Source organism: Bradyrhizobium iriomotense, assembly GCF_030160715.1.
GTDB classification, from domain to species: domain Bacteria; phylum Pseudomonadota; class Alphaproteobacteria; order Rhizobiales; family Xanthobacteraceae; genus Bradyrhizobium; species Bradyrhizobium iriomotense.
Genome location: NZ_BSOW01000053.1, coordinates 1 through 51,652, shown reverse-complemented (window position 1 = coordinate 51,652; position 51,652 = coordinate 1). Strand labels below are relative to the sequence as shown.

Here is a 51,652-nt window from a genome sequence, read left to right as displayed (position 1 = left end):
GCCGCAATCGGCCACGCACTCGATGCCTTCACATCCGAGGAATGCGCCAACTACCTCAAAAATTCAGGTTATCGAACTTAATGCCATCACGCTTTAGGTCGCAGATGACCCGAAGCGGTCCTCAGCTACGACACACCCTTGGCTCGCAAAAATAGCAGACTTGCCATCATGAGGTGAGCGCCCTTTTATGCTCTCCTGCCGTTGTGGGAGGAGAGTGGAGTATGCTTGCACGGTTTAGGGATCAGGTCGCGATCGTTACGGGTGGCGCCACGGGGATTGGACGTGCGATAGTCGAACGGCTTGTGGATGATGGTGCTACCGTTGTTGTTGCCGACATCAACGAGAAGGATGGGCGTGAAGTCGCCGAGGCGATTGGGACCGAGAAGGCCGTTTTCCAGCGTCTGGACGTCACCGACAAATCGTCGGCGGATGCAGGGGTGGCAGCTATTCTTTCGCGCTTTGGCCGCCTCGACATCCACGTGAACAACGCCGGTATCGTCAACCGTGCGCCATTCCTTGAGTACGACCTCGATGCGTGGTGTACCGTGCTCAACGTCAACTTGACCGGGGCGTTCATCTGCGGCCAAGCCTCGGCCCGTGCGATGGCGGAAGCGGGCCGCGGACGCATCATCAATATTGCGTCGGTGTCTGGTCAGTTCGGCGGCACCGGGCGTGTCGCCTATGGTGCGTCGAAAGCAGGGATCATCAGTCTCACTCAGGCTATGGCGATGGAGCTGGGGACATACGGTATAACCGTCGACGCCATCGCGCCCGGCCCAACGCAGGTAGCCCGTTTGGCTCATGGTCCTCGCCAGCGGGAGGCTTTCCTCTCGCGCATGGCCCTAAAGCGGTACGCGCTGCCGGCCGACATCGCGGCCGCAGCTTCCTTCCTCGCATCCGCCGATGCCGCCCACATCACCGGCCACGTGCTTAATGTCGATGGCGGTTTTGCGGCTGCAGGTGTGCTGTTCGATCCGTCGGAGGAACGCTGACGGCCGGCGAGCTGCGCATTCCTACGCCCTACTCGGCTGGGTGCGTCTCTAATTGGCCCAACTCTGACCTAGCCAGATGTCGGCTTTTGTGCTGCTGTTGGGGGCGAAGCGGTCTACGCGGTCTCCATATAGAGATCTAGGACGAACGAATGCGGCAGATTCCGTTGGGAGCCAGAGGAACATCAACAGTGCGGGTGCAACCCGAACATCTTGCCGACCGATTCAAGGACGCCATATTGCCGCAAGTGCTTGCGACGCCCGTGATGATCTTGATCATGGAAAACGCCGCGCTCAATGCCATCAGACCGTTCTTGGATGCAGGTGAAAGCGCGGTCGGCACTGCAGTAGATGTACGACACTTCGCCGCCACGCCCGTAGGCCACGACGTGTGCGCGACGGCCGAGGTAATCAACGTCGAGGGAAAACGAGTTGACTTCAAGGTGTCGGCAAGCGACGGCATAGAGGAGATCGGCAGCGGAACCCACCAACGGATTGTCATCGATCTTCGTTCGTTCAACGAGCGCCTTGCCAAAAAGAGGAGCTACTAACGCAACGTCGGCCTGACATTGCGGCCAACTCTTGACACAACGCGTGCCGGACCTGCTCGCGAGCGAGCGATAGCGCCTTGCGATTGGAAAAGGGGCAAATCGGGTGCGACCAGGAGGCGAGAATAGCGTGACTTCTCAGTGGCAGTATCAGGTTAGGTTTGATGTGAACGATTCTGCCACGGCGGAATCGGTACGCCGAAAACTCCGTGATCCGGCACTGGCGCTGCTGTTCGATATCCTCGCCGAGCATCGCGCTGCACTGAAATGCCAGTTCGACGCCTTTGCGGAGTATGTCGTCGCAGCAGAAGAGCACGGCATCGAAAACTATCCGCTCTACCAGTGGACGAAAGAGACGATCGAGAATCCGGCGAAGAAGGAAAAGTATTTGAAATCCTTTACACTCTACGTGGACGACCGGGCGGTCTATGCCAAGGAGATTGCTGACGCGCTCGAGGCGGACTTGCAACCGCTCGCCACTAGCGGGCTCATTACGCGAATATCCAAGTACGATACCAATCCCGCCAACAATCCTCAGTCGCCGCGGCGCCCCCGCGAGGGGAGCTAACCCATCCGCGAGAGCGGGCTGAATGACCGCTCCTGGCCCTGAACGACATATTCCACCGCGACGCCAATTCGGTCGCTAACAAGGCATAGCGGAAGTCAACGCGCAGCCGTCGGTCCCAGAAGGCGACGCTCGTGACCCATAGCGGTCATGGAAGCTCAAATCCGCCACGCTGTTCCCTTCCCGGCTTCATTCGGTGAAGCGGTCCGGCACGACAGGCTTTAAAGCCGCGGTCGCGGTCGTTGGCGAACGCTCCGACAAACACTCAGGACCTGAGATCCTCAAACCTAGTCAGAACCAACCGTTGTATGACAGCAAATACCATCGCGGCCGAAACACCGAACATGAGCGCTCCGTTCGTCGCCTCCAGCGGTCCCAACAATCGCCACGACGGTGTCATAAGAAGATCACCGTAACCCAGTGTCGTGTAGTTGACCGCTGAGTGGTAGTAGGCGCTTCCGAACTCTTGAAACTCTCCACAGATGACGAGCAACACTGCCCACAAGGCAATCTCGATCAGGTGCGCCACGAACGCGAATGATATCACCAGCGCGACGATAGCAAGATCGATCACGGCGCCTGCGCCTGCGCGCCCGAGTCTCCTCTCATGGCGAACGAAGTTTATCGTCGCGGCCAAAGCAAGCGCATGGACGAAAATCGTACATGCGACCGCGCCTACGCCAACCAGCAACGGAAACAGGATCGCGAATTGCTGATTTTGCGTCATCGTTCCACCGCAAGCATCTTCACCACCGCGAGTCACGATGGGTAGGATTGGGGACGAATAGCCTTCGGACTGCCATCACCCGGGCCGCCCTATGGCCAGTTCAAACGATAGCAGACTATACAACAATCGAATAATGCCGGCGTCCCGGGCTCCAATTTGTGGATGGAGGGCGAGCTGCCGTTTTGGCGCTATGGCCCGCGGACCCGGTCGCAAACGGGGCATAGCGGAAGTCGAAGACAGCCATCTATCGGAGAGGGTGACGCTCGTGACCCTTAGCGCACGTCACCGTTGTCGTGATGAATGTCTGCTTTTTGCGTGTTAAAGCAGACGTAGGAATTGAGCGAGCGGACCTCCTATGATCGTTTGTTCCTGCAACGTCCTAAGCGACACGGAGGTGCGAACTTCGCCAACACTGCGACGCGCCGAACCACCAGCTATGTCTTTAGCTGCCTCGGCACCAAAGCTCGGTGCGGTCGCTGCGCCCACACCATCCGAGAAATCATGGACGAGGTATTTGACGGAGCGAAAGTCGGTCGTGCGGATGGCGGCGCCGTACTTGCTGCGCCGACGGACAAGCAGCCCCAGGCTTCATGGTGCCGCCATCCAGGTGATCGAATGGCGATGCTATTTGCTGCGGTGCATGAGTCCGTTGTCGTACAGGGCGTAGAAGCGGTAGTCGGCTTCTGCCTGCGCTTTCGCGTGCAACGCCGTTCCCAGTATCTGAACACCTCTCCGGAGTTGATAGGTTGCCCAATCCCCAAATCCCTCACCACCTCTTTTCGTTCGTCTTGAACTGAGGTCTCTTCCCTCCACCGGCGTTACCCGATTTCACCAGTACTACGAACCCCTGCGCATCCCTACGGTGCCCGGCCTGTCCCTCGCGGGCGTCCGGTTGATCATCTCTGACCACGTCGTGGGGCCTCCCGTGTTGCGTACGCTTTCCTTGTGTACATGCCGTCGCCACTACCCCGGCACAGCGACTGGAGGTATTGCTTCGCTCACTTCGCCCCAGTCGTGTCAGCCTTCCCTGATATGGCCGTCAGGTCGGCCTGTGCATCGTCCTTTTCGAGGTTTGCTCAATTCACTCGCGTTACGGCCTGCACACTCGCGCGGTCACCGTATATCGTGACACGCTATCCGAAGGCCTCAGCCACTTCATCACCTCCATTTGCTCCGGTTGCTTTCGACTGGAGCGTTTGCCAGGTGGGACTTGCACCCACTGAAAAGCGCCGCCTTGGCGCGCGCGCCAGCAGCGGACGCTGCCTCGAGCTTGTCATATTCACGCCACTTGAGGCGTCAGTATATCTGGAGCCTTCGGTTGACCCGCCCATGTCCGACCTCGCGGCAAAAGTCACTAAGATTCAACGAGAGATGCCTGCTGCGTTCGATTCGACGAGGTGGGTGGGCGCCATAAGGCTCTCATTTGCTATCGCTATTGCGTATTTCACCGCTGCGCGGCTTAGCCTCGAATTGCTGACCAAGCCGGAGGGCGTGGCCGTGTTCTGGCCAGCGGCGGGCGTGTCGGCAGGCGCTCTAATTGTCCTAGGGTCCCGCGCGCGATGGCCGGTCATCTTCGGCACAATGGCTGCGACCATTTTGGCGAACCTGCTTGGCGATCGAAACCTTTGGGGTGCCATTCTCTTCGGCTGTTGCAATGCTTTCGAGGCCGTGCTCACGGCATGGCTGATCGACCGTTACCATGGTTCCGGCTTCACGTTGGCCAAGCCGCACAACGTGATGGCATTGGTCGGGGCAGCAACTGTCGGGACTGCCGTGTCCGGCATCGGTGGCGCTGTTGTATTCAAGTTCTTTCACGGCGCGACGACACCGATATGGGTTACCTGGCAGCATTGGTTCGCATCTGACGCACTGGGGATCATCGTCGTTGCGCCATTGCTGATTGAGTTCGCCACAGCCGCGCGGGACCGGCCGCCCGTGGCCGAGCTTCTCGAGGGCGCCTTGACCGTCGCGATACTGGCGCTGGTGAGCGCGCTGGCCATTTTCCTGCGCTCGGATCTTCTGGCAAACGTCGGACCAGTTGCTGTCCTTTTCGCGCCGCTGCTATGGCTCGCAGCGCGATGCCGACCGGTTTTTGCCGCAGCTGCGGCTTTCATCGTCAGTCTTTCAATCGTTTGGACGACGACCTTTGGCATTGGCTATTTCGGCAATCCCACCCTAGCGATGGACGAGCGCGTCGCTGCAGCGCAGGTCAGCATTTTGCTTGTGACCATTGGCGCATCGCTACTGGCGGCATTGTTTGCCGAAATCCGCGACAAAAGGAGGATTACAGAAGCGGCGCTGCACGCCAGCGAAACCCAGCGCTATCTCATTGAGACCGAGAAACTCGCCGCACTCGGGCGCCTTGTTGCAGGCGTCGCACACGAGCTCAACAGCCCTGTTGGTACGAGCTTGACGGTCGCCTCGACACTCGCACAACGCTGCTCAAGGTTTGCCAATCAAATAATCTCCGGTCCTGTGCGCCGTTCGTCCCTCGCGGAATTTGTCGACAGCAACCGCGACGCCGCCAACCAGCTGGTTGCCAACCTGGAGCGCGCTGGCGGCCTGATTCAGGCGTTCAAGCAAGTTGCCGTCGATCGCAATCTTGCAGATCGCCGCAGCTTTGACCTCAGGATTGCAACAGAGCAAATCGTGGCCAGCGTCGTTCCCGGTCTGCCTAAACCTCGCATTCCCCTGGCGCTCGATATCCCCTCCGACATCACCATGGACAGCTATCCGGGCGCTTACGGGCAGGTGTTGACGAACCTGATCTTCAATGCCGTTACCCACGGCTTTGCTAACCGATCTGGCGGCAACATGTTGCTTGAGGCAACTCGCATCGGCAGCGACTTCGTGGAGATTACTTTTTCTGATGACGGAATAGGCATTTCCGATGACGCCCAGCGACACGTGTTCGATCCTTTCTTCACCACGCGACGGGCGAAGGGCAGTACCGGGCTTGGCCTTCACATCGTCCATAACCTCGTGACCGAGCAACTGGGCGGCCGTATCGCGCTGGTCTCCGCCTTGGGAAAGGGGACTTCGATCTCTATGACACTTCCGCTGGTCGCCCCTGGAAACAAAAGGCCAATCGGCGCAGCGGGTGCGATAAATGATAGATCAATAAGCCAGGAACGACGCAGCTTCGCGGGCGACGATCGTCCGCGAGGGTGAACCGGCGATCCTGAATTTCGAGCAGATCAAAAACCTTGCGGCTCGGTGGAACGAACGGCTGGCGCCCCCGACTGACTAGTTTCGCTGTGCTGGTGTCAATCGGGCCGCGCGCCCCCCAAGAGAGCGCCGATCTCGCGTTCCCGCCCGTACAGCCGCTCCGGGGCCAAAAACCGGCTCGACATGTCTTTGCTTGCCGAGCCGAAAAGCGCGATGTGGCTGTGAACCTCCCATTCGGCTAGACAGCGACGAAGATCGGCCTCGACTCCCACGGCCGTTTGGTAGCGTTCCTCGGCGGACTTGGCCAGCAATCTCGTCACGATTTTTCGAGAGCCGCTCAGGGATCCCGTTCGGCGCGGACCGCATGGCGCGGCCAAAGCATAGCTCCAACTGAAGCCGCACTGATAAGGTTTGCGACCAAAGCTTATCAGTTGAAAGATCGACTCCTTTTTACCGTTCGCGCGGCCGTCCGTCGGGGCTCGATTCAGGGGAGCGGTACCAACCCCACGCTGCAAAAGCTCTTCGTTCTTAGTTTGCAGCCGAGCTGCGCGAATGTGCATGAGGGAGTGACACCTTCGCACTTCGGACAACTGACCACCCTCAGCGCTGGCCCGTCTCCCCTGCGCTCGGAAATTTGCGCCGCGCGCGTCCGCCGACCAGACGCGGCCCCACCAACTTGGGAAGGCCTGCTTCGCTTTCGCAAGGTTTTTCTTGATCTCTCGGTGCACACGTCGTGCACACGACACCTTCTAACCCATTCGTGGGTCTTTACCGATATGGCCTTCATGCGATTGTCGCCAGATTGCTCGCCACTTGGATGTCGGTGCCCGAAGTAGGGGGTCGGCTGCCGAAGCACGGGCCGCAGATGGATCCGCACCTTGCCATTTCACGCAACTCGCCGAAGCTTTTGTCCGGCTCCAGATAGGTGTCCATGATCGTCTTGGCGATGTGCTCGGCACTTCGCACGACCCGCTTCGAGGACAGCACTCGCATTCGATTGAGCTTCGCATAGAGGGCAACCAGGCCTGGGGTGCCCTCGCTTACCTCATGATGTTGAAGCGCATCGATGTAACACCTTGAGGCCTCCTCGATGAAATCCCTGTAGAGGATCTGCCGTCGGCTTTTCTCATGAAGCAGCCATTGCGCGCGAACCTGGCTTCGGTGGTTCAGCCAATTGGCGACCCCGCTCGTCAGGCCGCCAATGGTAGCGCCGGTAAGGGCGGCAAACGCAGAGATGATCGAAGCGTCCATATGGTTCAGCGCTGCATCTCAAGATTTATCGAGTCGCCAGTTGCCATCGATTTTGCAGTCGCACGGATGTGACAGCTTCCCTGAGGGCTAAACTGTCGAGGTCCCGCGCGGAGTGTCCGAACGCCTGCTGCGGAGTTCGAGGAGACCAAGCAGGATCTCGTCCCGCTCCGCCTCCAGCTCTTCGATGGTGCGCGACCCGACCTCGGCATGAACGCCGTCGACCAGCTTCTTCTGGATCTCGGGAGTGAGCTCGGGCGAGCCGAGTGTCTTCCACGACGCGCTTAGCGGACCAGCAAACTGGTGCAGGAAATGCTCGATGCCGCCCGGTCCGCCGCCGAGATGATTGAGCATCATGTTGCCCATGATGCCCCAGCGCAGGCCCGGCCCCCAGGACAAGGCGTCGTCGACGGCGGCCGCGCTCAGCACATCCTCGGCAACGAGGTAGTAGACCTCACGCGCCAGCGCGCCCTGCAGGCGGTTGGCGACATGGCCCGGCATCTCCTTGTTGAGCCGCACGGCCTTCTTGCCGATCGACTTGTAGAACGCGATCGCGCGCTGGATCGTCTGTTCGGAGGTCTTGGTTCCGCCGACGACCTCAACCAGAGGGATCAGGTGCGGCGGATTGAAGGGGTGACCGATAACCCAACGCTCCGGATGTAATGCAACGCCCGACTGAATGTCGCTCATCTTGATCCCGGATGAGCTCGACGCGATGATCACGTCTGGTGGCAGCAACTCGTCGAGCTGCTTGTACAGCTTCTGTTTGAACTCCAGCCGTTCGGGTCCGTTCTCCTGGACGAGGTCGACACCGACAACCGCTTCGGCAAGATCGGCGGAGAACTTCAGGTTCGCCAGCGATGCGCCAGGCGACAGACCCAGCCGTTCGAGCGCCGGCCAGGCCGACTTCACGAACTTCCGCAGCGCTGTTTCTGCGTCGGGCGCAATGTCCGTCGCGACGACTTCGAGTCCCTTGGCGAGGTACTGCGCGGCCCAGCTGGCGCCGATCACGCCGGTGCCGATGATTGCGACGCGGCGAATGGATTTGGTATTGGTCATGGGGATGCTCCGATGCATTTGTCAGACTTCGACGTATGCGACGCCGGTGAGATTTCCCTGGGCGGCCAAAAGCATCCGCTTCTCGGTCCCGTCGAGCTTCGCCGCATAGAGCGAACCAGCGAAATCGGTCACGAACATGCGGTTGCCCGAAACATCCAGCGCGATGCCGATACCTTCCATCAGGTCCGAAACCACGATCTGCGGCACATTTTGTGCGGGTTTCGCGTCGATGGGGGCGCGGTTCACCGTGTTGCCGCGTGGGGGATTGCCGCGGTCGGTCCAGTAAAGGATGCGATCCTCCAGATCGATTTCGAGATCGATCGGCTCGGGAAGCCCGTTGAAGAACACCTCGATGTCGCTGCGGTCAGCCGCCGTCTCGCCCTTGGGGATCTCGATCCCGGCGCGCACGATGCGTCCGACTTCGGCGTTGTCCCCGCCCTTCTGCGTCCAATAGATCTGTCCGCGTTCGGGATCGACGGTGATCCCGACGCACCATCTGTTCTGATCGCGCCGGTCATTCTCGCCTTGGCCGGTCTGGACGAGCGTCTCGATCTGCGAGCCGTCGAGATTAGCGCGCATGACTCGCATCCCCTCGCGATCGGACCAGTAGAGCTTGCCGTGCGCCCGATCGAGATGGAGCTGCTTCGGCGTGAACGTGCCGCCGGGCGCGACGATGAACCTGCGATTGCTGCCATCGAGGTCGGCGCGTTCGATGGAGCCGTCGTTCCGGCTGGGAACGCCCATATTGGTCCAGTAGACGTGACCAGCCGCCACGTCGATGACGATCCCGTCGGGATGCGGACAGTCGGTCGCGATGACGTGGGGATGCGAGCCGTCCGGATCCATCGACAGGACGCGCCCGCCGCTGAGGTCGAGAAGAAACAACCGGCCGGAGCGGGTCGCGGGCGATACGGCCTTGGTCCGCGTGGCATGGAGTACGGTCATGGTCTGTCCTTCTGTGTCGCTTCGCCGGCGCCGACTATTCGGCCGCCTGCGGCTTCAGTAAATTGGTCAAATTGGGCGCGCGCTTCTCCCGGAACGCCGTGAAGGCTTCCGTCGCTGCCGGGGAGTCAATACGTTCGCTGAACTCCCGGCTTTCGGATTTCCGCGGCGCCCTGCACGGCCGCGACGATCGGCATTTCGAACGCGACGAACGCATTGATCAGGGCGGACTGCGGGGATTCGCTTGGCCCGGGCGGTTTCTTCAGGAAGTCCCCGATGTCGTTGCCGGCGCAGAAGGCGTCGCCGGCGCCGTGCCAGAGCACGACGCGGATGTCCTCATCCTTATCGGCTTCCCTGAAGATGCCGGCGAGGTCCGTGTACATGCCGGCCGTCATCGCGTTCTTCTGCGCGGGGCGATTGAGTTCGACCCGCAAGATGCCGCCGGAACGCTCGGTGATGATGTCGCTCATTGCGTGCCTCCTTTTCGACGATCTCTCGGCGGTCAGACCGCGCTTCCCTGCTTGCGCGGCGCCGCTTTGGCGATGGCGCCGTTTTCGCGCAGGTTGATGATACTGTTGGCGTCGAAGCCGAGTTCGCGGAGGATCTGCTCCGTGTGCTCGCCGAGGTCGGGCGCGCGCTGGGCCGGAGCCTTGGTGACGCCATGCACCGTGATCGGGCTCGAGATCGTCGAGGTCAGCTTGCCGCCGGCGCCGTTGAGCGGAACGACGATATCGTTGGCCGCGAGCTGCGGATCGTTGACGACTTCCTGCGGCCCGCGCACTTCGCCAAAAGTGACGTTCACGCCGGAAAACACTTCATGCCAGTGCGCCATCGGCTTGTCGCCGAAAACCTCGTCGAAGATTGCCGTCAGTTGCGGCATGTTCGCGACCAGCTGCGCCGGATCGGAAAAGCGCGAGTCGGTCAGCAAGTCGTGACGGCCCATCGCATTCACGACGGGGACAACCTTGTCCGGCGTGACGATGAGGACGAACCACGTGCCGTCGGAGGACCGATAGACGTTCGCCGCGGCGTTGGCCGGATGCGTGCGGTCGTGCATCGGCGGAAACTTGGCGCCGGCGAGAGCTGCCTGAATGGAGACGCTCGCGGACCACACGCCCTGGGCCAGCAGCGACGTCGTGACGTAGGAGCCTTTGCCGGTACGCTCGCGCCGGTACAGGGCGGTGACGATCGCCGCGTAGAGACCGACGGCCGTGGCATTGTCGCCGCTGCCACCCACCGGCCAGGTCGGCGGCGCGCCGGCATCGCGCGTCATCGACAACAGGCCGCTGCGCGCCCAGTAGGAGGTGATGTCGAAACCGGGCAGTTCGGCGTCCGGCCCGTGCTCGCCGAAGCCTGTGAGGTCGGCATAGATCAGGCGCGGATTCCATCCCGCGACGTCATCATATTCGAGCTTCAGCTTCTTCCGTGCATGGTGCGGCGTGTTGACGATGAAGACGTCGGCCCAGTTGGCGAGCTCGAAGATGATCTGCTGCGCGCCCTGTGACTTGAGATCCAGCGCGAGGCTGCGCTTGTTGCGGTTGGCCAGATGCCACTGATACGGATCGTGGGCGTTCGGCTGGAATGGCACCTTGTGCCCATTGCGCCAGGGGTCGCCGTGCGGCGGCTCGACCTTGATGACGTCGGCGCCGAAGTCGGAGAGGATCACGGCCGCGCCCGGTGCGGCGACGAAGCTCGAGAAGTCAACGACCTTCAAGCCTGAGAAGATGTTGTCGTTTGCCATTGGTGGCTCCTGAATTCGATTTGGGTTGCTGGGTTGCAATTTCAGCGGCCGTGAAACTGCGGCGCGCGCTTCTCGAGGAAGGCCGACGTGCCTTCCTTCTTGTCCTCCGTGCCCGCGCACAGCCCGAAATAGGAGGCTTCGAGGGCGAGGCCTTCGCTCTGGCTGGCTTCCATTCCCTTGTTGGTGGCATCCAGCGCGAACTTGACGGCGAGCGGCGCGTTCGCGGCGATCTCGTCCAGGATCGCTTCTGCGCGCGGGATCAGGTCGGATACGGGGACGATCTCGTTGACGAGCCCGATGCGGTGCGCTTCCTGCGCACTGATCAGTCCGCCTGTCAGAATGAGCTGGAGAGCCCGGCCCTTGCCGACGAGACGCGGCAGCCGCTGCGTGCCGCCACCACCGGGAAGCAATCCGAGCTTCACCTCCGGCTGGCCAAACTTCGCGTGCTCCACCGCGATGCGGATGGTGCAGGCCATCGCGGTCTCGCAGCCGCCGCCGAGCGCAAAGCCGTTGATCGCCGCGACCACCGGCTTGCCGAGATTCTCGATCAGATCGAGGACGTGCTGTCCGAAGCGACTGGACCGCTCGGCCTCGATCGCGCTCGCTTGCGCCAAACCGCTGATGTCAGCGCCGGCGATGAAGGCCTTGTCGCCCGCTCCCGTCAGGATGACGCCGCGCACGGTCGGATCGCTTTTGGCATTCTCGAATGCGGTCGACAGGTCCTGCCAGGTTGCTACGTTGAGTGCGTTGAGCACCTTGGGACGATTGACCGTTACATAGGCGATCGCGGCCCGTGTCTCGTAGAGGACATTCGCAAGCGGCGGCGCAGCAACTGCTGATATAGACATGTTGATCGGTCCTGGTTGGGGGATGGGCCGGCAGCCGAGTGCCGGCCCCGTTCGTGACATCAGACGAAAGCACTGAACCCGGTGATCGCCTTGCCGACGATCAGGTTCTGCATCTGGTAGGTGCCTTCGTAGGAGTAGATCGCTTCGGTGTCGGCGAAGAAGCGCGCAACGTTGTAGTCGACCACGATCCCGTTGCCGCCCAGCACCTCGCGGGCCCAGGCGACCGTTTCCCGCGCCTTGCTCGTGCAGAACGCCTTGACGATCGCTGCCTGCGCGTCCGTCAGCTTGCCCTGGGTTTCCAGCTGCACTGCGCGGGCCAGCATGGATTGACAGGCCACGATGTTGCCCAGCATCTTCGCCAGCAGCTCCTGGATGAGTTGGAACGAGGCGATCCGCCTGCCGAACTGCAGGCGCTCCTGAGCGTACTTCAGAGCATTTTCGTAGGCGCCCATCTGGGCGCCGGTGATTTCCCAACCGACGCCATGGCGGGTGCCACGCAGCACCAGCGCGGGATCGCGGAACGTCCCCTTGCCGCCCTGAAGACGGTTTGCATCGGACACGCGGCAGTCAGTCATCGTGATCTGGCCGTTCTGCACGACCTTCAGCGCAATCTTGTTCTCGATCTTCTCGACGCTGAACCCGGGCGTCGTCTTGTTCTCGACGATGAAACCCTTGACCTGGTTGTCGGCCACGTCGCGTGCCCAGACGATCGAGATGTCGCACCAAGGCGCATTGCCGATCCAGCGCTTCTGGCCGTTGAGGATCCAGGTATCGCCGTCACGCTTCGCCGTGGTCAGGAGACCGGCACCGGCGCCTGAGCCCACCAGCGGCTCGGTCAGCGCGAAGCAGCCGACCTTTTCCATGCGCGCCATCGGCGGCAGCCATTTCTGCTTCTGCTCCTCGGTGCCCGCGATGTAGATGGATTCCATGGCGAGACCGGTGTGGACACCATGGAAGGTGCAGAACGAAACGTCGGTTCGCGCGATCTCCAGGGCGACCAGGGCGACCAGCAGCGGGCTTCCGCCCGGGCAGCCGTAGCCGCTGATGCCGATCCCCGCGATGTTCAGTTCCTTGTAAGACGGGAGCAGCTCGAACGGGAACGAGTCCTCGACCCAGTGCTTGTTGATGATGGGAGCGACCTTCGTCTCCATGTAGGCGCGCACCTTCTTGACGATCGCCCTCTCCTCCTCGCCCAGTGTGTCAGCGAATTGAAAGAAGTCGGCGTTCGGCGGAGGAAGCTGTTTCGGTGCCGAAGGTTTCTGTGCAGCAGCGGTGGCCATTTCGATCTCCGTTTCGATGCGGGGCCTGCGACTGCGGCAGGCGTCTCGTTTCAACGCATCGAACATACGGGTGCGCCCGGCCCGCGGCTTTGCATCGCGTGCTCTCGTTTTGTCATTTGTTGCTGGCGAGCGAGGCGGCAGATGCAGGCCAGAGATAATGGCCGCGCTCTACTCAAGTCTGTCTGAGGTGGGCTTGCAAAATGCAGAACGCGTGGCGCGCTCAAGTCGAAGCACCGGGCTCGTTCGACATGTTCGGATAGAGTCCATTCCAAACCGGAAAGAGCTCGTCTCAGCGAGCGCCCTGTTGCGATCCGAATACCTGACGAAACTGACCGGGCGCATGGCCTGTTGCTTGCCGGAATGCGCGTGTGAAACTCGCTTGGTCGGAAAAGCTGAGCGCCAGCGCGATATCCGCCAATGATCGCTCGCCCCGCATCAACAAGGCTTTGGCACGATCAAGGCGTCTGGCGCTGACGTAGCGATGAGGAGGTTGCCCGATGGCTTGCCTGAAGGCACGGGCAAAATGGTATCGGCTCAGGCATGCGACCTGCGCCATGAGATCAAGGGTGAGGTCTCCTTCCAGGTTCGTTTCGATATAGTCCAGCACACGCTGGAGCCTGCGTCGATCGAGTGCTCCGCTTGCACGAGAAACAATGGGCTGGCCAGCCGATGCCCTGAGGCACTTTTGAAGCAACCTCGCCGCCAGACTGGATGCGAGGCCTTCAATAAGCAGGTTGCCGGCGGAGGTTTCAGTCTCCAGCTCCGATGCGATTGCGCATCCGATCTCCGCCAGCAGCGGATCTTCGAAAGCGTACTCGTAGCTTATCGCGCCGACTGCTGCCTTGCAGATGTTGGTTTCGAAATTGTCCGGCGAGAAGTGGCTGAGTGGAAGATAGATCTGCAAAACTCCCGACATATCTTCGGAAATGTCAATCGAACCTTCCTGCAAACCAGGAGGAGAGAGCCACACCGCACCACGCCTTGCGACTATCCGACTTTCGATGCCCGGCCTCCGCCGCGTGACGAGCGACTGACTACCGCGAACATCGAGACAAATCCTGATATCGGATTGCGGGGTCCTCCATGGAATCACCCCTTTCCTGACAGTGCACAATTGAGCCGCGAGACCGGACCAGCCTCGATCTACCGAGGATAACAGCAGCTCTGCGGGACCATCCTGCTCCCAAAAACTGTAGTACGGCCATATTCCATTGCCGCCAGCGGTAGCCGGTTGCTCCTGTCGGACTTCCACGACTCGCTCCTACAAAGTTGACCTCAATGTTGCTCGCCCTGCGGGACCGGAAGATCGCGCCGCCATATGCGACATTTCCAGATTTGCCAGATGCTCGTTCTTGCGAGCCAAGTATCCCTCGCGCCGCGACCTTCCGCGGAACAACGAGCCCGGTCTTTCCGATCTGAACGACGACGCCGCGCGTCCCGCGGATGACTTATGAATATTAAGGGCTGCGGATCGAATTTGAGTCGCGAACGCCTTGATCTGCGCTTCGGGCACCTGAGCCATCATCGCGCCATCACCTCAGGTTTCGTTCGTAGTCCTTTCAGCCTGGTTCGCCCGCGATCCGACTGCTCAAGCTGCGAGGTTGGAATTGGCTGTAGCCGGACGTTCGACCTTTTTATTCCGGCTCTCGATGGCCTCGACGGAATCTCCAAACGCCTTGTCCAAGACCCGCCTGCCGATCGTCCCGAGCACAAAGCCGAGCAGCCCGTCCCGTCAGGTTCTTGGCGTCGCGCCTGACGACGACATCGATGTCGGTCGTGCCGTCGGGCTGACGCGTGAAGGTGTAGATGTGACCCGACGCACCACCCCACACGTTGGAGTCGGTGGTCGTGAGGACGACGCGGTTGGGATCGGACCAGTCGTAGTGCAGGCGCTCCCAGATCCCGCCCGAGCCTTCCGTGACATCGGCATGCGAGCCGCTTCTACGATGCACCTTGAGATACGCATCGCTGCTGTTGCCAAAGAGCTTCGAGCGGCCGGGCCCGAAATCGGTCAGGCCGGCGACGTACTGTTCGGGCGTCGCCGTGGTCCTCCGATGAAGATGGATGGTGGACATGTGCAGTTTCCCTGGCTGCGCTCCGCTTGGCGAGCGCAGCCGTTCAAGTCGAACTTCAGTTCGAGGCTGTGTTCGGTTTGCGAACCAGCACGCTGTCACCTTCCCGGCTGATCTCGATCGCGCCCGCTGGCTGCGGTGTCGAGAGAAGCAGGCGCTGACCAGGTGTGAGAAGAGACACGACGCGGAACGGTGTTCCTGTCTCGCCTTGCGCCAGAGTGGCGACCACGCGAAATCCAGCGCGCTCGACGGTGTAGTAGGCGACCCCCGATATCCCGCCGAGGTCGATGCTCTTGGCCTCAATGGGACGCAGCCCTTCTGCGTGGGCGGCCGTCAGGGAAGCGATACCGAATGCGGCGGCGAAAAGCGTGTTGCGGATTGACATGACGATTTCTCCTAATGGTTGACGATCGAGCACCGCAAATTCGTTGATCACGACAACGGTTCGCCGCCCCGATGAATCCAGGTTCCGTTGATGACGATTGGTGCGTTGTCGGGCTGCCCGCTGACCGGATCGGCCGGCGGGAACACGCTGTCGTAGATCGCGCGGGCTTCTCGTATCAGGCGGAGCCGTTCGCGCTCGGCCTTCGGGATAAATTGGATGACTTCACCCATGTTCGCCTCCAGTTCGTGACGCCGTTTCCGGCAGGTCGTGACTGGGAGGTGGGGCGAAAGGCCTGGATCAACAGGCGGGGAGATCGGGAGTCATCCTTCCGGAATTTGGAAGCTCGACAGCGGAACTCGCACTGTCGGGGTCTACTCCGCGAAAACCCGCTTGAGCCGCGGCGCCGCAAAGTCCAGGAATGCTCTTACCTTGATCGGCAGAAACCGGTTGGCCGTGTACACGAGATTAACCGGCATTGATGGTGGCTGGAATTCATCCAGCACGGTGGTCAATGATCCCGCTTCCGGACCAGCCTCGAGTTGGTAGGCAAAGGCGATGCAAATTCCCACGCCGGCGCGGGCTGCCGTGCAAGCCGCTTCCGCGCTGCCGACGGTGAGCCGCGTACGCACCGGCGCTGCGATGGTCGCCTTGCCTTTGACGAATGTCCAGACATCGGGGGGCGAGAAGCCGGGATAGCTGATGCAATCATGCCCCGCCAGGTCTTCCGGCGTGCGCGGCGTTCCGCGAGCTGCCAGATAGGCGGGACTGGCGCACACCACCCGGTGCGTCCTGCCGAGCCGTAACGCGACCAGGCTCGAATCCGGCAACTCGCCGATGCGCACCGCGACATCGATTTGCTCCTGGGCCAGGCTCAGCTTCTGATCGGTGGGGATCATCCTCACCTTGATGTCCGGATAGGTCTTGAGGAAGTCCGCGATGATCGGCATCAGAATGATGCGCCCAAGGCCCAGCGGGGTCGTCACGGCCAGCTCGCCCGTCGGCGTGGTATACTCACCCGAGGCGGTACGCTCTGCTTCGAGCACATCGGTGAGGATGCGCTTGCAAGCCGCAACGTAGGACGTTCCTGCATCCGTCAGCACCAGCTGCCGGCTCGATCGGTTGAAGAGCTTCGTCCGCAGGTGAGCCTCGAGCTCGGATACGTTGCGGCTAACTGTTGTGAGTGGTGTTTTCAATCGCCGCGCCGCCGCGGACAAGCTGCCCTGCTCGACCACGGTCAGAAAGGTCGACATCGCTTCAAGGCGATCCATCGGATCCCTTCCATAATTCGGGAGGACACCTTGCGATTTTGCCATATCACCCCGGATTCCGGAAGACGGCATCGCCTGCGGTGATCCGGTTGGCCACTCGAGCGAGCCTTCCGCTACCTGGAAGGAGCCTTTCCACCCATGGCCCTTTTTGAGGCGGGCTCTCCAATCGATGTTTTTGGATGATGGCGCGAGAAGCGCCGCCCTCAACACAGGAGAGTTCAATGACGAGGCATCTCGAATCCTACCGGTACGAAATCCAGTACGGCGACGGCGCCGACTTCGTGTCTCGTATCAGCGCAAGTCGAGCGACGGCGTCTGGCAGACGGTTTCGGCGTGGATGATCCCAAATTCGGCGGACGACTGAGTGTCGGCCATTGCGCGGCCCGCCGGGTCTTTCGTGCCGGCCGGCTTCGACAACCCGACCTGGACGAAGCTTGACATATTGTACTCGGTTCAATGTTTTTATTGCACCGAGAATTGTCTCGGACCATTCTGCTAGCCTGAAGGCCATACCGAGAACCCGGCGTTCAGGGCCATTTCGAGCCTCTGCCGGCGCCAGCCATGAATGTCCGGCCCTCGGAGCATTGAATTCATAACTCGGAGCATTGGAGACCAAAATGCCTGCGATAGTCTCGACGATCATCCTTCCTGCTGCCATCAAGGGGTCCGGGATCGCATCTCGGCTGCTTGCCGGCGCTTGCGAGAGACTCGCCGGCTATCTCGGCCGACGGACCGCCATTGCTTGCCTTCACGATCTCGACGACCGCGCGCTGCGGGACATCGGCATCCGCCGTTTTCAGATCGAGGCCGCCGTCAACGGTCTCATCACATTCTCTGTTCAAGCGGACGAAGAGCTGGTGACCCCCGCGGCGGTAGCGATTTCGCGCCAACCCCGGCGCGGTCCAACCCTGGAGTCGGCGCCATGGAGCTGACCATCGCCACGATCCTGGTCACCTTTGCCGGCGTGTTCCTGATCTGCTTCATGAAGGGCGCGTTCGGCGGCGGATTCTCGATTGTGGGCATTCCGCTGTTGTCGCTCGTGATGGATCCGGTCACCGCCGGCGGCCTTCTCGCGCCATTGTTCATCGCGATGGACTTGTTCGCCCTTCGCTATTGGAAGCCTTCGACCTGGTCGAAGCCGGATCTTCTGCTGCTGTTACCGGGTCTCGTGACCGGCATTGGATTCGGGTATCTGCTGTTCCGCTTCCTGGACCACCGCGCCATCGCGATCGCGATGGCCGCAATCACTCTGATCTTTGTCGCTCTGTGGCTTGTTGCAGGCGCGGAGGTGACGGCAAGTCCACGTTCAACGCCGAAGGCGATCACCGCCGGCCTCGCCTCGGGAGTCACGACAATGGTCGCGCATTCGGGCGGACCGCCGCTCGCGATGTATCTGCTGCCGCTCGGCCTCAGCAAGGACGTCTACGCAGGAACAACCAGCCTATTCTTCACCGTCGGCAACGCGACCAAGGCCGTGCCATGGCTCCTGCTGGTCAAGCCGACAGGAAACGTCTGGACGTTGATGGCGCTATGCCTGCTCGCCATTCCCGCTGGCGTGTGGGCGGGTTGGCGGCTTCACGGAAGCCTGGACCAGCGCCAGATCTATCGGGTCTGCTACGGATTGCTGGTCGTGACCGCGCTGAAGCTGCTGTGGGACGGCGTCTCCGGCTATCTCGTGTGAGCCGATTGTTGGCGATGTGTGAGACTCGCAAACCCTAACAGCCTCTAACAACCGATAACGAGCAAATTGCGCCGCCTATGCCAAGTTAGTTCGCAACAATGATGGATGCGGTCCCGGAGCGCCCCATGGTGACGCAATCAGAACTGCCGACCGCCGCAGGCCACTATGAGCCGTGGCCGCACCGCGGCGCTGGTGAACCAGATTGTCCCGGAAAGCTGCTGCTATCTTCAGCGGGTCGGGGCTGGTCTGGCTTGTCGGCCGAATTGTGCACAGCTAGAAGAGGCTTGGTCCCATGGAGGACCCCACAATCCGATATCAGGATTTGCGTCGCTCTCCGTAGCAGCGGTGAATCGACTGTAACGCGCCGGGCGCCTGGCATCGAGAGCCGGATAGTCGCGAGGCGTGGTGCGGTTTGGTTCTCTCCTCCTGGTTTGCAGGACGGTTCGGTTGATTTTGCTCGAGATACGCCGGAATTCCTGCATCTCCATCTTCCACTGAGCTACTTCTCGTCGGCCCATCTAAATACCGATATCTATCAATCCGTAGTCGGCGCGCTAAGCCACGAGAGCGCTTTCGAAGATCCGCTACTAGCCGAGATCGGATTTGCGGTCGCATCAGAGCTAAAGACAGAAACCTCCACCGGCAATCTGCTTGTCGATGCTCTCGCGGCCAGCCTGGCGGCGAGGCTAGTTCAGAGATACGCCAGCGCATCATCCGCTCAATCCTTTCCTCACCATACAAACCATGGGCTCGATCGGCGCAGACTCTCCCGTGTGCTGGACTACATTGAAGCAAACCTCGAGGGAGATCTCAGCATCGATCGCATGGCATCTATTGCGTGTCTCAGTCGATTTCATTTCGCACGAGCCTTCAGGCAAGCCATTGGTCAAGCGCCGCATCGCTACGTCAGTGCGAGGCGTCTTGAGCGCGCAAAAGCGCTTTTGACACGCGGTGATCGGCCGCTGGTCGATATTGCGCTCTCGCTGGGCTTTTCAGGCCAGGCCAATTTCACGCGAGCCTTCAAGCAGGCGACCGGGCAGGCGCCAGGTCAATATCGTCAAACGGCGAGATCACAGGGATCCAAATCCTCTCTGACGGATGTCAGGCAGTCGCTTTCGGTTTTTGCCTGAACCTGCATGTCGTTTGCGAGCCAGCCGGCAGCAACAAAGGACAAGACGAGAGCACGCGATGCAAAGCCCGCGGGCCGTCCCACGACTATCTTCGCCGTGGTAAGCCACTGAGAGACCGCTTGCCATGCCGATACGTCAGTACTTTGTGTGGGTGGGAAGCGTCCTGCTCCTGTTACTGTTTGTGGCCGACTGGTTGCTTCCGGCGCTCCCTGCTCATTCGCATTCCGCGATCGCTCCGAGCGAACGAGCCAATCTGCGCATTCGTTCGGACCAAAAATGGCCGGAACGGGTCGTGTTCGACACCGCTCACGCGCCAGTGACACGCGCCGCTGAGTCTGGCCCCGCGCCGGACCTCGTCCACGAAGACTTTGCCCAGGCCACGCGCCGCAGCCCACTCGATGCGTTCGCCGCGGTGGAAGAGGCTCCGGCCGCCGCTCCGACAGCAAGAAATGAAAATGCATCGGCAACCCCGGCAAAGCCGCGGCAGTCCAGAACCCGTATGACGAGTGCAGTCAAGACCCATTGATCGAGACCGACATGAAAGACGCTCTGTGCCTCGCCGTGTTCGCCGGCAAAATCCTGTGCCTCATGGTGTTCGTCGCGGTTCTGAAACCGGACGTCATCGGCGTTGTCGAGACGTCGGCGACTCCCATCAACTGCGGGATGGAATGCTCAGGACTGCAGCAATGCGTTTCGAACGCATTTGCAACAGCTTCGCTGGCCTACGCGAAGTCATGCATCGCACATAGAAACTTCGCTCATTGCTGACGCAACGGTCCTCCGACGCCGCAATCGCCATGACCCAAGCTGCATCATTCCGGGATCGACATGCCGCCCTCATCTTCGCGCTGCGGACCTTTGCGGCGGCGATGCTGGCGTTCTCGATCGCGCTGCTGCTGGACATGCCGCGTCCATATTGGGCCATGGCGTCGGTCTACATCACCTCCAACCTGTTCACGGGAGCGACCACCTCCAAGGCCGTCTACCGCATCCTGGGCACGCTGATCGGCGGGGCGGCGACAATCGTGCTGGTTCCGAACCTCGTCGATGCGCCGGAGTTCCTCAGCCTCTGCATCGCGCTGTGGGTCGGCTTCTGCCTGTATCTTTCGCTGATCGACGGCACGCCGCGCAGCTACGTCTTCATGCTCGCCGGCTACACCGTGGCGCTGCTCGGATTTCCCATCGTCTCGACGCCCCAGTCGGCCTTCGACATCGTGGTTTCCCGCGTGCAGGAGATCATGCTCGGAATCGTCTGCGCGAGCGTCGTCGTGATGCTCGCGATGCCGCGCAGCGTGGCCTCCGCAGTCACCGCGCAAACCGACGCATGGCTCGCCGGCGCGCGCCGGCTCGCTGCGGACGTCCTGACGGGCCGCGGCAGCGATCAGGAGCGTGATAGCGAACGCATGCGTCTTGCCGCTGCGGCCTCCGAAATCGACCAGCTCGGGCGCCATCTCGGCTTTGAGGCAGCCACTTCCACGAATATCGGGCGAGGGCTGCAGCTCCTCCGGCAGCATATGCTGTCGCTGCTGCCGCTGCTCGGATCGATCGAAGACCGCAAGCTGCCTCTCAGCCCGCATGACGAGGCGGCTGCGCCGGTCGCCAGCATGTGCGCAAGGATAGCGGCATGGCTCGAAGCGGGCGGGCGCGATGGGCAGGAAGCCGAGGCGTTGCGCAGAGGACTTGATGAAATACGACCGGTGCTGGGCGAGGATGCCGGATGGACCGAGATCGCGATCTCTGGTCTCCTTGCGCGGCTGCGCAACCTTGTCGACGTCATGCAGGACTGCCAGCTCCTGCGCGAGGCCATCTCAGAAGGGCGCAAACCCGAAGCGCTTCCACTTGTCTTCTCTCGCGGTGGATTGACTGTCGCCGTCCCACATCGCGACCACTGGTCAGCGCTCCTGGCGGCCGGGTCCGTGGCCCTTGCGGTGCTGTGCTGCAGTTGCTTCTCGATTGCGACCGGCTGGTCGGACGGGGTTGCGGCCCCGCTCTTCGCCGCCGTCGTCGGCAGTTTTCTGGCGGGCGCGGACGATCCCCTTCCCGCGTTCCGCAATTTCTACGGAGTATTCCTCGTCGTCATCGCCGTGCATGGCATCTACCTGTTCGGCGTGTTGCCGCGGATCACGACTCTCGAGGTGCTCATCGTCGCGTTGATGCCGACTTTCCTGCTGTTCGGCTGGCTGGCTGCGCGGCCCGCGACCGCGCGCCTCGGCGCCATACTTGCCATCTACCTCTCGGTGGAACTGGCGCTGACCGAAACCTATTCGGCCGACTTTACCTCCTATGCCAACTCCAGCATTGCGCTGATGCTGGGCGTGGCGCTGACCGGCGTGACCTGCGGCATTGTTCGCCTGGCCGGAGCCGACTGGATCGCAAACCGATTGCTGCGAAGCAATTGGACCACGCTTGCATCGGTCGCCGAGCGCACGTCGCAACAAGATCCCTTTGCGCTTGCCAGTCTCATGCAGCATCGCCTCGCCCTGCTTGCTGCGCGTATCACTGTCGTTCCTGCCGATGCAAGGAGCGGCGCAGCCAATCTTCGCCAGTTGCGGACGGCGCTCAACATTGTCGGTGTGAGGCGCGCGAGCTTCGGCCTGTCACGCTGCACGAGAGCGGCAGTCGAGGCGTTTTTCGCTCGCCTCGCCCCGATTTGCAGGACCCATACGGCGGGGCCGCTTCCGGGCGGGCTGGTCGAACAGCTCGACAGCACCATTGCGGCGACATTGCGGGAGCCCTCGAGCGAAGCCCGCGATCACGTGCTGATCGGTCTCACCGGCGTTCGTTCCGGGCTGTTTCCGGAGTCGCCGGTCTATCAACCGCAGCAAATCGAATCTGGGACGATCGCCGCATGAGATACGAACTTGACCTTTTCGGCGTGCTCATTCCGACGCTCCTGCTCTGGAGCGTGGTTGCCTACGTGCTTGCGCGCATCGTCAGCAAGCTGATTGCCCGGATCGGTCTCTATCGATGGATCTGGCATCCCGCACTTTTCGATTTCGCGATGTTCATCTGCCTGGTCACCGGCCTGGTCCTCGGCTCCGCGGAGTTATTCTCATGACAGCACCCGTTTCGTTCCAGAAAGCCTTATGGCGCGGGTTCACGATGAAGTGCCCGAACTGCGGCCAGGGCCGTCTGTTCGGCCCCTTTCTCAAGGTGGTCGACGACTGCGAGGTCTGCGGCGAAGATTACACGCCGCAACGCGCCGACGACCTTCCGGCCTATCTTGTGATCGCGATCGTTGGCCACCTCGTCGTGCCAGGGCTTCTTGCCGTCGAGATCGCCTATTCACCTCCCGCCTGGCTTCAATTGCTGATCTGGCTCCCCGTCACCGGGCTTTCCGCACTCTTTCTGCTGCAGCCCGTGAAGGGGACAATCGTCGGCCTGCAATGGCAGACCGGCATGCACGGCTTCGAGGCCGCCAGACGCCGCCGGGATCGAGCGGCCCCCGATGGCGTCACGCCTGTTCCTCACCTCGCCTCCAAGGAGTTGGTGTCATGAAAGCCGTTGTGAAGTCGCTGCGTCCGTTCGCGCCGACCGGTCTCATCGTGCTGGTCGCGCTTTGGACCGGTTACAAGCTGTGGGATTATTACTTTGATGCACCCTGGACCCGTGACGGACATGTGCGCGCCGACGTGGTGCCGGTGGCTCCCGATGTTTCCGGATTTGTGAGCGAGGTTCTGGTTCGGGACAATCAGCAAGTACAGAAGGGCGACGTGCTCTTCCGGATCGACCGGGCGCGCTACGAAATCGCGCTGAAGCAGGCAGAGGCGGTACAGGAAGGCAAGCGCGCCACACTCGACAATGCCAATGCCGATCTGAAGCGCTACAGTGCGCTGACGCCCGGCCTCGTCGTTTCCACGCAGCGGATGGACCAGGTCGTCGCCACTCAAGGCTCGGCCCAGGCGGCCTATGACCAGGCCGTCGCGGACGTTGCCCTCGCGAAGCTCAACATCGAACGCAGCGAGGTGCGGGCCTCGGTCAGCGGCATTGTCACCAACAACGAGCTGCGGCCGGGCGCCTACCTGACCCCCGGAAAGGGCGTGATGGCGCTGCTCGATACCGACACGCTGCACGTCCAGGGCTACTTCGAGGAGACCAAGCTGCAGCGCATCCATATCGGCGATCCCGTCAACGTGCGGCTGATGGGAAGCAGCCGTGCGTTGCTGGGCAAGGTCGAGAGCGTTGCAGCCGGTATCGAAGACCGCGATCGCAGCAACGGCTCGACCCTGCTTGCCAACGTCAACCCGACCTTCAACTGGGTCCGTCTGGCGCAACGCGTCCCGGTCCGGATCGCGCTGGACGGCTCCGAGCGAAACGAACTCGTTGCGGGCGCCACCGCGACGGTCGAGGTGCTCGGCTCCGGATCACGCGGCTATCCGACCCAAGCCAAAAATGAACGCAGGACAGCGCAGCCCTCCAGCTGCCACATGGCGCGAACTGCGATCGCGGTCGTCCCCTCGTGCGGCTGAGAGCTGATCAGATAAAGGCTCTATCAAGATGTTGGTAGCGTTTCTGGCAATGCTGAGCACCGGTATCTTCGCGGCCCATATTCTCGAAGCGCTGCACACGAGCCTGTCGTCGGTGCACGCTCCCGTCGAAAGACGGCAGATCCGTCGCGAAGCGCCGAGGTGACGTGATGCGCGCTAATCGAACCAACCATCGATCCTGGATGTCGCTCGGCCCCGCCGTATACGTCATATTGATCGGGGTGTTGGCCATGCTGGGCGGTTCGGCGCAAGCCGGCGTCGAAGACCGCAAGCTGCCGATGAAATTCATCTGGGTCGCCTGTCAGCCGAACTGCCGAGGCTGGGTCAGCGTAGTGGGCATCGTCACCGCCCAGACCCCGGGGCGACTTCGATGATTTCGCGCGCGATCGTCAGCTCAAGGGCGAAACGGTCGTGCTGAATTCCAGCGGTGGATCGGTCAACCACGCGATCGCGCTCGGACGGCGGTTCCGAGAGCTCGGGATGTTGACGACCGTCGGGGCCAGCGTGCCCGCCGCCACACGTGGCGAGCGCCCCCACGTGTCACCTGAGGCCTACTGCGAATCCATGCGCGTGTTTCTGTTGCTATCGGGCAAGTCACGACACGTGCCGCAGGAGGCCCATGTCCGCGTGCATCAGATTTGGATGGGCGACCGGGCCGAAAATGCGAGGGCCGCGAGCTACAGCGCAGATGATGTCATGATCGTGGAGCGCGACGTCGGCCGCCTGGCCAAATACACCTTTGACATGGGCGGCACGGGTGATCTGTTGGCACTGTCGCTGAACGTCCCGCCTTGGGAAGATCTACATGAATTGTCGGGGGAGGAATTGCGACTGACCAATCTCTCCACAGGTGGGATAGATGCTCAGCTGGGCAGTCCCCAACCGGCACTCAATCGCTTCGCAAGCTCCGCGACCTCATCCTCTCGTGGGCAAGAGTAGCGCGGTCCAAACCCGAGCGTGAGTTTCGGTCGAGCGCCAGTCCCTTCTTTGCGAAGGCCGCGTCTGCTCATTTCAGCATAATGGTTAGGGTGTTGAGAGTTGTCTGCCTAACGGTTCGTCTTGAACCCTCTGCTCGCCTATCCGGCGCAAAAAGGATCCACATCAGCATCGCGCCACAATTGCGCGTCGCGCGGCCGCGAATTGCCGCCTTGCAGAGTTCGGCTTGCAAACCTTTGCGCCGATCGAGATCGCTAGTCTATCCAAACACCATACCCCCCTTGCGGCCACAGCGCGTTCAGTTCAGCCAGCTGACGTTGGCTATTGCTAAATTATCTTTGACCTCTCGGTGCACACGTCGTGCACACACCGCTCTCTAACCAATTGAAACACCTAAACTCTCGCTCCAATCCATCATAGGCAAGTTTGAACTAACTTAAGAGGGTGCCGTCAAAGGAGGTCAAAATAGCGGCAACCTCGTGAGAGAGCGACCCCAAGTTCAAATCAGGGAGGCGTAACCACCGATACCGACACTCGCCGGCCGTGGCCGTCTGCAGGGGACTGTTCCTGATTGCCAAACGCAGTGAGCGTCCTCCAAATCATTGATCTTGTTATTGTGTTCGGCGCCTATGGCATTGTTTATTCGATCGCTTCAACCAAATTGCTGTAGCCTCTTTGCGGCGCCCTCAGGCCGAATTGGGCTTCGAGGTATCCGCGGGTTGCCGCAAAAGCACCTGGCGAAGGTTCGTCCTTAACGAACCGACGGCCTTTCCAAGATACCGTCCATTCCGTCGAAGGGGCGCGGGATGACATGAGCTGAGACGACTTTCCCAATCTCATTTGCCGCGGCCGCCCCCGCATCGACTGCAGCTTTCACCGCACCAACATCGCCTTGCACAATGATTGAAATTAGGCCGCCTCCGGGCTGCTGACGGGTAACAAGCTTGACGTTTGCGGCTTTCACCATGGCATCGGCGGCCTGGATCGCCGCCACCAATCCCTTCGTTTCAATAAAACCAAGTGCCTGCATTGCCATGGCCTACTCCTTAGACAAACGTCCGAGCAAAAAGCGCAGCTCATCGCGCCGCCCAACCGAGACAGAAAAGCGATGGAATCCGATGCGATGAAGCTCGACGAGAAGCTCCGATGGAACCGCGCTGCCTTCGATTCCTATTGGGACGCCCTTCTCTGCGGCAGCGGCTGCTCCCGCGAGCAGCGTGGTCGCGTATGGTGGGAGTCGCCGGAATGGATTCGCGAAGATGAGTTCTTCGCCGACGTATTGATCCAAGACGTCGAGTGATTGTTGTACTTCGATCGGAAAACCGTACGCCGTACGAACGATCTCACCGACATCGACCCAAAGCGGTGCACTCGCCGTGGGCCCCTGGAGGAGCTCGTCGAACGCCATCACGTTCTGGATCATTGCTCCGGCGGTCAAACCGATCTGCTCGGATTCTCGCTGAAATGCAGAAAATTCCGAGGAACTCGATATGCCTCCGATGAGAGCAGCAACTCTCCGATGCCGCGCTGTCTCTGCTGCCGTCGATATTCCCAGTAATATAGCCCGCAAGTAAGCCATGGACCCGAGCGGCAAGAAGAAACCTGGCGGCAACTCCTGCCAATTCTCTATCAGTCGTCGAGCCCGATCCGAGCTCACCCGGGGCAACCGAAACTGGACCGCGGCACCCTCTGGAACTCCCGAAAGCCCGGCCGCGCACGCCTCGGATACGATGGAGCGAATCTCGTCCGTGACGCCCCGCTGCGGATTCGGCAGTCCAGCGGCGGCGGTCAGTTCGACGAACCTGCTGACGCTTCCGTTCGCGATGATGAGATCCGTAATGCTGACGACGCTGCCGCACGAGCCATCCGATCCGGCTGCTTCGACGAGTTCCTCACCGGACCTGGGCGATATCCAGACGGATGCTTGCGACCTTTCATCTGCCCAATCGAGAATACGTTTCAGCGATGGCAGGCCAACGCCCGCCGCTCTGAGCTTGATCACGCCCGCGAACACCTTTCCACTGGCGCCGTCCATCGATACCAGATCGCCCTCACGATAGATCTTGCCGTCGATTGTGAAGGTTCGGCGGTTCAGATCGATGTCGATCGCCTCGCAGCCTACGATGCAGGGCCTATCGAGGGCCCGGGAAACGACGGCGGCATGACTGAGCGCTCCTCCCCGCGCGGTGATGACCCCGTTGGCGGAGAGCATCCCCCTGATATCTTGTGGGCTGGTCGTCGGACGAATGAGAATAACGGCCTCCCCGCCCAACGACCGATCGGCCGCTCGATCTGCATCAAGAACCGCAGCTCCGCAAGCGTGACCTGGTGATGATCCAAGCCCCTGCGCCAGTACGACGGCCCGCGCAAGTTCCGCGTCGTCGAAGGATGGTCGAGACACCTTTCTGACTTGTTCAGACGTAATCCGGCCCAGCGCGGTCGGCTTGTCCACGACCCCTTCCGCAACCAAATCCTCGGCAATCTTGATCGCGGCGGCGGCTGTCCGCTTGGCGGCCCTCACCTGCAGGAAGTACAGCTTTCCGGACTCGACGGTGAATTCGATATCTACGGCGTCCGAGTACAACCGCTCGAGCATCTGGCTGTGTGTTTCGAATGCTTGCCGTAGCTCAGGGTCCAGCGCTTCTGCATCGGACAAATCCAGGGGCGTATGAGTTCCGGAAACGAGATCCTCTCCCTGTCGGCCGATCAAATATTCACCGTAGAGCGCCTTACTTCCGTCATTCGGATTCCGAGTGAACGCCACCCCCGATCCGGACCTGTCATCTGCATTGCCGAACACCATCGCCTGGATTGTGACGGCCGTTCCGAGATCGTCGGAGATCCCGTGATGCTTCCTGTACGCCTTTGCGCGCGCGCTATCCCAAGACCGGAAGACGGCCTCCACGGCTCGTTCAAGCTGCCAGAGCGGATCAGCGCTCGCAGCGTCGCCGGCCGCTTCGACGTGATCGAGGATCGCTCGCTCCAGATTTTCGAAAGCTGAAGCTGTGAGATTTGAGCGCGCGGCGGCTTTCGCTTTCTGCACCGACTGCATCAGTTCGGATGGATCGATTCCAAGCACGATGTCACCGAACATGCGCCAGAAGCGCAACCAGGTATCGAGCGCGAAATCGCCTCCCCCTGGACCGCGTGCGAGCGACAGCGCCGATGCCGAGGTCAATCCGAGATTGAGAACCGTGTCCATCATTCCCGGCATGCTGACGGGCGCGCCGGAGCGCACCGAAACGAGCAAAGGACGGTCCTTGTCGGCGAACGATTTCTCAGACCTTCCTTCCAGACCGCGGATCGCGTCATTGATCTGCGAAAGAAGGCGCTCTCCAATCCTTCCACGATTGGCTCGAAATTGACGAAATCCTTCAACTCCGATGACGAACGCGGGCGGAATAGGTATGCCGGCGCGCGCCATCTTCGCGAGCCCACTCGCCTTACTGCCGAACCGCAAAGCGTCCTCGACATCGCTATCCGTCACGTTCCGCACGAAGCTCTCGTCCATCACGTCAACCGTCGCCCCCACCTGCATTTACGTATCCCGCGGCCGACCGATGACCGAGAGAATGTCCTCATGGAATTCGAACCAGATATTGTGCACGGAATCGATCGTCGGCTTGCACACGAAATCCTTGTCCCCCTGGTCGACCCGCGTCACGCTGGCGTTAAACCGGGCGACGTAGATCTCGTAGCGAGGAAGCAGCGGCGTTAACTCCTGCAGGTTCTTGGTCAGGCGCTCGACTGTCTTGATCATGCGCGACTGCACTCGCTCGTCGCCGTCGGTCGATTGCCACTCACTGACCTGCTTGATAAATTGCTCGTTGATGGTCTCGAAGCGATCGTACCATTCAAGGACGCGATCGTTGGAACGCATTGGGCCATACACGGTCCGATAGTATTCCTGAACCGCGTTAGTTCCATCTTGCAAGAGTAGGTGTTTTCCTTCGGCGACCATCAAGAGGTCATTGCCAGCCGCGGCATTCAGCACTGCTTCGACCACGGGGACTTCGAGGCCCACAGCACTCGCCAGCTCCTTGGCTGTCGCCATCTTCTTCAGATGGACGCCGTTAAGCACGAGAAATTCCTGTTCGCTCAAACCCGTCATCGTCCATCCAATCGACGCCAAAGCCGAGCGCGGCGCCGCGCTCGGCAATGCATTTGAGCGCTATTTCCAGTAGTATTTCGACCTGGTGAGGCTCACATTGTCCGGGAAAGGAAGGTATCCCTCGCCCGAGAAGATCTTTTGCGGCACCGTCGCCTGCGCGAAACCACGCTTGACGATGTCGTAGTAGTAGTTCGACACGCGCTGATCGATCTCCCAGAACTCATAGTCCTTGCAGGCCTTTTCGTAGGTGCCGGCCAGCCGAAGATGCGGCAGGATCATGTCGATATAGTACACGTACATGCCATTGGTGATAAGCGTGCGCCGCGACATGCGCGAGAACTTCGTATACAGCTTGAAGGTCGCCTGCTGGATCCCTTCAAGACGCTTGTCCAGCTCCGAAATCTTGACCGGATAGACCTCACCCATCGGGGTGTCCCACTTCTCGCGCACGAAGACCGCGCCTCCGACGATATGCTCGATGTAGTTCTTCGGACGCGTAAACGTCGTCGAGATGTCGTTCACGCGGATCTCCGAAAGTCCCATCTTGTCGGGATCGATGACGAGACAGATCGTATAGCAGTGCGGCACGTTTTCGTGATCGCAGACGTCGCTCCAGTCGTAGACCTCCTCGTTGGTGAAGAGATCGCGGATGATCAGGATCTTGCCGTCCGGAAGTTCATACGGACCCGTATCGCCCAAACCCAGCCGGCAGTCGTAGTGATCGAGGAAGGAGAGCAATTCCGCCGCCGCGTTGAAGCGGACCAGCGAATCGTGCTTCTCGCTGCCGGGCTCGAAGTACTCGATTTGGCCGAGCAGCTTGTCGAGGATATCCTTCTCGTGGATCCTGCAGCGATAGCGGTCCTGGGAATTCAGGATGTAGCCGTCCTGTCGCTTGCCCCAGAGAATGCGCTGCATGAACTTCAGGATGATATTGCTCTCTCGCACGTAGTCTTGCGGCTGTATTGCCTCGAGTGCGAGCAGGCCGCAACGCCCCATCCCGAAGCCGACGGCTCCGATGCACCAATCGTGAACGCAGTTTACCTTCGTGCCGATCTCGCGTCTGGCCGACGCGCCGATGTCGATGATGCGCTGTGCACCGACCTCGTTGGTCGTCATTTCCAGGATTTCCGGCCAACGGTAGAATTCGTGCATGAAGGCGAGAATTTCGTATTCCTGGCGAGGTATCATGCCCGACACGCCTTCGGTGGCGCGCATCACGAGCACGTCCCAGATGTTCCAGGCGAGGTAGTTGTTGAGATCGTTCAGCTCGTCGACCGTGAACTGATCCCTGAGCACGTCTTCCTTGCTCACCTTTTCCAGCACCTTGCTCTTGGCGCGCTGGCGCAAAACCTTGTCGCCCAGGATGCCGTCAGGCACCGGATCCATGCCCTTGAAGTTGCCCTGATAAACCAAATCCTGAAACCGCAGTCCGTCGTCGGCAGACTTGTAGCGGTCCTTATAAGTAGACATCTGTTTCCTCCTCGATTTCGATTTTGCTTGATTAGGTCAGCCCAGCAGAGAAACTCGGCCCGTCTCCCTGTCTTCGCAGTGCAACTTCACCTTCTTGCCATCGAGGGCCTTGATGATCGCCGCGAAATGAGCGTCGTTATTCCCACCCGTGACGTATCTGGCTTCGCTGCCGGTGAGGTAGGCGGTCATGACACAAGGCATCTGGAATTCGCGGGAAAGGATTCCGAGATGGGATTCCGGCGCGCCGGACATGGTGATCACGCCGATGGAGCCCATGCTCAGGGCCGGCGCAAGGAAGGTCGTCGTTCCGCCCTGGACGAGGAGGATATGTTCCTTCAGCTTACCGCTCTGGATCAAGGAGATCACAGACTTCGGATCTGGAAGATACCTGACGATTCCGGATGGACTCTTCTTGGTTTCGAAGCTGTTGTATCCTTCCGCGACATAACTCATCTAAACTCCTCCCTGTGTGTTTGCTGTGGTTGGAAGATTGGTCAACGTAATGATGGCCGATCGCTACTCCTCAGACGACGAAGGCTGGCCAAAAGAATCTGGTCGGCGCTGGCTACCTTCCCTGCGCTGGGCGCGGTCGCTCCTTGTTCGAATGATGCGGTTGCAGCCATTCGTCGGCGCCGGCGCACGCAAGCGGCCTCGGCCAGATCGCCATCCTGGCAACCACAAGCACAGTGTGAGAGGCGACCGGCCGTCCCCAAAGGACTGATTGAGCAACTCGGGGCAAACCCGTCCGGTAGCAGGCGCGCCACGAGCTCTTGAGGCCAAACGGCCACGAATTCGGCGCCGGCTGCGAGCAATTGTTGCTCGGTATGCATTCCCCAAGCGACACCAACCGCCCGGACGCCGCACTCCACCGAGTGTTTGACGTCTCCCACCGTGTCGGTAATCAGCGCAATCTGGTCCGCGCGCGGAGCCTCCGGCTCATGACCTTCGCGATAGGCTGGCGAGCAGTTTCTGCTGACAAGATATGATTTGTCCGCGAGAAAGCGCTGTACGCACGCACGCTTGTCCTTTTCGACGTCGCCGCCAAAGACATGAGAGAAACAATGCGTGAGACCTTCGCGATCGAGTATACGTCTGATCGTCGCTACCGAATTTGAGGAGATGACCGCCAGCGAGCAGCTTCCGGCGAAAGCTCGTACAACGTCGGCCATACCCGGCACAAACTCTGGATTGTATTCGCGCTGCAGCAGATCAAGAAAATGCTTGGCGGCTTCGTCGGCTTTGCGGGTGTCGCCGCAATGCTTCTGAAGTCCGTGGAACATGTTATCTTCGAGCAGACGAAAAAACTCCGCCTGGCTATTGATGCCAAGCCCCAAGGCCGCGTTGGTCTTCGCAAAGACGCGCCATGAGGCATCTCTGGTTTGCACCAGTGTTCCATCAAGATCAAAGAGGATGGCCCGCACAGTCTTCATCGCGATCCTGCCGTTCCGGCGAGGACCCGGGTTGTCTGGTTCGCGTTCAACGCCGTGAGCTGTGGCATCTCGAAGAAATCCTGGATCTCTCCATAGCCAGTGAGGTGCTCGCAAGTCCAACGTGCGAGCGCATTGAACGACACCATGTTCGGCCAGCACTGCCAGGGAAAACTTGTTAGTCCCTTGCCTTGAAGCTTCCACTCCCGATCGCTGCTGTCGGTGAGGACGAGATCGACCTCGTCGGCGTATCGATCACGCGACCTCTTCGTCGTACCGTGGGCTGCCTTCAATCCGAAGATCTTACCCTTCTCGACCACGTAGCCGTGGGCGAGCGACAATTCCCGGCCGTTGGCCTTGGGGTCAAAGCTGAAGATGGTGTGAAAGGCGAGGTCCTTGGAGAAGTGCGCGTGCAGCCAGCTCATATTGGGCGCACCGCGTTCGGGACGCGGCCCCCAACTGTGGTCCATTGTCGAGATACAGTCGATTGGAAACGCCTTGCCGCGGATCGCGACCTTCCCCTTGAAATGGCCCGTCTGGTCAAAGTGGCCGTTGTAGGCTGTACCCCAGGCGAACTTGCCGCCCTGTTCGGCTTCCTTGAGGGCTTTCGCCTTCATGGGATCCATGGCAGGATCATGGATGTCAAAGGGCAGCATGATCGAGCGATACTCGATGTCGATCAGCGTCCCCTCGCCGTCGTCGTATCCAATGTCCCAGTCCATGTTCGGACGGAGACACTTGATGCTCAGGGTATTCTCGAGGGTGAATGCGCTCAGATCGCGCGGCTCAGGGATCGGCATCGAGGCCCGAAGATCGCAGAAGTCCGCCTCCCAAGGGGTGTTGGCGAACTTGGAATTCATACAGATTGTGGAGCTGACGATGCCCAGGTTGGGACGAAACAGGGCATAGACGCCCACATTCAGCTTGGCTTCGGCATTGAAGAACCCGAAAAAGTTCGTCTCCGCCCAGTTCGGGACCCCCGCGTCCGCCTTATGAAAATGGACGTCTTCGTCTTGGATCATTCTGTTTCTCCCTAGCTGGCGCTCTTGGCGGCGCCCTCTGCGAGCACTGCCATCATCCGCATTTAGGATGGCCTCGCTATGGATGCGCAAGATAAATCGCCTCATGGTTTTTTATCTCCTCGAGAGAATGACGCCGCGTCCTGCACGCTCCTAGAGTTCGGAAAACGGCGCCGATCGAGTGCCGCCAATCGTTGTCTAGGGAGTTCACCATGGAGATCGGGCGTGTGGTCGGGACCGTGGTTTCGACGATCAAGTCGCCCGGCCTGAACTCTTTCAAACTGCTTGTCGTAACGCCCATCGCAGTCACCCAGGAGATGACCAGCCCTGACGACACCGCAACCTATGTCGCGGTCGATCTCGTGGGCGCCGGCGAAGGCGAGATCGTTCTCGTGACCAGAGGAAGCGCGGCCCGGATTCCAGACGCTGCCGATGTGCCAACCGACGCCGCCATCATTGCCGTGGTCGATAACGTTCAGATCGGTAGCGAAAATGCCTACTCGAAAGCCTGACCGGCAACGGCGCCTGTCAAAAGATCAATCTCAACCCAAGCAAGGAGCAATACAAATGAACAACACGCCGACGACGGGCCAGCCGAGAGGCGCACTCGGCCTGATTGAGACGAAGGGACTTGTTGGAGCCATCGAAGCTGCCGACGCCATGGTGAAGGCCGCAAACGTGCGGCTGATCGGACGCGAGCAGATCGGCGGCGGCCTCGTAACGGTCATGGTGCGAGGCGACGTCGGCGCCGTAAAAGCCGCCACGGATGCGGGCGCTGCGGCGGCCGGAAAAGTCGGCGAAGTCGTCTCTGTGCACGTCATTCCGCGGCCACACGAGGACGTCGAGGGAATCCTCGGGAAAGGTTGATCGCATTCCTCCCATCTGATCCCAAAAATTGGAAGGAATGAGTGAGGTTATGGGCGTTGCATTGGATCTTGATTCCGACCTGGCGGGTTTGGCGGAAGCGCGCAATCAAGCGCGTCTTGCGCGAACGGCCTTCCAGGCGTTCGCTGGCGCGGACCAGGAAAAGGTCGACAGCATCGTTCGGGCGATGGCGGATGCGGGCACCGCAGCTGCCAAGGAGCTTGCCCGAATGGCGGTCGATGAAACTGGCTTCGGCGTGTACGAGGACAAGATCCTCAAGAATCTCTACAATACGAAGTTCGTGGCCGCGTCCGTGCTCCCGATGCGGACCGTCGGGGTGTTGTGGGTAGACGAAGTCAACCGCATGACCGCCGTCGGCTCTCCGATGGGAGTGATCGCCGCGATCATCCCCGTTACCAACCCGACCTCGACCGTACTGTTCAAATGCCTGGCCGCCGTGAAGTCAGGCAATGCGATCGTATGCGCCCCTCACCCTCGAGCGGTGCGTTGTTGCGTTCGCGCGGCGGAAATCATGGCGGAGGCCGCGGTCAAAGCCGGAGCGCCGAAGGGCCTTATTTCCTGCCTGGAGCTGCCGACGATCCAGTCGACCGGCGAGCTCATGCGTCACCCCGACGTTTCGGTGGTTTTGGCGACGGGCGGACCCGGCATGGTTCGCGCCGCCTATTCCAGCGGAAAACCGACGCTCGCCGTCGGCGCCGGCAACGTGCCCGTCTACATCCATCGATCGGTCAAGGACGTGAAAGAAGCCGCATTGATGGCGATCACGTCGAAATCTTTCGACAACGGCACGGCATGCGTCGCCGAGCAATCGATCGTGCTCGACGAGCCGATCGCCGAGGCCGGAATCGCCGCATTCGCTTCCCAAGGGACGCTCTTCCTGAGTGACCCGGACCAGAAGCGGCTTTCAGATATCATCTTCAACGAGAAGGGCGAGCTCCGACCAGAGGCGGTAGGGCTTTCCGCGCGAGAACTGGCCCGACGGATCGGCGTCAGCGCCCCCAGCGACTGCAAGGTACTGGGCGCCCATTTGACCGAAGTGGGGCCGCAAGCACCCCTCTCCCGCGAAATTCTCGGCCCCGTTCTGTCGTTCTACCGGACCGCGGACCTGCCCGCAGGCTTCGAGCGATGCCGTCAAATATTGGCATTCGGCGGAGAAGGTCACACGCTTGGTCTTCATTGCGAGGATGACGAAGTCATCGCCACAATGTCCGCGCTTCGTGCCGGCCGCATCGTCATCAATACGCCGACGCTGTTCGGGGGGATGGGCTATAGTTGTGCGACCGACCCCTCCTTCATGCTCGGCACAGGGACCTGGAGTGGCTCGATCGTCTCGGACAACGTCACCCCGCTTCACCTCATCAACATCAAGCGTATCGCGCACGAAGTGCGCCCGTGGCGCTCGCTGTATCAGGCGAACATGGGACTCTAAGCATGCTGGCACGCACGAAGCTTCCTCAGCCCGCTGTCAGCCCGAAGGCGACCGAGTTCCTCGAAGTGGCCGCAGCGACCTTTCGCAACCCGGCTTGCTCGTCGGACTCGTCGATATCATTCGGTGTGGATCTCGGGACAGCAACGATCGTTCTGACGGCCGTCGATGGCCAAGGACATCCCGTCTATTGGGATAGCCTTCCCTGCCAAGCCGTCCGCGACGGCGTCGTCGTCAATTTCGGAGATGCGGTTGCCGCCGTCGAACGGCTCAAGAACACGGCAACCTCAGCGTTGGGAAGCGAGATTTCATCGGCTGCGACGGCATTTCCTCCAGGCGTCCCCGAAGCCGAGGCGAGAGCTTGTCGCTATGTCCTGGAAAACGCCGGCATTACTTGTCGCCATCTGGGGGACGAGGTGTCCGCAGCGCAGGCCCTGCTTCGACTCAAGGACGGCGCCATCGTCGACGTCGGCGGCGGCTCGACGGGCGTCGGCATCGTTGTCAACGGCATCATCGTGGCTATCGACGATCAGCCGGGCGGCGGGCACCATTTGGACCTGATCCTCGCCGGCGCGCTTGGGATTTCCGTCGAGGAAGCCGAGGAGCGGAAGCGTCGAGGCGACCAGGATTACTCCCATATCCTTCGTCCGGGAATCGAGCGGATCGCGAGCTCCATTCTTCGCCAGATCGGAGACTATGCCGTTCAATCCATCCATCTCGTTGGTGGCGCTGTCCGAGTTCCTCATGCGGCATTGATCGTTGCCGGCTTTGGCGGAATTCGGACCTGCGCCTACCCGCACTCGGAACTCGTAACTCCCTTCGGAATCGCAATGAGCTGATCCCCCATGGATTTTCAACTGCGCACATACGCCTTCATCGACAGCATGCAGCCTCAGGCCGCTGCGCATGTCGCCTCCACCTGTCAAGGCGACGTGCCGGTCGCCGGTATGTCGGAGCTTTTCATCGAAGTCGCGCCCGGAAACGAGATCTTCCGATGCGCAGACATCGCATTGAAGGCGGCCGACGTCCGCCCCGCCCTGCAGATCATCGAACGGGAATTCGGCCTTCTCGAAATTCACTCCCGAACGCAATCGGAGGTGTTGGCGGCCGGCGAGGCCGTACTCGACTATCTCGGGCTCAAGGAGGAAGACCGTGTCCGACCGACGATCGCGTCTTCGCAATTCGTCACCAACGTAAACCCCTATCAGGCGCAGCTCATCAACAAATGGCGAAAGGGCAATCTCCTCCTGCCGAAATCCAGCCTCTTCGTACTCGAAGCAACGCCCGCCGCCTACGTGACGCTTGCTGGCAACGAGGCGGAAAAGGCAGCTAACATCAGCCTGATCGAGGTGCGTGCCGTCGGCCGGTTTGGTCGCCTGTTCATTTCCGGCACCGAAAGCGAGGTCGAATCCGCCGCCAAGGCCGCCGTCGCCTCGCTCGAGGAGTTGGGAGGCAAGACATGAGCGTGATCTCCGTTGCGGACGTAGAAGGCGCGAACGGTTTCCTGGTCATTGCCGCGAGAGACATCCTCACACCATTGGCAGCGGATCGCGCCAAGGAGTTGAACATCCGGATCGAGCGGACCGGCCCCACGAAAGAGGCGGCAGCGGCCCCTCCCGTGCGGCCAGGTGCTCAACCACCGGCCAAACCTGCACCCATGGCCAAATCGTCGACGAGTATCGGCTGGGTTCAGCCGGGAGCGTTGTCCGGAGCCCTTTATCGGCGAGGGGCGCCGGTCCCCACGCAGATGCGGGTTCGGGGAGAACTGGACGCTGCAACTCGCGAAGATCGAACTCGGGTCGCGGTGATCGGGGCCGGCCACGTCGGTGCCATGACGGCTCTCCGCCTGGCGGAAACCTCCCTTTTCTCGCGAGTCGCGCTCATCGACATTATTCCGGGACTTGCGGCCGGGCTTGCGCTCGACATGTGGCATAGCGCCCCGCTACGCGGATTTATGACCAGGATCGAAGGGAGCGCCGATCTCTCGGCGCTCGATGGAGCGAGCTACGTCGTCATGACGGCCGGACGCCCGCGTCAACCCGGCATGAGCCGGACTGACCTGACCGGCGTAAACGCGGAGATCGTGGGAGGCGTTGCCGACGGGATCCGTCGCTACGCCCCCAAATCGGTGGTGGTCGTGGTGACCAACCCGCTCGAGGAAATGACCCACCTGATGGCTAGGCGGACGGGATTTGCGTCCAACAGGGTCATCGGGATGGCGGGAGTACTCGATAGTGCGCGGTTCTGCTCGCTGATAGCGCTCGAGGGGGTCGCACGACCGCAGGATGTCGATGCGATCGCGCTCGGCAGTCACGGTGCCGAAATGGTCATCCCGCTGAGCCTCGCCAAGGCGAACGGGCGTCCGATCGAGGAGTTGATCCCAAGGGATCGTCTTGCCACCATCGTCGAACGCGCACGAGATTCCGGCGCGGAAGTCGTCAAGCTCCTCCAGAAGGGAAGCGCCTATTTCTCGCCGGCCGAGTCGGCGGCCTCCATGGTTGCGGCCATGGTGAGGGGCGGCAGCGACCTGATCGCCGCTTGCGTACAATCGGGCGGCGCTTACAGCGTCGAAGACACGCGCATTGGTCTCCCGGTCCGGCTGGACGCTGACGGTGTCAAGGAAATCGTCAAGCTGCCGCTGCGGCCCGAGGAACAGGCAGCGCTCGCGGAAGCTGCCCGAAGCATTGCCAAACGCATTTCCGAATTGGGATGATATGCGCGCAATCGTCTACCAAGGACCGGGAACCGTCGCAGTCGCGGATGTCCCCCCTCCCCAGCTCGAGGGGCCGCGAGACGCCTTGGTCCGTGTCGCACTGGCTGGCATTTGCGGAACGGATCTGCACGTTATTACGGGGGAATTTCCAGGCATCCAGCCGGGCGCGATCATCGGCCACGAGTTCGCAGGCGAGGTCATGGCCGTTGGCAGCGCGGTTGTCCGGTTCAAGGTCGGCGACAAGGTCATGGCATCCGACTTCACCGCTTGCGGCCATTGCCGCTGTTGCGGCCGAGGCGACCATTGGGAGTGCGCGGAGAGAGCCTTTTTTGGTACGGGCACGTCCTTCGGACCGCCCCTACCCGGCGCGCAGGCAGAAATCGTGCGGGTCCCCCACGCCGATACGACGCTTGGACCGATACCCGCGGGCTGCACCGATGAAGCCGCGATCCTGCTTGGGGACAATCTGGCGACGGGCTGGGCCGCCGTGGAGCGTAGCGCCCTCCTGCCAGGAGAAATCGTCGCAGTCATTGGCGGCGGAACGGTCGGTCAGCTTGCGAGCCTGTCGGCGCAAGCCGCAGGCGCCGGTGCCATCATCGTCGTCGAGCCGAGCGAAGCCCGCCGCGCTTTCGCCCGCGCCAACGGCGGCCTCTCCGCTTCGCCGGAGGAGGCCCGCGCCCTGGTGAACCGTCTGACTGACGGCGAAGGTGTCGATGTCGTCATCGAAGCTGTTGGTGGCGCAACCGCTCTGACGGCCGCGTTCGATCTCGTGCGAAGGCGGGGCCGCATCATTTCCGTAGGAGCTCACGCAGCGGAGAGTTGGCCTTTCCCTCTGGCGAAGAGCTTTGCCAACGAATTGACACTGGGCTTCGCCATTGGGGATTCGATCCGTCTCCGTCCGCGGCTCCTCTCCCTCATCATGACGGGCGCTCTCGATCCGACGGTGGTGGTCGACTGCAGGATCGGGTTCGCCGCCGCCCCGCGAGCCTACGCAGATCTCAGGGCTCAGAGAGTCATGAAGGCGGTCATCGACCCTCGGATGTAATCGATGGTCTCTCGTCAGAGGTTGCCAATTTAAACTAGGCAGAGCAAGCTCTTAGCCGAGCGACGGCTTTATCGCACCGCACAAGAACGTTCGCGCTAACGACGAACGAAGCAGTGTCAGAACTTCGGCCGCGCAGGAGGAAGCTCGATGAGTGGGACCGCGCTACTGGCGCCGCGAGAGACGCCAAATGATCATCCCCACCTCGCCACCGAGGTGCTGAGGAACGCAATCGCCTCACTGGCCAACGCTGCCGACCGAGGGCCACAGGCTCTTTTCGCGGAGGCTCGCATCCTGTTCCGGAATTTGCTTGCAGCCCGCGATGTCCGGCTTCTCGTCCGTTCGGCCGGCGGATGGCGGGAATGGGAAAAGCTTAACGATGGTGCCGACGAGGCGCTGATAGAACGCCTTCCCGATGTCTTCTCCGAGACTATGCAGTTCGAGGACACCATCTTCGTACCGGTTCGGGACGGCAGTGTCGCTCTCCTCGTCGAGGGGATGAACGATTCCGGCGCGCTATGCGACCGAGCTGCGACCCTATCCAACGTCTTCAGACTTGCGATCGCATCGAGCGAGAGCCAAAGCGGCAATCCTGACAAGCTCGATGCAATCCGCGTGTTCCAGCGCGTGGCGAATAAAATCCTCAAGAGCCGCAATCTGCAGGAGATATTCCTCCAGATCACTCACGAGGCGAAGGCGCGTCTGTCAGCCGACATCTGCGGCATCATGCTGCTGGAGGACGACGCCCTGGTGATGAAGCGTTGTACCGGCAATCTGGCGGCCGAGACTGCTTCCCTTCGCATGAAAGCTGGACAGGGCGTCGGCGGACGCGTTCTCGAAACGCGTCAACCCTGTTCGATCGAAGACTACATTCAAAGCGAGATCATCAGCCGAGACTTCATGAACCTTGCGCGAGCCGAGCGTGTTCGTTCCGCTCTCGCGGTGCCGCTCATGTCCCAGGACCAGGTGATTGGCGTTCTCGAGGTTTGGCGGCGCAAGCCATCCACGTTCACGCCGCAGCATAGCGCCGAGTTCGCCACCCTCGCCGATCTCGCCTCCATTGCCATCGAAAACGCGGCTCTTCTTGAGGCGCGAGAACTGGCCGCCGAGAAACTAAAGGAGACGCACGAGGAGCTGCAGCGACGATACGACGTTATCCGCAAATCGGCAGACCTGCAGGAGAGCCTGATATCAACGTTGCTCAACGGCGGCACTCTTTCGGAGATCGCCCGGCAGGCACATGAGCATATGCGGTCTCCGGTTCTTATCTTAGACAAGCATCTGGATGTGAAGGCATGCCACCCCGAAATTCCGGATGCCGACAGCATCCTCCATGCGATCCGTGTTGGCATCTCGCAAAGCACGGGGCCCGAAACCCGGTATAGGACGCTCTCGAAAGGTCCGCTCCATTTCGCCTTCCAAAGCATAACTGCGGGATCCGAGCAGTTGGGTTGGGCCGTCTTAATCAATCCAGAAATCGAAAACGAGAGCGCCCAACTCGCCATCACCGAGCTATGCGTAACCGCTGCACTCCACCAGACGAAGGAGCGAGCAGCCGCCCGCGCTCTCAGCGATAAGCTCGCAATGCTTACCTGGGACCTGCTGGAGGGTCCAGACCACCTGCGCCAGCTTGCGCTCCAGCGGGCACAGGAGCTGAATGCAGAAATTCCGGGTGAATATTGTGTCGTGGTTTGTCACGTCGACGGAATCGACAAACCTGGCAAATCAGGCTTGCTTACCGGCGGAGAAATCGAAGGGCGTCGTCGATCTGTCGCCGAGGCCCCGGATTGTTTGCCGGCACGACGCATCGTGAGACTATCGGGACTTCGCGGAAATGAACTTGCTCTCGTGGTCTCCACTCGCGACGTCCGGGTGCGTGATTTTGCAGAGAGCCTCATGGCCGAAATCACGCGGCGGGTCCCCGGCTTGGTTGCATATGTCGGACTAAGTCGCTCCTGCTCCGATCCTATGCTCATGCCAGGAGCATGGAAGGATGCTCACATTGCGCTGGACGTCGCTCGCCAAAGTCGGAAGGCTACAGTTGTCGATTTCGACGATGTAGGAATCGCTGGGCTTCTAATGGGTATTCGTGATGGCGCCGACTTTCACGAGTTTGTAAATGAGACCTTGGGAAAGTTACTGGAGGAGAAAAGTCCACAACGCGAAGTTCTCTTGCAAACGTTACGGACATTTTTCTCGTGCAACTGTTCGCAGCAGGCAGCGGCAAAGGAATTGCGCGCCCACCAGAAAACTATCGCCTATCGTCTCGATAAAATCGAACGATTAACGGGCCTTCGGCTTGCCGCGCACGAACAGCGCGTACTTCTCTACCTGGCGCTGCGGATGAACGATCTGATTACCTAGAGCGCTCGCGCGAAATTAGCGAAGAACTCGTTTGCCAATTTCCTGGCCGTCTCGTTGCCAAGTCGCTGTCCCAACTGCGCCAACTTACTCCCGATCTGAGCATCGAAGTAGCGGGGGAGCGCTACCAACCCACACTCCAAGACCTATTCGTTCTCAACTGGACCAGCGGAGCCGCGCGAATGCGCGGCGAAGGAGTGACACTTTCCGTCTCCGAGACTGAGGTTGCTGATCAGCACTCTCCTCACCCTCGAAATTTTGGTCGTCACATGCCTCAGCCGAATGCGGACCGCCCCAGCTCAGAACGCCGGCTTAAACTAGCTGTGATGAGATTTTTCTTGATCTCCCGGTGCACACGTCGTGCACACCCCGCCTTCTAACCAACTGAAAATATTGAACTCTCTCTCCAATCCATCATGGGCCAATTTGAGCTAGTTTGGAGCAACTAGGAGCAACTCCATTCTGAATCTCCCCCGTTATATGTACGGGAACGGGCCCGAACGGGACAAAGACAGAAAGTCGGCCATCCGCTCATTTCGAAGTCTTTGTTTACCGCCACTGCTTCTCTTCTGCTGTCCATGCCCAACCTGGCAGCCGACCTTCGCTGGCGAAGGCGGACACGATGTTGTCGAGCAGCTTGGATACGTTGTTGTCGAAATTATTGTACGGCAGCGACTGGCTGAAGGCGATCGAACCGGTTGAGAACACGGCGCCGTTGTTAGGTGCAGTGAAGTAGACCATGTCGGCGCGCACGCGGTAGTCATGCGAGCCCGACAATCCGGGATAGGGATACAGGATCTCCTCGACCACAGTCTGGTAGTTGTCGCTGTGCCCGCCCGACGAGGCCACGATAAGCGAATGCGGCGGGGTGCCAAGCGCGAGGTCGTAGCGGTCGATCTCCAGCCCGCCCGCCGCACCATGAGCGAGACCGAAATCGCCGATGATCTCGCCCTCGATCCCCTTGAACATCCAGTCGGCGCGGCGATGCCAGCCGTCGGGCATGCGGCGGAACGGGCGCGAGGAGTCGAAGCCTTCCGAGATAAAACCGACGCCGAGCACCTTTTGCGGCGGACGCCCAAGATCCTTCCACAGCCCGCTCTTCTGCCCGGTGGTGGCGAGATAATATTCTCCCGGGCGCGCCTGCCAAGCCCGCATGCCGGAATTGAGCTTGCGCACCTCCATGCACCAGGGATCGTCGCGATGATAGCCGACGTTCCAGTAATAGCCGTTGCCGCCGAGATAGATGAAGCGGCCTCCGCCGGCGATGTAGTCCTCGGTCGCATTGAGGATCGCCTCGGAAATGTATTCCGGATGGGTACCGCTGAGGACGACCCGGTAAGGCTTGAGCAGCGCCTCGCCTTCGCGGTGAAGATCCTCCTCGGTGACGACGTCGTAGGCATGCCCCATATGCTCGAGCCAGGCGATGATCGAGAGATCGGCCGGAAACTGCCAGGTCACGCCCATGGAGGACATGCGCGCCTTCGGCCGCATGTTCAGGATCGGACGCCGGTAGGTGCTATAGCAGACCCCTGCTCCGTCGCCGTGGTGGTCGTAGAGCGAGAGCCCGAACTCGGCGGTCTCATACAGCTCGATATCATGTTGCGAGACGATCGGCGACTGCCCGGCCAAGGGCTGCATGATCTCGGCATCGAAGCTCAGATGCTCGTTGGCATAGGCGAGATAGCTGCCGGTCGGCACCAGAAACAGGATCGGCGCCGTCGGCCGATGCGGGCGGACGAAGAACACGATGTATTCTTCGCGCAGACCCTTGCCGTCGCCGACCCACAAGCGATAGGCGTACGCGCCGCTGAGCAAGGGCGGCACTTTCAAGCGCTTGGTCAGCTCCCATTTGCAATCGATTATCGCATCGTCGTGAAATTCGATTCCGCCATATTGCTGAGGCGCGAGGCGATAGCAGTCGTCCCAACCATTCCAGTTAAAACCGGTCTGGCCGCGCACAGGGCGGTTATAGCCCTCAGCGTGGAGATCGTAGGGGCCGGTGTCAACGACGCGGTCACCGATACCCTTGTCGGTGTAACCGAGCGAGGTGTCCCAGAACGCCACCTGCCCGCTCGCCGGCGCAGCTCCTGTCTGCCTGAACTGGTCGAGCTCTTCGCGCGTCATGGCCCGGTCGAACACGGCGGGACGATCGAGCTTGCCGTTCAGGCATTGCGTGACGAAGCGGCCGCGCAGCGAATGAAAATCCTGCGCGCCGGCGAGGATGAACGGCACGTCGGGCGGATTGACCGGGCGGAAGCGCAGCGTCTCGCGCACATGGGAGCGGAAGTCGACATTGGCGACCTTGCTGAGCAGACTGTTGTAGCGGTTGGCGACGCCCTCCTGATAGAGCGTGGCCACACCCGTCGTTGCGTCGAAGGTCGCGGCGACGAAATACCAGTTGCTCTTCAACAGCGGCACCTCGCCGTCGAGATAGTCGACCTCCTGGCCGTCGCCGTAACCGAATTCGAGCAGCCCGTCCGGATTGAGCCACAGTCCATAGCCGCGATTGCCGAAGGCATCCCAGCGCCCCATCAGGCACTGCCGTTTGCCGTGGCCCGGACTGTTCGGATAGACGAAGGTCGCGAGCGTGAAGCTGCCGTCGAGCGCCAGGCGCCCATCGGGATCGGCTACCGTCAGAAATGCGCCGACCTGGGTGTACTGCTTGCGAACGGTCCAGTTGCCGTTCAGATCGCATTCGACCTCCTGCTCGCGATAACCGGGCCCGGCGGGATGCGCGTCGCCATGGATCAGGCGCACCAATTGCGCCTCGACGGTTGTGGTGCCGTCGGCATGGACATAGAATCCGATATCGTCGCCGGGCTTGACCGAGATCTTGTCGGCATACCCAAAGATTTTTTGCTCGGCCATGGTCGGTTACAGGTCTTTCGCAAATGACGTTGGTGATTCAGCTTTCGAGGAGATCCTGGACGCGGCGCAGGAACAGCGCGTGGTAGGCCTCATCGGGCGAGGCGTAGTTCCTGTCCTCGACCACGCGCGGCGCGGTGCCGCGATGGCCGGAGAGCGCGACGATGCGGTAAGCACGAAACTCCTCCAGCACCATGATCGCGTATTTGTCGACCTGGCCCTGCCGGCGGAAATAGATCAGCAGCCGCTCCAGCGCCTCGCTGTGCTGGCCGAGCGGCCGCGTGCGATGCTCCTCGATCACGGCATCGGTGATCAGCCGCTTCAGGAAGTCCCGCTGCATCTTGTCGAAGCGGCGGAAATAGATCTGGTCCTTGTCTTCGGTCTCGGTGGCTTCTTCCGGTAGCATCTCTCCGCCTTTCTCCGCACGCGTCGCCCGCCGCTCGCTCTTCTTCTTGTCGCGCCAGGTGCGGAACTGGCGCTTGATGCCGAACAGGCCCTCGCGCAGGAACAGCACGACACCGAGCATGATCGCGCCGATCAGTATGTAGCGAAGCGGGCCGAGATCGATCAGGACGCGGTCGATGAACACCACGATAGCGGTGCCGGCCACCGCGCCCTCGGAGCGCCCGATGCCGCCGATCACGAGCATCGCGAGCGACAGCAGCACGGTGTCGAAGGAGAACAGATTGGGCGAGGCGCCGCCGAAATGACAGGCATAGAAGCCGCCGATGGAGCCGAGCGCGGTCGAGGAGATCAGGAACACCATGATGCGGGCGCGGACGAAGTCGACGCCGCAGGCTTGCGCAAACGCCTCGCGCTTCTCCGGCGCCATCCGCAGCACCCGGCCGAGCCGCTTGCCGTCGATGAAGCGATAGACGACCAGCGCGAAGACCATCAGCGCCAGCGCCGCGTAATAGCTGAACAAGAGCCGCGGCATCTGGCCAAGGCTCGCCGGCAGATAGCTCGGCGCGCCGTAGATACCACCGGTCGCCGAGCCGAACTCGCGCGACTGCACGACATAGACGCGGCACAGTTCAACGACGCCGAGCGTCAGCAGCGCGTAGTAGAAGCCGTCGAGCCGCATCGCCGGCAGGCCGATGATCAGGCCGAAGGCAAGCCCGATCAATGCGCCGATCAATGGCAGCAGCCACCAGGGCAGGCCCAGTTGGATCGCCAGATAGGTGGTGCCGTAGGCGGCGGCACCGACCACGGCGTAGCTCGCCAGCGAGAAGATGCCGGCCGTGCCGATGATCAGCATCCAGCACAGATTGATCGCGGCGTAGATGCCGAACACGGCGGCCGCGCTCATCACCGTATTCCAGCCGGCGGCGGGAACGACGGCCGGCGCCAGGATCATGGCGAGGAAAGCGAGCGCCCACCAGATCGGCCGCTTGTCGACGATGGTCTTCTCGCGGCGCTTGGTCTTCGGATTGTACTCGCCGCGGATCTGCAGCACGCGCCGCCGCGTCGGCCAGTAGCGCGTGCGCCACCACAGCGCGCCGCCATGGCCGGGCCATTTGTAGTAGTAGCGCAGGCGGCCGACGGGACACATGCGCGGCTTGAAGGCGCGCGTCTCGTTCCAGGTGACCTGGTGCGAGAGATAGGGATTGGTCGCAGCCTCGCGCGCTGGGGCTTCCGGATAATGGCAGTCGGTCGGGTCGATCCAGACCGGTTGGGCGGCATCGGTCATCGCTTCACGCCTCCCGCGCCTTGTCGAGGAGACCGGCGATGCCGCGCGGGCGGACCAGCAGAACCAGGATGATCAGCAGGAACTGGGTGATCAGCACATACTGGCCGCCCAGCAAGGTCGAGGTCAGCGCTTCGTTGAGGCCGATGATCACTGCACCGATGACGGCGCCGGGCACGCTGCCCAACCCGCCGACCAGCGCGATGCTCAACCCCTTCACCAACGGCGTGATGCCGCTGAAGGGCGCGACGTAATAGGTCTGGGCGAGCAGCACCGAGGCGAGGCCCGCGAGCGAGCCCGTCAACGCCATCACATAGAAGCCGGTGCGGCGCACGCCGATGCCGACGATGGAGGCGGCATGCGGGTTCATCATCATGGCGCGGATTTCCAATCCGCGGCGGCTCGAGCGCATCCAGAGCAGGATCAGGGTCAGCAGCACAACCGCCGACAACGAGGCGCCGAGCTTGTCGGAGGTGACGATCACGCCGAAGATGTCGGCATTCCAGTTGCCGAACAGGCGCGGCAGCGATTTCGCGCGCGGACCGAAATACCAGAGCAGCGCCTGGTTGCCGACCAGGCTGATGGCGAGCGTCGCGATCAGCGCGCGCAGCGGAAAGTTCGGCTTGTCGTGGATCGGGATGAATGCGAGCAGGCAAACGATCAGCCCGCCCAGTGCGCCGGTGAGGATGCCGGCCGCCATCACCACCGCGGGCTGCGCGCTGATGTTGAGGCTGGCAAGCCAGGCGCCGTAGCCGGAAAGCGCGAAGATGAAGCCGAAGGCCATGTTGACGAGGCCTAGGCTGGACCATGTGAGCGAGATGCCGATCGCGAGCGTGCCGTAAATGCAGGCGAGCGTGATCGCGTTGGAAAGGACAAAACTCCAATTCAACGGTGGCCCCCTATCAGGTTTTTCGAGGCCGAGGCTTCGCCCTTCAATTTGCCGGCATGCATCCCAATGATGCGGTCCACCCTCCCCTCGAGCAGCGCGAGGTTCTGTTCGGCGATCACCATGGCCGAGCTGCCGAGCTCGACCGCCATCAGCGCATCGACGACGGACTTGCCGATCTTCGGTGCAAGGCCCAGCGACGGCTCATCGACGAGGAAGAGATCGGCATCCGCCATCAGGCCGCGCCCGATCGCAACCATACGCCGCTCACCGCCAGACAGGCGGCCGACCGGCGTTGCCATCAGCTTCTCGAGCGGCGGAAAGATCTGAAGAATTCTCTGCTTCCGCGCAGCGCGCTCCTTCCAGGCGCGTTTGGTGTAGGCGCCGCTATCCAGATGCTCCTCCACGGTCAGGCCGTGAAAGATCTCGTCGCCCTGCGGGATCAAAGCGAGCCCTCTGCGGACGATCTGGTGGGTGTAGCGCCCCGGTCCCTGGCTGCGGGTACGGCCGACCTCGAAACCGTTGAGCAGGATCGAGCCGCGCTGCCAGCCGGTAAGCCCGGCGATCGCCTGGAACAACGTCGACTTGCCGTGGCCGTTGAGCCCGACGAGCCCGATCCGCTCACCCGCGAACACAGTGAGGTCGAGGTCGTGGATCACCCGCAACGGTCCCCAGCCGGCGGACAGCCCATGGACGTCGAGCACGGCATTCTTCGCGGTATCGTTCATCAGTGGACGCCCTCGGCGCCTTCGAACTCGAAATAGGCGGCCTTGACGCGCGGATCGACCAGGATCTGGTCGAGGCGACCTTCGGCGATCATCTCGCCGGCATCGAGCACCATCACGCGGTCGGCAATGGTGTCGAGCAGCTCCATGCGATGCTCGATCAGGACGATCGCGATGTTCAGTTCCTTGGCAAGCACGCGCATGATCTCGTCGAATTCGTCGATCTCCGAATTGATCAGGCCGGCGGCCGGCTCATCCATCAGCAGGATCTTCGGACGGCGCATCAAGAGACAGGTCATCAGCAATTTGCGCCGGTTGAGCGTTTCGAGCTGGTCCGCCATGGTCAGAGCGGGGACGTGGAAGGCGACGAGGCCCGCGCCCCATTCGGAATCGTCGGGCGTCAGATACGGCCGATACGCTTGCCGCGCGGCTTTCAAGACCTGGCCGACCGTCATGCCCTCGGGCACCACGGGCGTCTGGTAGGTGCGCCCGACGCCCAGCCGTGCGCGCTGGTGCAGCGGCAGTGCGGTGATGTCTCTGCCCTCGTAATGCACCGAGCCGGATTTCGGCGGCATCCGCCCCGACAGCACTTCGAACAGACTGGTCTTGCCGGCGCCGTTCGGACCGATGATGCCGAGCACCTCGCCCGGCTCGACCGCGAGCGAGATGCCGTGCAGAATCGTACGGCCGCCGAGATCCAGCGTGATGTCGCTGCAGGAGAAAAGCGATGCGGGCGGCATGGTGTCGTGCTGCTCACCACCACGGCGCCTTGCGCAAGGCACTCTCTTTCAGCACGTCGGGATAGATGATCTTGTGCTCGGCGTTCTGGACCTGGAAGAACAGCTGGGCCATGCCCTGCTCCAGCTCCTTGGCGCCGATCGCGTCTCCCGTGTCGGGATAGTGCGCGCATTCCTGGAGGGCATTGTTCATGCTCATGTAGCCGCACACGCCGCGATAGGGCGTCTTGCGCACGAAGTCGCAGACCTCCTTGAACTTGTTGGGATCGCCGACTGCCTCCCACGCAGCCTTCAGATAGTAGGTCACGTCGTAGCCGTTGCCGGTGTAGCAAAGGCCCATGATGCCCGGGAAACGCTTCTTGTACTTGGCGCGGAATTCCTTGCCCTTGTCGTCGGCATAGACGCCGAGCACAGTGCTCCAGACGAAGCCTTCGGCGGCTGGTCCCGACAGCTCCAGGAATTCGGGCTGCGAGGGACCGTATTGCAGATAGACCAGCGTGCCCTTGAGCGGATCGGCGCTGTACTGCTTGACGAAGGCGGCGTATTCGGCGGCGACCCAGTGGTCGATCATCACGGCGCCGGCACCGACCTTCTTGATCTCCTGGATCACCGAGCCCCAGTCCTGCACCGGATACTGGATGTCGGTGATCCCTGCGAGCTTGAACTCGCTCTTCGGTAACGAGGCCTGAAGGGCCTTCGAGATGGTCTGGTTGTAGGCGATCTGCTCCTGCACGATATGGACGCCGCTGTTGATCGGCTTCCACACGCCCTGGTCGCGCATCGCCTTCAGGAAGACCGGAAACGTGTAGCCATAGTGCACTTCCGACGGATCGGTCTGGAAGATGTGGCCGTACTTCTCGGAATTCTTCGCAAGAATGTCGGTGAAGTTGCGCTGGGTCAGGCCCCAGAGGAACGGCGCCTTGTAGCGCGCGGACACGTCTGCGACCGGCACCGGCGTGAACACGAAAGCGCAGGACATTGCATGCACCTTGGCGTCGATCAGCTTGTTGATGGCGACCTGTCCGCTCTCCGGCGACAGCGGATCGATGTCGACCACGACCGCCTTGAGCGGCCTGCCGAGCACGCCGCCGGCGGCGTTGATCTCCTCGATGGCAAGCGTGGTGCCGTTGAGGTAGTCTTGATGGTCGGCGACGCCGGCCTGGGCGGTCTGTGCAGTGGGCACACCGATCAGGATTGGGTCGCCGGCGGCTCGCGCGGCGCCGGAGACGAACGGAGCCGGCAGCATTGCGGCGGCGGCCGCCGCAGGCACTGCTTTCAGGACTCGCCTGCGCGTGAATGTCGTGGTCATCTAAAGCCCCCTCTGCTGGCTGCCATGACGGTTGCGATGCAGGACGAGGCTAGGTCGGAGCGGCGCGCCCGTCTTTTCGGAAGGCGCACTGTGTTTTCTTCCAGAGTGCACCGAAGCCCCGACCGGCTTGGGCGGCGACGGTGAGGCTGGTACGCTTCTTGAATGGGAATGGGATCGCGTTTCCGCAAAACGAACCTTTGAGCCAAAGCGCCATGACGCAGAGCAACTCATATTCGACGGCCGGAATCGACGGACAGCGCAGCATCGAGGCCTGGCGGCAGGCCATGGCCGAGGTCTATTACCGGCTGGATATCCAGTCCACGCACAGCGACCGGCTGCGCGGCGAGTTGATCGACTGGCAATCCGACATCATGGGCGTCTCGAATTTCCGTGCCGACGCTCAGCGCGTGATCCGACGCAAGGAGGCCGCCAAGGCCGACAAGACCGAGGACTTCGTCTTCCTGTTTCCGACCCGCCACGCCATGCGCTTCCAGCAGCGCGGCCGCGAGGGCCTGGTGCTGCCGGGCAGTGTGTTCCTGGTCAATGCGGCCGAAGCCTATGTGATCGACGTGCCCGATGCGTCGGAGAACATCACGATCAAGATCGACCGCGAGCGCCTCGCCGGCCGCGTTGCCGGCATCGACGATCTCTGCGCCACCGCCGACTTCACCAATCCCCTGCTGGTGCCGGCGATCACCACGCTCGGCGAGCAGGTGTTGAAGATGCAGCCCTCCGAGCACAGCGCGCGGATCGAGGACTGCATCATCGACATGCTCTGCCTGATGATCGAGTGCCGCGACCAGCGCGACAACGGTGCGCTGATCCGCGAGACGCTCGGCACCTCGCTGTTCAACCGGATCAGCGCCAATATCCGCCGCAACCTCGCCGACCACGCGCTGACGCCGGAGCGCGCCGCTGCAGAACACCGCATTTCAGTGCGCTATTTGCATAAGATCTTTCAATATCACGGCACGACGTTCGGACAGGTTCTGCAGGAAGAGCGGCTGCAACAGGCCCACCTCATCATTCTCTCCAGTGGCCACAGGCGAACGATCAATCTCGGAGAAGTCGCCTACCGCTGCGGCTTTGCCAGCCAGTCGCATTTCTCCGTCAGTTACAAGAAACGCTTCGGTATCCCGCCGCGCATGACACGACCCGCTGGCGAATGAGCCCGGCTGACGCTTCGTTTGTTCCTCCCAATAGACGTTGCCGGATATTGGCCTTGAGCTAAGCCTTCCTTGGCGACGCCGAAGGCAGCGCGCGATGTGTCTCCCGATCGCGGAGATTGCAAACATCGTCGATGAGGAAACCCTAAGGCCTGCCGAAGCGGCTTCAACCGGCTTCCTCAGGGCCTTTCTTCTGCGGCGGAAGATCGGTGCAATGTCCCTCGAAGACCTCCGCGGTATGCCGATGGACGAACCGAGGGCGGGATCCGGATGAATGGTCTTGCCGATATCCGCCGGCTCGCAGCCCATCTCGATCGCAAGGCAGATCTCGTGTTGAGATCGCCCGCATGCGTGCCGACGATCCCGTCGCCAATGTTGCGATTGGTCGTGGCATCGAACCGCAACCTCGTGGTTCCCCCGTCGCGGCCGTTTGCGGTGGCACGGCTCGGAAGGAGCCCAGGGGAAGATCGCCTTGCCGAATTTGATGCCGTCGACCTTGCACTAAGAGGCTCAGGCGGCTTGCTCAGACCGCTTGTATCTAGATTTTCTTTGATCTCCCGGTGCACACGTCGTGCACACGCCACCTTCTAACCGATTGAAAGACTTGAACTCTCGGTCCAATCCATCATGGGAAAGTTTGGGCTAACTACAACTAGTACCCGGAATCAGAGCTGAGTGATACGGCGGCCTTTGAAGCGGCGTTGACGGACCTTTTTCTTGGTCCAGACGAAGGGCTCGGCTTTGTCGTT

52 protein-coding genes and 3 pseudogenes are annotated in these 51,652 nt (G+C 61.3%); 24 read left to right on the top strand and 31 right to left on the bottom strand.

Annotated elements, in window-relative coordinates; genetic code table 11:
- The first annotated feature begins 221 nt into the window (after positions 1 to 221).
- From QQL28_RS42300 to QQL28_RS42290, 3 genes are all read left to right on the top strand, one after another.
- Positions 222 to 992 (top strand): SDR family NAD(P)-dependent oxidoreductase, encoded by a 771-nt coding sequence (locus QQL28_RS42300; RefSeq protein WP_284275327.1) that lies wholly within the window; start codon positions 222 to 224, stop codon positions 990 to 992.
- Between the two features lie 149 nt (positions 993 to 1,141).
- Positions 1,142 to 1,540 carry a thioesterase family protein gene (locus QQL28_RS42295; RefSeq protein ID WP_284275325.1) on the top strand — a complete coding sequence of 133 codons (399 nt, stop codon included), beginning with the start codon at positions 1,142 to 1,144 and terminating at the stop codon, positions 1,538 to 1,540.
- A 127-nt stretch (positions 1,541 to 1,667) separates the two neighbouring features.
- The gene (locus QQL28_RS42290; protein WP_284275323.1) at positions 1,668 to 2,105 is read left to right on the top strand and encodes a hypothetical protein; all 438 of its coding nucleotides are present in this window, start codon (positions 1,668 to 1,670) and stop codon (positions 2,103 to 2,105) included.
- Positions 2,106 to 2,367: 262 nt separating this feature from the next.
- Here the strand turns inward: QQL28_RS42290 and QQL28_RS42285 are convergent, their stop codons facing one another.
- Entirely contained in the window at positions 2,368 to 2,829 is a 462-nt protein-coding gene (locus QQL28_RS42285) for an ion channel (RefSeq protein WP_284275321.1), read from the bottom strand.
- A 501-nt stretch (positions 2,830 to 3,330) separates the two neighbouring features.
- Between QQL28_RS42285 and QQL28_RS42280 the strand changes: the two genes are divergently transcribed.
- Both QQL28_RS42280 and QQL28_RS42275 read left to right on the top strand, forming a co-directional pair.
- Complete coding sequence (locus QQL28_RS42280) at positions 3,331 to 3,621, top strand: hypothetical protein (protein WP_284275320.1); 291 nt, start codon at positions 3,331 to 3,333, stop codon at positions 3,619 to 3,621.
- 537 nt (positions 3,622 to 4,158) lie between these two features.
- Entirely contained in the window at positions 4,159 to 6,000 is a 1,842-nt protein-coding gene (locus QQL28_RS42275; RefSeq protein WP_284275319.1) for an MASE1 domain-containing protein, read from the top strand.
- 95 nt (positions 6,001 to 6,095) lie between these two features.
- Here QQL28_RS42275 and QQL28_RS42270 read toward each other — a convergent pair whose 3' ends face one another.
- The 14 genes from QQL28_RS42270 to QQL28_RS42205 all read right to left on the bottom strand — a co-directional run bounded on the left by QQL28_RS42270 (position 6,096) and on the right by QQL28_RS42205 (position 17,281).
- Positions 6,096 to 6,557, bottom strand: a complete 462-nt coding sequence (locus QQL28_RS42270; protein WP_284275318.1) for a hypothetical protein — start codon at positions 6,555 to 6,557, stop codon at positions 6,096 to 6,098.
- Positions 6,558 to 6,780: 223 nt separating this feature from the next.
- Positions 6,781 to 7,248, bottom strand: coding sequence for a hypothetical protein (locus QQL28_RS42265; protein ID WP_284275317.1), 468 nt, complete (start codon positions 7,246 to 7,248; stop codon positions 6,781 to 6,783).
- Between the two features lie 87 nt (positions 7,249 to 7,335).
- Positions 7,336 to 8,304, bottom strand: coding sequence for a 3-hydroxyacyl-CoA dehydrogenase NAD-binding domain-containing protein (locus QQL28_RS42260; protein ID WP_284275316.1), 969 nt, complete (start codon positions 8,302 to 8,304; stop codon positions 7,336 to 7,338).
- A 21-nt stretch (positions 8,305 to 8,325) separates the two neighbouring features.
- Positions 8,326 to 9,249, bottom strand: a complete 924-nt coding sequence (locus QQL28_RS42255; protein ID WP_284275315.1) for a 3-hydroxyacyl-CoA dehydrogenase — start codon at positions 9,247 to 9,249, stop codon at positions 8,326 to 8,328.
- A gap of 125 nt (positions 9,250 to 9,374) precedes the next feature.
- Entirely contained in the window at positions 9,375 to 9,716 is a 342-nt protein-coding gene (locus QQL28_RS42250; protein ID WP_284275314.1) for an enoyl-CoA hydratase-related protein, read from the bottom strand.
- A gap of 32 nt (positions 9,717 to 9,748) precedes the next feature.
- The gene (locus tag QQL28_RS42245; RefSeq protein WP_284275313.1) at positions 9,749 to 10,987 is read right to left on the bottom strand and encodes a CaiB/BaiF CoA transferase family protein; all 1,239 of its coding nucleotides are present in this window, start codon (positions 10,985 to 10,987) and stop codon (positions 9,749 to 9,751) included.
- Positions 10,988 to 11,028: 41 nt separating this feature from the next.
- On the bottom strand, positions 11,029 to 11,835 hold the full coding sequence (locus QQL28_RS42240; RefSeq protein ID WP_284275312.1) for an enoyl-CoA hydratase-related protein: 807 nt from the start codon (positions 11,833 to 11,835) through the stop codon (positions 11,029 to 11,031).
- Positions 11,836 to 11,894: 59 nt separating this feature from the next.
- On the bottom strand, positions 11,895 to 13,115 hold the full coding sequence (locus QQL28_RS42235) for an acyl-CoA dehydrogenase family protein (RefSeq protein ID WP_284275310.1): 1,221 nt from the start codon (positions 13,113 to 13,115) through the stop codon (positions 11,895 to 11,897).
- A gap of 289 nt (positions 13,116 to 13,404) precedes the next feature.
- Entirely contained in the window at positions 13,405 to 14,085 is a 681-nt protein-coding gene (locus QQL28_RS42230; RefSeq protein WP_284275308.1) for a helix-turn-helix domain-containing protein, read from the bottom strand.
- Between the two features lie 664 nt (positions 14,086 to 14,749).
- Positions 14,750 to 15,190, bottom strand: coding sequence for a hypothetical protein (locus QQL28_RS42225; RefSeq protein WP_284275306.1), 441 nt, complete (start codon positions 15,188 to 15,190; stop codon positions 14,750 to 14,752).
- Between the two features lie 55 nt (positions 15,191 to 15,245).
- Complete coding sequence (locus tag QQL28_RS42220; protein ID WP_284275304.1) at positions 15,246 to 15,623, bottom strand: hypothetical protein; 378 nt, start codon at positions 15,621 to 15,623, stop codon at positions 15,246 to 15,248.
- Positions 15,620 to 15,802 (bottom strand): hypothetical protein, encoded by a 183-nt coding sequence (locus QQL28_RS42215; RefSeq protein ID WP_018642524.1) that lies wholly within the window; start codon positions 15,800 to 15,802, stop codon positions 15,620 to 15,622. Before QQL28_RS42215 ends, QQL28_RS42220 begins: the two co-directional genes overlap by 4 nt.
- A gap of 141 nt (positions 15,803 to 15,943) precedes the next feature.
- Positions 15,944 to 16,840 carry a LysR family transcriptional regulator gene (locus QQL28_RS42210; RefSeq protein WP_284275300.1) on the bottom strand — a complete coding sequence of 299 codons (897 nt, stop codon included), beginning with the start codon at positions 16,838 to 16,840 and terminating at the stop codon, positions 15,944 to 15,946.
- A 291-nt stretch (positions 16,841 to 17,131) separates the two neighbouring features.
- Entirely contained in the window at positions 17,132 to 17,281 is a 150-nt protein-coding gene (locus QQL28_RS42205; RefSeq protein ID WP_284275298.1) for a hypothetical protein, read from the bottom strand.
- A 164-nt stretch (positions 17,282 to 17,445) separates the two neighbouring features.
- Here QQL28_RS42205 and QQL28_RS42200 point away from each other — a divergent pair, with 164 nt between their 5' ends.
- The 9 genes from QQL28_RS42200 (at position 17,446) to QQL28_RS42160 (ending at position 24,120) form a co-directional block, all read left to right on the top strand.
- Complete coding sequence (locus QQL28_RS42200) at positions 17,446 to 17,772, top strand: DUF1127 domain-containing protein (protein WP_284275296.1); 327 nt, start codon at positions 17,446 to 17,448, stop codon at positions 17,770 to 17,772.
- A complete protein-coding gene (locus QQL28_RS42195; RefSeq protein WP_284275294.1) occupies positions 17,763 to 18,521 on the top strand; it encodes a sulfite exporter TauE/SafE family protein in 759 nt (252 codons plus the stop codon). Before QQL28_RS42200 ends, QQL28_RS42195 begins: the two co-directional genes overlap by 10 nt.
- A 431-nt stretch (positions 18,522 to 18,952) precedes the next feature.
- Positions 18,953 to 19,651, top strand: a complete 699-nt coding sequence (locus tag QQL28_RS42190; protein ID WP_284275293.1) for a helix-turn-helix domain-containing protein — start codon at positions 18,953 to 18,955, stop codon at positions 19,649 to 19,651.
- Between the two features lie 124 nt (positions 19,652 to 19,775).
- A complete protein-coding gene (locus tag QQL28_RS42185; RefSeq protein ID WP_284275291.1) occupies positions 19,776 to 20,177 on the top strand; it encodes a hypothetical protein in 402 nt (133 codons plus the stop codon).
- A gap of 11 nt (positions 20,178 to 20,188) precedes the next feature.
- Complete coding sequence (locus tag QQL28_RS42180) at positions 20,189 to 20,419, top strand: hypothetical protein (protein ID WP_284275289.1); 231 nt, start codon at positions 20,189 to 20,191, stop codon at positions 20,417 to 20,419.
- A 29-nt stretch (positions 20,420 to 20,448) separates the two neighbouring features.
- A complete protein-coding gene (locus tag QQL28_RS42175; protein ID WP_284275287.1) occupies positions 20,449 to 22,503 on the top strand; it encodes an FUSC family protein in 2,055 nt (684 codons plus the stop codon).
- Positions 22,500 to 22,709, top strand: a complete 210-nt coding sequence (locus QQL28_RS42170) for a DUF1656 domain-containing protein (protein WP_284275286.1) — start codon at positions 22,500 to 22,502, stop codon at positions 22,707 to 22,709. Before QQL28_RS42175 ends, QQL28_RS42170 begins: the two co-directional genes overlap by 4 nt.
- A complete protein-coding gene (locus tag QQL28_RS42165; RefSeq protein ID WP_284275284.1) occupies positions 22,706 to 23,149 on the top strand; it encodes a DUF983 domain-containing protein in 444 nt (147 codons plus the stop codon). Before QQL28_RS42170 ends, QQL28_RS42165 begins: the two co-directional genes overlap by 4 nt.
- The gene (locus QQL28_RS42160) at positions 23,146 to 24,120 is read left to right on the top strand and encodes an efflux RND transporter periplasmic adaptor subunit (protein ID WP_284275282.1); all 975 of its coding nucleotides are present in this window, start codon (positions 23,146 to 23,148) and stop codon (positions 24,118 to 24,120) included. Before QQL28_RS42165 ends, QQL28_RS42160 begins: the two co-directional genes overlap by 4 nt.
- A 7-nt stretch (positions 24,121 to 24,127) precedes the next feature.
- On the opposite strand, the gene QQL28_RS42155 is transcribed toward QQL28_RS42160, so the two are convergent.
- On the bottom strand, positions 24,128 to 24,427 hold the full coding sequence (locus QQL28_RS42155; RefSeq protein ID WP_284275331.1) for a hypothetical protein: 300 nt from the start codon (positions 24,425 to 24,427) through the stop codon (positions 24,128 to 24,130).
- On the opposite strand from QQL28_RS42155, the pseudogene QQL28_RS42150 reads away from it, so the two are divergent.
- Positions 24,321 to 25,077, top strand: a pseudogene (locus QQL28_RS42150) (COG3904 family protein). The gene QQL28_RS42155 and the pseudogene QQL28_RS42150 overlap by 107 nt on opposite strands.
- A gap of 748 nt (positions 25,078 to 25,825) precedes the next feature.
- On the opposite strand, the gene QQL28_RS42145 reads toward QQL28_RS42150, so the two are convergent.
- Genes QQL28_RS42145 through QQL28_RS42115 form a run of 7 tightly spaced genes read right to left on the bottom strand, consistent with a single transcriptional unit; the run spans position 25,826 to position 33,209 of the window.
- Complete coding sequence (locus tag QQL28_RS42145; protein ID WP_348522562.1) at positions 25,826 to 26,110, bottom strand: BMC domain-containing protein; 285 nt, start codon at positions 26,108 to 26,110, stop codon at positions 25,826 to 25,828.
- Positions 26,111 to 26,113: 3 nt separating this feature from the next.
- Positions 26,114 to 28,612, bottom strand: a complete 2,499-nt coding sequence (locus tag QQL28_RS42140) for a pyruvate, phosphate dikinase (protein ID WP_284275280.1) — start codon at positions 28,610 to 28,612, stop codon at positions 26,114 to 26,116.
- Positions 28,613 to 29,185, bottom strand: coding sequence for a hypothetical protein (locus tag QQL28_RS42135; RefSeq protein WP_284275278.1), 573 nt, complete (start codon positions 29,183 to 29,185; stop codon positions 28,613 to 28,615). It lies immediately after the preceding gene.
- Positions 29,186 to 29,245: 60 nt separating this feature from the next.
- Complete coding sequence (locus tag QQL28_RS42130) at positions 29,246 to 30,655, bottom strand: hypothetical protein (RefSeq protein WP_284275276.1); 1,410 nt, start codon at positions 30,653 to 30,655, stop codon at positions 29,246 to 29,248.
- Between the two features lie 36 nt (positions 30,656 to 30,691).
- Positions 30,692 to 31,108 (bottom strand): PEP-utilizing enzyme, encoded by a 417-nt coding sequence (locus QQL28_RS42125; RefSeq protein WP_284275275.1) that lies wholly within the window; start codon positions 31,106 to 31,108, stop codon positions 30,692 to 30,694.
- 41 nt (positions 31,109 to 31,149) lie between these two features.
- A complete protein-coding gene (locus QQL28_RS42120) occupies positions 31,150 to 32,085 on the bottom strand; it encodes an HAD family hydrolase (RefSeq protein WP_284275273.1) in 936 nt (311 codons plus the stop codon).
- Entirely contained in the window at positions 32,082 to 33,209 is a 1,128-nt protein-coding gene (locus QQL28_RS42115) for a DUF7064 domain-containing protein (protein ID WP_284275271.1), read from the bottom strand. The genes QQL28_RS42120 and QQL28_RS42115 overlap by 4 nt, the downstream gene beginning before the upstream one ends.
- 104 nt (positions 33,210 to 33,313) lie before the next feature.
- Between QQL28_RS42115 and QQL28_RS42110 the strand changes: the two genes are divergently transcribed.
- The 8 genes from QQL28_RS42110 to QQL28_RS42075 all read left to right on the top strand — a co-directional run bounded on the left by QQL28_RS42110 (position 33,314) and on the right by QQL28_RS42075 (position 41,531).
- On the top strand, positions 33,314 to 33,613 hold the full coding sequence (locus QQL28_RS42110) for a EutN/CcmL family microcompartment protein (protein ID WP_284275269.1): 300 nt from the start codon (positions 33,314 to 33,316) through the stop codon (positions 33,611 to 33,613).
- A 55-nt stretch (positions 33,614 to 33,668) separates the two neighbouring features.
- On the top strand, positions 33,669 to 33,968 hold the full coding sequence (locus QQL28_RS42105) for a BMC domain-containing protein (protein ID WP_130577583.1): 300 nt from the start codon (positions 33,669 to 33,671) through the stop codon (positions 33,966 to 33,968).
- 49 nt (positions 33,969 to 34,017) lie between these two features.
- Positions 34,018 to 35,415, top strand: coding sequence for an aldehyde dehydrogenase family protein (locus QQL28_RS42100; protein WP_284275263.1), 1,398 nt, complete (start codon positions 34,018 to 34,020; stop codon positions 35,413 to 35,415).
- Between the two features lie 2 nt (positions 35,416 to 35,417).
- Positions 35,418 to 36,251: an ethanolamine utilization protein EutJ gene (gene eutJ, locus QQL28_RS42095; RefSeq protein WP_284275261.1), complete on the top strand. Its 834-nt coding sequence runs from the start codon at positions 35,418 to 35,420 to the stop codon at positions 36,249 to 36,251.
- A gap of 6 nt (positions 36,252 to 36,257) precedes the next feature.
- Positions 36,258 to 36,875, top strand: coding sequence for a BMC domain-containing protein (locus QQL28_RS42090; protein WP_284275259.1), 618 nt, complete (start codon positions 36,258 to 36,260; stop codon positions 36,873 to 36,875).
- Positions 36,872 to 38,125, top strand: coding sequence for a malate dehydrogenase (locus QQL28_RS42085; RefSeq protein ID WP_284275257.1), 1,254 nt, complete (start codon positions 36,872 to 36,874; stop codon positions 38,123 to 38,125). The genes QQL28_RS42090 and QQL28_RS42085 overlap by 4 nt, the downstream gene beginning before the upstream one ends.
- A 1-nt stretch (position 38,126) precedes the next feature.
- On the top strand, positions 38,127 to 39,170 hold the full coding sequence (locus QQL28_RS42080; protein ID WP_431309725.1) for an alcohol dehydrogenase catalytic domain-containing protein: 1,044 nt from the start codon (positions 38,127 to 38,129) through the stop codon (positions 39,168 to 39,170).
- Positions 39,171 to 39,317: 147 nt separating this feature from the next.
- The gene (locus QQL28_RS42075; protein WP_284275254.1) at positions 39,318 to 41,531 is read left to right on the top strand and encodes a helix-turn-helix domain-containing protein; all 2,214 of its coding nucleotides are present in this window, start codon (positions 39,318 to 39,320) and stop codon (positions 41,529 to 41,531) included.
- Here QQL28_RS42075 and QQL28_RS42070 read toward each other — a convergent pair.
- The 7 genes and pseudogenes from QQL28_RS42070 to QQL28_RS42040 all read right to left on the bottom strand — a co-directional run.
- Positions 41,528 to 41,635, bottom strand: a pseudogene (locus tag QQL28_RS42070) (carbon monoxide dehydrogenase); the annotation flags it as partial. The gene QQL28_RS42075 and the pseudogene QQL28_RS42070 sit on opposite strands and share 4 nt — an antisense overlap.
- A 442-nt stretch (positions 41,636 to 42,077) precedes the next feature.
- A complete protein-coding gene (locus QQL28_RS42065) occupies positions 42,078 to 44,396 on the bottom strand; it encodes a LamG domain-containing protein (protein ID WP_284275253.1) in 2,319 nt (772 codons plus the stop codon).
- 37 nt (positions 44,397 to 44,433) lie between these two features.
- Positions 44,434 to 46,083 carry a branched-chain amino acid ABC transporter permease gene (locus QQL28_RS42060; protein ID WP_284275252.1) on the bottom strand — a complete coding sequence of 550 codons (1,650 nt, stop codon included), beginning with the start codon at positions 46,081 to 46,083 and terminating at the stop codon, positions 44,434 to 44,436.
- Between the two features lie 4 nt (positions 46,084 to 46,087).
- On the bottom strand, positions 46,088 to 46,969 hold the full coding sequence (locus QQL28_RS42055; RefSeq protein WP_284275251.1) for a branched-chain amino acid ABC transporter permease: 882 nt from the start codon (positions 46,967 to 46,969) through the stop codon (positions 46,088 to 46,090).
- Positions 46,966 to 47,694, bottom strand: a complete 729-nt coding sequence (locus QQL28_RS42050; RefSeq protein ID WP_284275248.1) for an ABC transporter ATP-binding protein — start codon at positions 47,692 to 47,694, stop codon at positions 46,966 to 46,968. The genes QQL28_RS42055 and QQL28_RS42050 overlap by 4 nt, the downstream gene beginning before the upstream one ends.
- Positions 47,694 to 48,431 (bottom strand): ABC transporter ATP-binding protein, encoded by a 738-nt coding sequence (locus QQL28_RS42045; RefSeq protein WP_284275246.1) that lies wholly within the window; start codon positions 48,429 to 48,431, stop codon positions 47,694 to 47,696. Before QQL28_RS42045 ends, QQL28_RS42050 begins: the two co-directional genes overlap by 1 nt.
- 13 nt (positions 48,432 to 48,444) lie before the next feature.
- Entirely contained in the window at positions 48,445 to 49,737 is a 1,293-nt protein-coding gene (locus QQL28_RS42040) for an ABC transporter substrate-binding protein (protein ID WP_284275244.1), read from the bottom strand.
- 212 nt (positions 49,738 to 49,949) lie between these two features.
- On the opposite strand from QQL28_RS42040, the gene QQL28_RS42035 reads away from it, so the two are divergent.
- Positions 49,950 to 50,906: a helix-turn-helix domain-containing protein gene (locus QQL28_RS42035; RefSeq protein ID WP_284275242.1), complete on the top strand. Its 957-nt coding sequence runs from the start codon at positions 49,950 to 49,952 to the stop codon at positions 50,904 to 50,906.
- A 163-nt stretch (positions 50,907 to 51,069) separates the two neighbouring features.
- Here the strand turns inward: QQL28_RS42035 and QQL28_RS42030 are convergent.
- A pseudogene (locus tag QQL28_RS42030) lies at positions 51,070 to 51,404 on the bottom strand (dihydrolipoyl dehydrogenase); the annotation flags it as partial.
- Positions 51,405 to 51,652 lie beyond the last annotated feature (248 nt).

Excerpts from the sequence above, each read along its gene's own strand:
- QQL28_RS42115 (WP_284275271.1), bottom strand. The coding sequence starts at position 33,209 with ATGAGGCGATTTATCTTGCGCATCCATAGCGAGGCCATCCTAAATGCG.
- QQL28_RS42090 (WP_284275259.1), top strand. The coding sequence starts at position 36,258 with ATGGATTTTCAACTGCGCACATACGCCTTCATCGACAGCATGCAGCCT.
- QQL28_RS42250 (WP_284275314.1), bottom strand. The coding sequence starts at position 9,716 with ATGAGCGACATCATCACCGAGCGTTCCGGCGGCATCTTGCGGGTCGAA.
- QQL28_RS42170 (WP_284275286.1), top strand. The coding sequence starts at position 22,500 with ATGAGATACGAACTTGACCTTTTCGGCGTGCTCATTCCGACGCTCCTG.
- QQL28_RS42180 (WP_284275289.1), top strand. The coding sequence starts at position 20,189 with ATGAAAGACGCTCTGTGCCTCGCCGTGTTCGCCGGCAAAATCCTGTGC.
- QQL28_RS42210 (WP_284275300.1), bottom strand. The coding sequence starts at position 16,840 with ATGGATCGCCTTGAAGCGATGTCGACCTTTCTGACCGTGGTCGAGCAG.
- eutJ (WP_284275261.1), top strand. The coding sequence starts at position 35,418 with ATGCTGGCACGCACGAAGCTTCCTCAGCCCGCTGTCAGCCCGAAGGCG.
- QQL28_RS42260 (WP_284275316.1), bottom strand. The coding sequence starts at position 8,304 with ATGACCAATACCAAATCCATTCGCCGCGTCGCAATCATCGGCACCGGC.
- QQL28_RS42085 (WP_284275257.1), top strand. The coding sequence starts at position 36,872 with ATGAGCGTGATCTCCGTTGCGGACGTAGAAGGCGCGAACGGTTTCCTG.
- QQL28_RS42060 (WP_284275252.1), bottom strand. The coding sequence starts at position 46,083 with ATGACCGATGCCGCCCAACCGGTCTGGATCGACCCGACCGACTGCCAT.
- QQL28_RS42245 (WP_284275313.1), bottom strand. The coding sequence starts at position 10,987 with ATGGCAAACGACAACATCTTCTCAGGCTTGAAGGTCGTTGACTTCTCG.
- QQL28_RS42160 (WP_284275282.1), top strand. The coding sequence starts at position 23,146 with ATGAAAGCCGTTGTGAAGTCGCTGCGTCCGTTCGCGCCGACCGGTCTC.
- QQL28_RS42165 (WP_284275284.1), top strand. The coding sequence starts at position 22,706 with ATGACAGCACCCGTTTCGTTCCAGAAAGCCTTATGGCGCGGGTTCACG.
- QQL28_RS42040 (WP_284275244.1), bottom strand. The coding sequence starts at position 49,737 with ATGACCACGACATTCACGCGCAGGCGAGTCCTGAAAGCAGTGCCTGCG.
- QQL28_RS42255 (WP_284275315.1), bottom strand. The coding sequence starts at position 9,249 with ATGACCGTACTCCATGCCACGCGGACCAAGGCCGTATCGCCCGCGACC.
- QQL28_RS42225 (WP_284275306.1), bottom strand. The coding sequence starts at position 15,190 with ATGTCCACCATCCATCTTCATCGGAGGACCACGGCGACGCCCGAACAG.
- QQL28_RS42065 (WP_284275253.1), bottom strand. The coding sequence starts at position 44,396 with ATGGCCGAGCAAAAAATCTTTGGGTATGCCGACAAGATCTCGGTCAAG.
- QQL28_RS42185 (WP_284275291.1), top strand. The coding sequence starts at position 19,776 with ATGCCGATACGTCAGTACTTTGTGTGGGTGGGAAGCGTCCTGCTCCTG.
- QQL28_RS42130 (WP_284275276.1), bottom strand. The coding sequence starts at position 30,655 with ATGTCTACTTATAAGGACCGCTACAAGTCTGCCGACGACGGACTGCGG.
- QQL28_RS42195 (WP_284275294.1), top strand. The coding sequence starts at position 17,763 with ATGGAGCTGACCATCGCCACGATCCTGGTCACCTTTGCCGGCGTGTTC.
- QQL28_RS42215 (WP_018642524.1), bottom strand. The coding sequence starts at position 15,802 with ATGGGTGAAGTCATCCAATTTATCCCGAAGGCCGAGCGCGAACGGCTC.
- QQL28_RS42205 (WP_284275298.1), bottom strand. The coding sequence starts at position 17,281 with ATGTCAAGCTTCGTCCAGGTCGGGTTGTCGAAGCCGGCCGGCACGAAA.
- QQL28_RS42050 (WP_284275248.1), bottom strand. The coding sequence starts at position 47,694 with ATGAACGATACCGCGAAGAATGCCGTGCTCGACGTCCATGGGCTGTCC.
- QQL28_RS42080 (WP_431309725.1), top strand. The coding sequence starts at position 38,127 with ATGCGCGCAATCGTCTACCAAGGACCGGGAACCGTCGCAGTCGCGGAT.
- QQL28_RS42265 (WP_284275317.1), bottom strand. The coding sequence starts at position 7,248 with ATGGACGCTTCGATCATCTCTGCGTTTGCCGCCCTTACCGGCGCTACC.
- QQL28_RS42175 (WP_284275287.1), top strand. The coding sequence starts at position 20,449 with ATGACCCAAGCTGCATCATTCCGGGATCGACATGCCGCCCTCATCTTC.
- QQL28_RS42235 (WP_284275310.1), bottom strand. The coding sequence starts at position 13,115 with ATGGCCACCGCTGCTGCACAGAAACCTTCGGCACCGAAACAGCTTCCT.
- QQL28_RS42075 (WP_284275254.1), top strand. The coding sequence starts at position 39,318 with ATGAGTGGGACCGCGCTACTGGCGCCGCGAGAGACGCCAAATGATCAT.
- QQL28_RS42300 (WP_284275327.1), top strand. The coding sequence starts at position 222 with ATGCTTGCACGGTTTAGGGATCAGGTCGCGATCGTTACGGGTGGCGCC.
- QQL28_RS42100 (WP_284275263.1), top strand. The coding sequence starts at position 34,018 with ATGGGCGTTGCATTGGATCTTGATTCCGACCTGGCGGGTTTGGCGGAA.
- QQL28_RS42125 (WP_284275275.1), bottom strand. The coding sequence starts at position 31,108 with ATGAGTTATGTCGCGGAAGGATACAACAGCTTCGAAACCAAGAAGAGT.
- QQL28_RS42155 (WP_284275331.1), bottom strand. The coding sequence starts at position 24,427 with ATGAATTTCATCGGCAGCTTGCGGTCTTCGACGCCGGCTTGCGCCGAA.
- QQL28_RS42270 (WP_284275318.1), bottom strand. The coding sequence starts at position 6,557 with ATGCACATTCGCGCAGCTCGGCTGCAAACTAAGAACGAAGAGCTTTTG.
- QQL28_RS42145 (WP_348522562.1), bottom strand. The coding sequence starts at position 26,110 with ATGGCAATGCAGGCACTTGGTTTTATTGAAACGAAGGGATTGGTGGCG.
- QQL28_RS42280 (WP_284275320.1), top strand. The coding sequence starts at position 3,331 with ATGGACGAGGTATTTGACGGAGCGAAAGTCGGTCGTGCGGATGGCGGC.
- QQL28_RS42275 (WP_284275319.1), top strand. The coding sequence starts at position 4,159 with ATGTCCGACCTCGCGGCAAAAGTCACTAAGATTCAACGAGAGATGCCT.
- QQL28_RS42295 (WP_284275325.1), top strand. The coding sequence starts at position 1,142 with ATGCGGCAGATTCCGTTGGGAGCCAGAGGAACATCAACAGTGCGGGTG.
- QQL28_RS42105 (WP_130577583.1), top strand. The coding sequence starts at position 33,669 with ATGAACAACACGCCGACGACGGGCCAGCCGAGAGGCGCACTCGGCCTG.
- QQL28_RS42240 (WP_284275312.1), bottom strand. The coding sequence starts at position 11,835 with ATGTCTATATCAGCAGTTGCTGCGCCGCCGCTTGCGAATGTCCTCTAC.
- QQL28_RS42140 (WP_284275280.1), bottom strand. The coding sequence starts at position 28,612 with ATGCAGGTGGGGGCGACGGTTGACGTGATGGACGAGAGCTTCGTGCGG.
- QQL28_RS42120 (WP_284275273.1), bottom strand. The coding sequence starts at position 32,085 with ATGAAGACTGTGCGGGCCATCCTCTTTGATCTTGATGGAACACTGGTG.
- QQL28_RS42285 (WP_284275321.1), bottom strand. The coding sequence starts at position 2,829 with ATGACGCAAAATCAGCAATTCGCGATCCTGTTTCCGTTGCTGGTTGGC.
- QQL28_RS42135 (WP_284275278.1), bottom strand. The coding sequence starts at position 29,185 with ATGACGGGTTTGAGCGAACAGGAATTTCTCGTGCTTAACGGCGTCCAT.
- QQL28_RS42035 (WP_284275242.1), top strand. The coding sequence starts at position 49,950 with ATGACGCAGAGCAACTCATATTCGACGGCCGGAATCGACGGACAGCGC.
- QQL28_RS42110 (WP_284275269.1), top strand. The coding sequence starts at position 33,314 with ATGGAGATCGGGCGTGTGGTCGGGACCGTGGTTTCGACGATCAAGTCG.
- QQL28_RS42045 (WP_284275246.1), bottom strand. The coding sequence starts at position 48,431 with ATGCCGCCCGCATCGCTTTTCTCCTGCAGCGACATCACGCTGGATCTC.